This is a genomic window from Sulfurovum sp. (genome assembly GCF_041551015.1).
Taxonomy (GTDB): domain Bacteria; phylum Campylobacterota; class Campylobacteria; order Campylobacterales; family Sulfurovaceae; genus Sulfurovum.
Genome location: NZ_JBFENQ010000001.1, coordinates 1 through 41,556, shown reverse-complemented (window position 1 = coordinate 41,556; position 41,556 = coordinate 1). Strand labels below are relative to the sequence as shown.

Below are 41,556 nucleotides of genomic sequence, written 5' to 3'. Positions count from 1 at the left end.
TTCTTCTCCGAGTATCTTTCTGACTTCACCTTCGACAAGTCCGAGACTGACCATCTCTCCAGCTATTTTTGCAAAGCGGCTGTAACGGTCAACTATAGTGAGGAAACCATCTTCATCTAAACGGCCTTTATCTCCTGTGACGTACCATCTGATGCCATCTATCTCTTTAATGACAGATGCTGTTCTTTCAGGATCACCGATGTAGCCTTTCATGATCTGTGTACCACCTATGAGTATCATGCCTTCTTCATCTGTCTCAAGCTCCTCAAAACTCTCAGGGTCTACAATGCGAAATGTAGAACCAGGCAGCGGTAGACCAACTGTACCTATCTTTTGACCTACTTGTGGTTTCCATGAGTCCAACATAAGTACATCAGGCATATTCCCTGAAGCCACTGGTGTGGTTTCTGTTGCACCATATCCTTCATAGATCTCATGACCAAACTTCTTTTTAAACTCATCTCGTATCTCTTGAGGCAGTTTCTCTGCACCGGCAACTACCATACGTATATCTTTTAACATGAGTGGTGTAAGTTTACGGTTTCTTGTATAGAGTCTAAGGAATGTAGCTGTTGCCAATAAGATAGTTGCTTCATATTTTGCTGCTATTTTTCCTATGCCAAATCCATCTGTAGGGTCTGGATGGGACGCAACAGGAATACCTTCTATAAGAGGTAACAGCGTCGTTACTGTTAATCCAAATGAATGGAAAATAGGTAATGTCCCTAACATCACATCTTCATCTGTAGGATTGAGTAGGGTCGTAGTCTGTTTAATGTTTCCCATAATGTTTTTATGGCTTAACTCTATGCCTTTTGGTGTACCTTCACTTCCACTGGAAAAGAGTATAGCAGCAGTGTCATCTTTGTTGTTATCTTTAATAAATACAATACTTAGTAGCCATGCCGGTAATACTTTTACCATTATAAGAGTGAAGAGTCCTTTGGTCTTACTCATACTCTCTTTAATCTCTTCAAGATAGATGACTTCAACATTTTTAAGTACATTCGTCATATCAAAACCTTTAGCTTTGAGTTTTGTTATAAACTGTTTTGAAGCAACGACTTTAGTGATGTTGGCTATCTTAAGTGCATGTAATAGACTTTCTTCTCCACTAGAATAGTTCAGGTTAACTATGGTCTTTCCTAATGTAAGTAAAGCCATATTTCCCATAGAACCTCCAACAGATGTGGGTAAGAGTAGACCTATATTTTGACTTTCTTTTAGTTTTGGTTTGAGTGAAGAAGCCATCATAAATGTTGCAGTGATAAATTTATCTCCACTCATTTCTACACCTGTGGAATCTGTCATGCAAAGTTTTGAACTGACATTTTTAGCAGAGTGTATCCATGCTTTTTGCAATGAAGGTAAAGACTCTGCATAGTACTTCCAGCTTTTAACAGAGAGATCAAATACCGATTTCTTGACTTGTGAAGCAGTGGAGTGAATATCTATAGCCTCTGCAAAACTCACAGAGATGTCTCTATTCTTGTTACGTTTCATTTTATTTGATGCGTAAGAGAAGTTGTCTTCCCAAAGCCCTCTAAGATAAAAAGGTATGATCACTGCATCTTCTACCTCTTTGGTTGCCATTTCAAATCCTCTTTGAAATGCACCTAAGTGTCCGTTACGCGAGAGGTGACCCTCTGGGAAAAGTGCTACTGTTTCACCACGGTTCAGTGCTTCTGTCACTTTTAGAAGAGCACTTTTACTTCCTCTGCTAGAGATGGGGATCACCCCAAAAAAGTCTAAAAATGGTTTGAGGTACCACTTTTCATAGTAAGATCTTTCCATGACAAAACGTATCTGTTTTGGGTATGCCATCTGTAAGACAGCCCAGTCTAAAAATGATACGTGGTTACCTAAAAGAAGTATGCCTTTATCTGCTTTTATATGGTTAAGACCATCAACATGCAAAGTGTACTTAAGCCCTATAATCATACGGACAATATAACGTATGAGTGACTGTGGCAGTTTGATAAAAGTATATACCATCCCTATGAAAGCGATAGTAGAAATGATATAGAATAATCCTATAGAAGAAAATTGAAAGTATCCAAAAATGGCAGTTAAAAGTAAAAACAGAAACATACTCACATTTTGCATAAAGTTATTACCTGCGAGGATCTTACCTAGTATATTGTGAGGTGATGAGAACTGGATCATAGCATTCAGTGGAACAATGAAAAGGCCTGAAAAGAAACCAAAAGACAAAATGGCTGTACCTAATGACCATAAAGAATCAAGAGAAGGAATCATATAGAGTGCAAGGGCTACACCAAGACTTCCTAGAGGTATGATACCTGTCTCTATGTAGTTTTTACTTACACGACCTGCAAACATTGAACCCAGTATCATACCTATTCCGGCGAGTGCTAATAAGCCTTGTGCCGTAATAGTATTTGTAATGCCTAGTGTGCTTTTGAGGTGCTCTCCAAATATGGCTAATACCACTTGTGAAACACCCCAAAGTATAGAGAGTCCGATGATACTTAACCAAATCGTTTCGTTTTGTTTTATGACAGAAAGGTTCTGTCTTAAATAAGAAAGGTTCTTATACTCTTTAGCATCAAAGGTCATACTCTCATTGATATCGACAGCCTTGAACTTTCTTACCAGTCGTTTAGCCAAAAGGTATTCTATGGAACTGGCACCTATAAGCAGGTATCCCACAGGTGCAATATAGGTGAGAATTACTGTAGGAACAGTACTGGCATCTTGCAGTAGACTTTCAAAGAAAATCGAGTAGATCACTGCACCGGCAAGGATAGATGCGATGGTCACAGCTTGTACCAGGGCATTTGCCTCAGCCAGATGTTCATTGCCTGTCATCTCTTTAATAAGTCCATATTTTGCGGGGGAATAGATAGCACTTTGTGCAGCCAGAACAAAGGTCAAACCAAATGCTATCCAAAACCAACCCATATAATAAGAGATAAGTATCATCGTAGTGATACCTATGGCAGCCATTGATGCATATTCTATGACCATTGTTTTAGGGTATTTGTCAGAGATGAAACCAGCTGGAGAGAAGAGGAAGATAAAAGGTAAAAGTATCAAAGCATTAACTATGGCAGTGAGTATGATGAGCTCTGGACCTTCATACGCTTTGAAAATAGTGTTTTGTAAAATGATCTTGTGTCCCAGGTCGGTCATGGCATTGAGTAGTATAATAAGTATATAAGGTGTAAATCCAGCGATTTTAAAAAGTGATATCATTTGCTTGCCTTTGTGATATTTTTTTTATGTTCCTGAACGGTGTGCATGTTAAAAATGTAAGGTTTGAGTGTCAGTATAAGATCAAAAAGAAGTTCATAACGTGCATTGTGTGACTCTTCATCTTCTTTGAGTAGGGTTGCACCTATGTCATTCTCTTTTTCTGCAAGTATTTTGGCATCATCTACATAAGCATCAAGAAGATCAAAGTCAAGACCTAGGTTACTTGCTCTCTCTATAATCTCAGCTATCTCTACCTCTTTGGATGAGAAACCTTTAGCTCTCTCAAATAGGTAACCTTTCTTCTGATAAGCTTTGAGTTTTTTTTCATCCATTGTAACAAGTTTTAAAAAGTCTTGTTTAGAATACCATTGATTCTCTTTTCCTCCCGAGATCAGTTCTAGAGAACGGACCATCATCTCAAAACTTCCATCAAAATCAAAATGATTCTCTTTAAATAAGTTTTTTATCTCAGCTATTGAGTATGAGAAGTTGTGTTGAAGGTATTTGATAAACTTGATTATTTGTATACAACTTTCATCATAGAGATGTACATTTGGTTTAGGTTTAGATGGTTGAGGAAGTAAACCTTCTTTTAGGTAATAAAGTATGGTTGATTTACTCTCATTCGTTTGGAGAGAAAGGTCTTTCATTTTGAGGGACATGACTAATCCTTTTGTTTGAATTAGTGTAGTATAGAGTAATTTATCTAAAGTGTCAAGTGTCAATCTACACTTTTAATATGTTATATGATTTTTTAAGAAACAAAAAGGTGTATTTTTAGTAAAGATATTCTGGTATCATTTCTTCAACACAAGTTAGTTCATTGACCCATTGCTGCAGGTCAAGCATATCTTCATAGATCTTAAAGTTTTTGTCTATAATGAATTCAGAGTGAAATGTTTCATCGGGTGGGAATACTGTGTAAGCATACATAGCACCATAGAGGTAAAGATAGGCATATTTGTCATCTTTGTCCAATCCTAAAGGATAACGTTTGTATTGAGGTTCAGGAATAGTGTAGCCTTTATTTTTCAGATCTTCTAGGATATGGTGCAGTGTTTCTCTCTTTGCATCGTTTTTTATGTATTCTCTGTAAGTAGCGAGTAGAGGTGCTTTGAAGTTACGGATACCCGTAGCGACAAATATCTCAAAAGGGTCATAATGCATATAAAAAGAGCTGCTCTGCATACGGTGTGTATCACCCTGCCAAAAGATGATGCCTATACGCTCTTTAATAGGATCAAGCCGGTGGAACCTTGCATCACGGTAAATACGAAAAAGTGATTTGTTTATTTTAGGTATGGCATTTATGGAAGGTACAAGTATTTGCAAGTGTTCACCCATTTCTTCCACATAGGCTTTGTTGGATGAAACGATGTATTTTTCATACTCGTTTTTATGGTCATCAAGCCACTTTTTGGAGTTGTTTATAATAATGTTGCTAAGGAATGTAAGTCCTTCTTTTGGAAAGCCATTGAAATGCATTAGAACCCTTTCAACTTTTGCCAAATAAGACCTAAATACTCATGCCATACAATGTGAGACTTCTTCAAGGCGGTGGCAGAAAAAAAGTCTGTATAGTCCAAATATTTTCCATTGGCAAGGTGATTTGTAGGTGCAGGTATAGGATGAAGACCTTCTTGTTTAAAGAAATTAAGTGCTCTTGTCATATGGGATGCAGAAGTTACCAATATAAATGGTTCATCTTTCAATAATTCTTTTCCTGCTTGTGCTTCTTCCTCTGTATCTTTAGTACCAAGATGTAAAATAATATCATTTTTATCTACACCTAGTGATATAGCCAACTTTTTTTGCATAATGGCATGTTCCGTAATATCATATAATCCATGATACCCTGATACTATAATTTTTGCTTTGCCATTTAGTTGCTGGTAATGACGTATACCCTCATTGAGTCTTACAACAGATGTGTCAACAACCTGAGAGGTAATGGGCCGAGTTTCATCTGTATGATGTCCTCCCCCTAAAACATAAATGTATTTAATATTTTTAGGGCTGGTATGCAGTGTAGGATTCTTAGATTCTATGTCATATAAAAGTGTATCTACAATAGGAGAGTATGAAATGAGAAAAAGCCATGTAACACTTAGCATAAGTGTAAATTTGGCCTTGGCTAGTTTGTTTTTATAGAGAAAAAATAATCCCAGTAGTATGAGTGCCACACCCAGAGGCAAGGGCATGATAAACATAGAGACAATTTTTTTGAGTATAAAATCCATCTATATTTATGTGTTATGATACTACACGAGTTTCATCAGCGTCAAGTTCCATTACCTGCCAAGGCAAACCTTGTTTATTCAGCTCTTCCATAAAAGGATCTGGATCAAGCTCTTCCATGTTAAAGACACCTTTGCCTTGCCATTTGCCTTCTAACATCAGTTTGGCTCCTATCATGGCAGGTACACCTGTGGTGTAACTTACACCTTGACTCATCACTTCTGCATAACATTTTTCATGGTCACTGACCTGGTAAATGTAGATGGCCTTTTCTTTACCATCTTTGATACCTTTAGCGAAGATACCGATATTTGTTTTACCTTTGGTACGTGGTCCCAGACTAGCAGGATCGGGAAGCAGGGTGGCAAGGAATTCCATAGGAACGATCTTCATTCCTTTATGTTCGACCTCTTTGATACCCAGCATGCCTACATTCTCAAGACATTTCATATGTGTAAGATAACTTTGTCCAAACGTCATGAAAAATCTGATACGTTTTAGCCCTTTGATATGTTTGACCAAAGATTCCATCTCTTCATGGTAAAGCAGGTAACTGTCTTTTGGTCCCACTTCCGGGTAATCCCAGACTTGCATGATCTCCATAGGTTCAGTTTCTATCCACTCTCCATTCTCCCAGTAACGTCCCTTTGCTGAAACTTCACGAAGATTGATCTCAGGGTTGAAATTGGTTGCAAAAGGATACCCATGGTCCCCTGCATTACAGTCAAGAATGTCTATGGTATGTATCTCATCGAAATAGTGTTTTTGCGCATAGGCACAAAATACGTTGGTGGCTCCAGGGTCAAAACCGCTACCCAGTAAACCCATGATATTCGCTTTTCTAAACTCTTCATCTCTAGCCCACTGTTCTTTGTACTCAAATTTTGCAGTGTCAGGGTGTTCGTAGTTTGCTGTATCGAGGTAATCAACCTGCATCTCCTCACAGGCATCCATGATGGTAAGATCCTGGTAAGGAAGTGCCACATTGATGACAATACTTGCACCCGTAGCAGCAATGAGTTCTTTAAGTTCAGGTATGGAATCTGCATCCACTGCTCGTGTGTGTATCTGGACGCCTGTTTTCTCTTTTACATTTGCAGCGATGGCATCGCATTTACTGATAGTACGGCTTGCTAACGTGATCTCTCCAAAAGTATCAGCATTCATTGCACACTTAAAAGCAACAACATTTCCGACACCGCCAGCACCAATAATAAGGGTTTTTTTAGACATAGTGACTCCTCTGAAAATTATAGGGTTATTTTATCACAAATAGTAGTGATTTATAACATAACTTAGGCCAAACAGTAAAGGCATAAATAAAAGTGTACTCAATAATATAAGAGAAGTCACATCTTTGGGTTTACAATTATATAGCGAAGCAAGGTTAATATTGGCAACAGCCAAAGGTACCATCATTTCCATAAAGATGATACCTTGTACAAAAAGTGGCAGATGCGTAAAAGAGAGTATGACAGCTGTAGCCAAAGGGACGATGACAAACTTTTGGCTGATCGTACCTATAAAGAGTTTTGGGTGTAGCTCTTTGATGCGTATGCCTTGTAAGAATGTTCCCAGTAAAAAGAGCTGTAAGACGATACCTGCGTAGGCACCCATTTTGAAAAACTCTTGAATCTGTGCACTTAGAGGTATATCGTATATATTAATATATATAGCGATAACAGAGGCAGGAATAATAGGGATCTTCACAATGTTAAAGAGTGAATCTTTAATACTGAATGAACCCCGTGAATATATGTAGACACCAATAATGTAGACGACAAATATATTTGCTATATTGATAAGAGTAGTATAGATAACAGATGCTTCTCCAAAGAGAGCAATACCCAGAGGAATACCAATGTTTCCTGTATTTCCTACAAATCCTGCTATAGAAAAGATGGCTCTTTCTTTTGGATCGTTAAAGATCATCTTGCCTAGGATGATGGTCGGTATGAGAAGCACTAAGATGATGGCAAGGTAGATGAATGGGACGTAAAGGTGTTCACTGTGTAATTTGGCTGTACTGAAGCCCCATATAGTGACAAAAGGTTGTAGAAAATAGACAGACATCAGTGTAAGTGTTTTTGTATTCATATCTTCAGAGAAGATACGTTTAGCCATGTAGCCTAAAAGTATAAAGACATAGACAAATAGTATACTCATTAGTGTTTCAATCATGAGAAGGATTATAACTTATTTTGGGTATGATTCTTTAATAAACTATTTAGGATTTTTTATGGATTTTGCTTCTTTAGAGACTTGGGGTTACTTAGCTGTAGCATTTTTTGCCTTTGGTGGTTCGCTGTTCATCGTGGCAGCAGCAGGTGTATTCTCTTTCATGGGAAAAATGGACCTGACTACTGCTTTAGCTGTAGCTACAGTGTCTAATTTTCTAGGTGATATCTTTCTTTTTTATCTAGGGAAATACCAGAAAAAAGAAATTCAGCCTTATTTTGCAAAACATAAACGTAAAATAGCCCTTGCTACACTTATCATGCGTAAGTACGGAATACTGGCTATATTTATACAGAAGTTCCTCTATGGTATTAAAACCCTTGTACCACTCTCTATGGCACTTGCGAAGTACGACTTTAAAAAGTTTGCATTTTATAATATATTTGCATCCATTGTGTTTGTATTGACGATCGGATTGAGTGCGTATTATTCAAGTGAGTTTATCATCGCAGTGTTTGAATATATTAAAATAAATCCATGGATAGCACCTGTGATCTTATTTACTATTATTGGTACTGTATGGTTTGTTATGGAAAATATGACAAAGAAGAAAAAGTAGTTCAAAGTTAATTTAGACCAAGCAAGTATCTTGGTCTAAAAGGCAAAAGGCATTTTACTTTTTACTCTGTACAAACTTTTCGATACGTCTGATACCTTCACGGATCGTTGTAATATCTGTAGCAAATGAAAATCTAAAATACCCTTCAGATCCAAAACCTATACCAGGAACTACAGCAACACCAGTAGCTTGAAGTAACTCTTTACAGAATTCTATAGAGTCATTTGATATATCTTTGATATTTACAAAGAGGTAAAATGCACCCTGTGGTTTAAGTACAGAAAGACCGTTAATGTCGTTAAATAGTTTAACTGCTTCTTCTGCTCTACCTTCAAAAGCTCTTCTCATTTGTTCGATCTCTGTATCGACTTCACCAAGCAGTGCTGGAATGGCTGCTTTTTGCGTGATAGAGTTGATGTTTGATGTACTTTGACTCTGAAGTTTGTTCATTGCAGCAATCAATGCTTTATTTGGAGTAGCCAAGTACCCAAAACGCCATCCTGTCATCGCTACAGACTTACTGAGACCATTGATCGTTACCGTTCTTTGATACATATCTTCAGAGATGCTTGCAGCAGCTACAAAATCTATGTCATAGACAAGTTTCTCATACATTTCATCACTTGCTACAATGATATCTGTACCTTCTAGTACTGTTGCTAGTGAACGAAGTTCAGATTCTGAATAAACAGAACCAGTAGGGTTAGATGGTGATGTAAGAATGATCATTTTTGTTTTAGGTGTGATGGCAGCCTTGAGTTGTTCTGCCGTGATCTTAAATCCACTTATTTCATTTGTTTCTATAATAACCGGTACGGCACTAGCATATTTCACTAACTCTGGATATGTTACCCAATATGGTGCAGGGATGATAACTTCATCACCTTCATTAAGTACAGCTTGAAAAAGGTTAAAGAGAGATTGTTTTGCACCATTACTTACAATGATATCCGAAGGAGCGTAGTCCAGACCATTGTCTCTTTTTAGTTTTGCTGCTACAGCTTCCAGAAGCTCTGGTATACCTGGTACAGCAGTGTACTGGGTAAAACCATCGTTGATAGCTTTAATCGCTTCATCTTTAATGCGTTGTGGAGTTCCAAAGTCTGGTTCTCCAGCTGAGAAAGAAAGAATATCTTTTCCTTGTGCTTTTAAATCACGCGCAAGTGAAGAGATGGCTATAGTAAGTGATGGAGATAGTGTTTGGATACGATCTGAAAGCATGTTAAAACCTTTGATTATAAATTGTATAATTGTATCAAAAAATCCGTTAAAAAAAGCAACAAATCTTTTTAATCCATAGAGTGAATAAAGTTGTCATAAAGCTCTTCAAGTTCATGGTCTTTTTCTTTAATGTGCTTATGGTCACCAGTCTCAACAGCAGTTTCAACAATAGCAAGACGTTTGAGAAGATATTCAAATATCTCTTTGTTCACATCCGGGAGTTTATTATGACTAAGTGGTGTTTTATCAAATCCTCGTTTGAGAACGCGTGCAGGTACACCTACGGCAGTTGAGTCGGGAGGTACATTTTTAACCACAACAGAGTTAGCACCTACTTTTGAGTTTTCGCCGATAGTAATGTTTCCAAGTATTTTAGCTCCTGCACCTATAACAACGTTGTTTTCAAGGGTCGGGTGTCTTTTCCCTTTACTTGTACTCACACCGCCCAATGTTACTTGCTGATAAATAATCACATCATCACCGATGATTGCGGTTTCACCGATAACAACTCCAACTCCATGGTCAATGAAAACTCTGCGACCAATGGTTGCAGCAGGATGTATATCTATCACTGTTAAAAATTGCCCGATGGCAGAGATGAGTCGTGGAAGGAACCTAAGTCCTTTTTTGTAAAGCGAATGTGCCAAACGATGAAATAGAAGTGCCCATAGCCCAGGGTAATTAAAAAAGAGTTCAAAGGTAGAGTGCAGGGCAGGATCATTCCTTTTTACATTAAGAAAATCTTCTTTGATAAGACTAAATGGGTTCACTTCTAACACTCCTCGTCAATGGCTTGAATAGTCTTAAGATAGCTATTTTCACTTAAATAAAGGTAAAGTTTACCTAAAAGTTCACGTTTTTCTTCATTGTTTAGATGTTTAGATTCTTCTATTCTATATTTAAGTGATTTATCGATGAGATAGGTATCATAATCTAAATCATCTAAAACATCCATTATGTTTTGTGCCTCGATGAGATCATCTATACTATGATTTCCTTCTTCATCAAAAGTGATAACTGCTTCAGTAGGATGCGTAAAAAGGTTATGTTTCATTCCCAATACTTCTTGATATGCTCCGGTAAGAAAGAAAGCTAAAAAATACTCTTCTGTATCAACATCGATATCATGTAAATAAAGTGGAAAGTCACGATTAAAACCTATTTCTCCATCACTGTCACAGGTGATATCCCAGATACTTGCCGGGTTGGTCGGTTTGATATCAAGATGGTCTAAAGGCATGATAGGAAATTGCTGTCCCAAGCCCCAAAAGTCAGGTAATGACTGGAACGCTGAGAAATTCACAAGATATTTCTCCTGTATACGATCCTGTAGTTTTTTGAGTTCATCGCTATCTTCATTTTTGAGCAATGCAATAGCTTTTTTAATAATGAGATTCACCAATATCTCTGTATTTGAACGGTCTTCAAGATCAATATAGCCTAGATCAAAGAGTGTAAGGAGGCTTTCCATATGATCAAGAGCATCATGCAGGTACTCTCTCGCACGTTCACGACTTAAAGAGTTGTAAAGATCATAAAGTTCTTGTATAAGAGGAGGATTGACTTCTTTAAGACGTAGACCTTTCTCTGTATACTCCTGAGAAAAAAGTTCAAGTACAGGTGCGACAAGTACTGAGTGCGAAGCTGCGATATAACGTCCTGACTCGGTAAAGATATCTGGTTCTGCAACATTTTTGCTTTTTGCAATATCTTGCATAAGGAAAACTACATCATTGGCAAATTCTCTGAGAGAATAGTTTCTCTCTTGTTTATCTTCGTGTTGGCTATACTCTACGGCGAGACCTCCACCGATGTTGATAGCTCCGAGTGCATCAGCACCACGTTTTTTAAGGTCAGCATAAATATGTCCAGCTTCTCTCAATGCTTTTTTAAGTGGAGCGATATCACCCATCTGTGACCCTATGTGAAAATGGATCATCCAAAGGTGGTCTAAAAGTGAATTTTTTTGCATTATCTCATAAGCTTCTAGAAGCTCTGTAGAGGTGAGTCCAAATTTAGAACCGTATCCACCGCTTTTTGCCCAAATTCCTATGCCTGAACTGTGAAGACGTATACGTACTCCTATTTTAGGTGCGATAGGAGTTACTGCATCCTCATTGAATTCGTGGTTGACCTCTACAATAGTCTCGAGTTCTCCAAGACCTTCTATGGTAACAGTGATATTGTGTCCCATTTTCGCTGCAATAAAACAGAGTGATATCATCTCTTTATCTTTAAAACCATTTACTGTGATAGGTGCACCCAGAGGCGTTTTCGTCATAGCTATGATAAGTTCAGCTTTACTTCCTGCTTCAAGTCCATAGTTGTATTTTTTAGAGACATCCATAAGAGCATGTACAAAGTTTGGAAATTGATTGACCTTAAGAGGAAAAACAGCCTGAAAATTTCCTTGATAGTTAAATTCTTTCTTAGCATTGTCAAAAGTCTTGAAAAGGGTAGAGATCTGTTTTTCTATGAGATGTGGAAAACGTAGTAAAAGAGGACCTTTATATCCTTTTTCACGAATTTCTTGTGTAAGCTCAAGCAAAGAGGGTTGCTTGCCATAATTGATATTGATAGTATCTTTATTTATGATAAAGTTATTTTCACCCCAAATATTTAATCCAAAGTTTTTCATGTGTTACACCTCTTTATATATTATGGAAATTATAGCCAAACTTAATCTAATCTTACCTATAATGGTTTTTATGAAGAAGCAGTTTTTAACGTATGAGGCAGATCAGCATCATCTTAAGCTTATCTCTACAGGAGAGTGGACACTTAACAGTGTGTTTGAAATAGAGAATAAGCTACTCAATATTCCTCATGATAAAAAGATTGTTTGGGATGTTTCTGGAATCAGTGAATTTGACAGTGCAGGCGTACTGATTTTTATAGAATATTTTAAACGATTTCAAAAAGAAACTGAGATAGAAGTAGTAGGTTATACTGAAAATCAAAAAGACATGTATAACCTTCTCAATAGCAATATCCAAGAGATTGAAGCTCCTAGAAAGAAAAGTATTCTCGAAAATTTGGGTAAAAGCACCCTTGAGATCTATGAAGATGTTAAGAGTTTCATTACGTTTATCGGACATCTTTTTTATGCAATGTTTCATACATTTGTGAAACCTAAAGATATACGTTTTAAAGAAACCATATACCATATTCACCAATCAGGGTTTAATGCAATAATTATCATAGCACTAACATCATTTTTAGTGGGGATGGTTATCTCCTATCAGGGGTCTGTTCAGTTAGCCAAATTTGGCGCAGATATTTTCATTGTAGATACGGTAGCGATATCCATTACCAGAGAGTTGGGACCTATGATAACGGCTATTGTCATTGCAGGACGCAGTGGGTCTGCGTATACTGCTGAAATAGGGGCTATGAAAATTACTGAAGAGATAGCTGCCATGCGTACTATGGGTTTTGATCCTTATACTTTTTTGGTACTCCCCCGTATATTTGCTTTAATGGTAGCACTTCCATTGTTGATCTTCTTTGCTGATCTCATTGGTATTTTAGGTGGTATGGTCGCAGCCAGTATGCAATTGGGTATTTCTATGACATTGTTTACAGAAAGACTCTATGAAGTTTTAGAAGTGAAACACTATTTGCTTGGTATGATGAAGGGTCCGGTCTTTGCATTTCTTATCGCAGCGGTAGGGTGTTTTAGAGGATTCCAGGTCTCTTATAGTACAGAAAGTGTTGGGCTTCATACCACAGCATCAGTAGTCAATTCCATCTTTTTAGTGATCGCTTTTGATGCACTTTTCTCAGTAATTTTTACGGAGCTTGGACTATGAAAACAGTCATTAAAGTAGAAGATGTTGTGACAAAGTTTGGTGAAAGAACTATTCATGATGGAATTAATCTTCATATCGATGAAAATGAGATCTATGGTATTTTAGGGGAAAGTGGTTCAGGAAAATCTGTACTTATGAAAGAGATGATTATGCTCATGGAGCCTAGTGCAGGGGAAATAACCGTTTTGGGTAAATCCTTAAGCCGTATAGGCTTCAAAGACGCACAGGTCTTACGCAGTGACTGGGGTGTGCTTTTCCAGTTTGGAGCACTTTACTCTTCTTTGACGATTGCAGAAAATATAGAAGTACAACTCAAAGAATATACCAATATAACTAAAGTAATGAGAGATAAATTGGTGCAATCCAAATTGGCGCTTGTAGGATTGGAACCGCATGTAGGAGCACTATACCCTTCTGAACTCAGTGGAGGGATGGTGAAACGTGCTGCACTTGCAAGGGCATTGGCGATGGAGCCGAAATTACTTTTCCTGGATGAACCTACATCAGGATTAGATCCTATAGGTGCACGAAATTTTGATGCACTTATTGTGGAGTTGCGTGACTTGTTAGGTATCACTGTTGTGATGATCACGCATGATTTAGATAGTATTTTCAGTATCGTAGATAGGATGGCAGTTTTGGCAGATAAACATGTGGTAGCACAAGGGTCATTAGAAAATGTGTTACAATCACAACATCCCTTTGTAGAAGAATTCTTTAAGAATGAGTATACAAAAGAGAGGTTTAAGGATAAGGTGAAAGATGTATAGCAGAGTCAATTATACTATTGTAGGTATATTCGTATTATTTTTTGGAGCCGGTATGGTTTGGTTTGCTTTTTGGCTTGCCAAGTATGATCTACAAGAAGAATTTGATACCTACAAACTTGAAATGTATGACTCTGTTGCAGGGCTTTCTATAGATTCTAATGTAAAATTACGTGGTGTAGATATTGGTAGCGTAAGTAAAATACAAATTAATCCTCAAAATATAGAAATGGTTGAAGTATTTGTAAAAATAAAAAAGGGCATACCTATCAAAGAAGATATGGTAGCACATACAGCAATGTTTGGTGTGACAGGACTCTTATCTATAGAGATAGATGGGGGCACAAACGAAGCTAAAACTTTATTACCTACAAAAGATCATATTCCAATTATTAAGACAAAACCCTCCTTCCTGACGAAATTAACAGGTGACATTGGTGGAGCGAGTGGAAAAATAGAAGATCTTTTACTGCAGAGTCAAAAGCTCCTTTCAGATCACAATATTGAAACGATAGGAAATATCCTTGATAACACTGAGAGAGTAACAGCAAAAAGCGAAGAGTTGGAAGATAAGGTCATTGTTACTCTTGATGAGTTCAGGGTTTCTATGGCGAACATAAACAAAAGATTGACAGAAGCTATTACAGATTTCAAACAAATGCAAAAAGATTTTGCAGAAATTAAAGAAGTCACTGTCCCTACAGTAGAGAAGTTAATGGAAACTAGTAAGAATTTTAATCGTGTTACACTCAAAGTAGAAAAGAGTATAGAGAGAGGAGATTATAATTTCAAAAAGATCTTTGAACCAATGCTTGTAGATATAGATATACTTTTAGGTCAGCTGAATGATATGTCACGAAGTATAGAAAATAATCCAAGTGATCTTCTGTTCAAGTCCAGAAAATCAATGAAAGGACCAGGGGAATGACAAGAAATAAGTACTTAGCATTAATTATCATACTTATAGGGTTATTAGGATGTACAAAAGAACCGGCACTCAAAGTCTATAGTTTAGATATCGCTCCTGTGAGTACAGTACATAGTAGTAACTATAAAAGCAAAAGTATTAAAATCACATACCCGCAGAGTTTAAAAGATCACATATCACAAAAAATGAACTTCTCATACAGCAGTATTGATAGCGGTAATTATCAAAACTCTGAGTGGTCGAACAATATGAGTAAAATTCTGCAAGGTACATTTATAGAGGTTTTAGATGGAAGTAAGCTTTTTAATGTAGTATTATCTGATACATCAACGGCTAAAGAAGATTATAGATTAGAAAGTACTATATTTGCTTTTTATCATAGAGTTCGAGAAGCAGAGTCACATGCTGTTGTATCTATACAGTTCAATCTCATAAGTACAGAGACAGGGAACCTGGTAAAAAGTAAAAGGTTTAGCTACAAAGAATCCACACCAACAACTGATGCAAAAGGCTACGTTACTGCTACAAATGTAGCAGTAACGAAGTTGAGTAGAGATTTGGTAGCATGGTTACGTTAGAGAGGATTTTTTAAAACTCCCCAAGTAAAACTGTACGCTCTTCTTTACTCTCCAAGTCTTTGACCCAGACAGTGCCATTTTTCAGTTCATCTTCTCCTATGAGAACACAATAGCGTGCATTGACCTTATCTGCTCCTTTCATGTGACTTTTGAAACCTTTTGAATCGTACTCCAAGGTTACTTTTGTCTCTTTACGTTTAGCAGTTGCTATAGGGAAGAGGGCTTCTACAGCTTCTTCAGTCATAGCACCAAGGTAGATACCCTCTTTGTTTACTTCTGGCATTTGTACAAGTTCCATGATACGTTCTATACCTATGGCAAAGCCTACAGCTGGTGTAGGTTTACCATCTAGAAATTCTACAAGCCTGTCGTAGCGTCCACCGCCTGCGATGGCACTTTGTGCACCTATCTCGTTACTAACGAACTCAAAGGCTGTCTTTCCGTAGTAGTCCAGTCCACGTACCAGGTTTGTGTCTACTTCGTAATTTATACCTGCTTTGTCAAGTAGGGCAGTGAGTTTGTTGAAGTCTGGATCACACTCTATACAAAGGTAATCGATGAGTTTTGGTGACTCTACCAAGAGTGATTGGCACTTTCCATTTTTACAATCAAGTACACGTATAGGATTTGTACCAATTCGACGGTTACAATCTTCACAAAGTTCATCTTTGATAGCAGTTAAAGAGCCTACAAGATTTTCTTTGTATTTTGGCATACATACCTTACACCCAAGTGAGTTTATCTTTAGATCAAAGCCTACTCCTAATTCGGAGAAGATCTGGCTTATCATAGTAATAATGGTAAAGTCTTCATAGACAGAACCTTCACCAAAACTTTCACAACCAAACTGGTGAAATTCTCTCAAACGACCCTTCTGAGGTCTTTCATAACGGAACATAGGTCCATAGTAGTAAAATTTCTGTTTGACAGGTTGACGATCAAGTTTGGCAGAAACAAAAGCACGAACTACACCTGCCGTACCTTCCGGACGCATACAGACATCATTACCGCCTTTGTCTTCAAACTGGTACATCTCTTTACTGACGATGTCACTGCTGTCACCTACAGAACGTTTAAACAGAGCAGTCTCTTCAAGTATAGGCGTTTCAATGTAACTGTATCCATACTTTTTTGCTACACCTATGGCAGTGGTTACAATGTGTACAAAGCGTTGGCTCTCGTCAAAAGTAAGGTCTTTCATGCCTCTAAGTGGGTTGATCATAGTGTGTTCCTTAAATAGTCTGTTATATGTGTGTGTATCGTTTCTATATCTTCTGTCGCATCTACAAAAAGATGGGGAATACCAAGCTTGAGTATACTTTGTTTCATATGCTCTTGTACTGTGAGAAGATACTCTAAGCCTCTAAGCTCAATGCCATCTAGACATTTAACAGAAGTACGTTCTTCCAAAGTCTTCATATCGGTTAAAAACAAGATGACCTTGTCTGGAAAATGCCCTTCAAGTGCAAATCTATTCAGGCTTACAAGTTCCTCAAAATCAAAGTCATCATTGGCGAGAGCATACCCGATACCAGAAAGGAATCCTCTGTCAGATATGATGACCTTGTCCTTATTTGGAGAAATGACTTCCTGGTAATGTTCTGCTCTGTCAGCCAAAAAAAGCAGAAGTTCTGCACGCTTGGAAGCCAATGAATCAGAAAGAAGTATCTTTCTGGCTTTTTTCCCAAAAGGTGTGCCTCCTGGTTCATGGGTGATGATGATCTCAGGGTGTTTTTGTGAAATGAGATCGATCTGTGTACTCTTTCCACAGGTATCTATGCCTTCAAAAAGTATATACATTAGCGTGTACTCTTTATCAGTTTTAGTGCTTCATCTGGGACAAGATGGTCTATTTTTCCATTAAATTCTAAAATTGAACGAACCACAGAAGAACTCACAAAGGCATGTTCCAAAGTTGGCATAAGATAAACGGTCTCTAACTCTTTTTTGAGTGAAGCATTGGCATAACCCATTTGAAGTTCATATTCGAAGTCACTTACCGCTCTAAGACCTCTTACGAGGATATTTGCATCTAATTCATCTGAAAGATCTACAAGTAGACCTTGGAATCCTATGACTTTTATTTTAGGAAAATCTTTGGTAGCTACTTTGACCATCTCTATACGTTGATCTAAACTAAACATTGGTTTTTTGGCTTCAGAGTCTGCTACTGCAACGATAATTTCATCAAACATATGACAGGCACGTGTGATGATGTCTAAATGTCCATTTGTGATAGGGTCAAAAGTTCCCGGATATATAGCTTTTCTGATATCACTCATATTAACTCCATCTTTCATAAAGATTATTTTCGATGCCCAACACATCATACCACTTGCCAATGATAAACTTTTCCATATCATCTAATGAAGATGATTCAGAGTAGTAACCCATCACAGGCGGTGCGATGATGACTCCCAAAGTGGCTAACTTATGCATGTTCTCCAATGCTATGGAAGAAAATGGTAACTCTCTGGGAGCAAGAAGCAGCTTTTTTTGCTCTTTCATTGCCACCGCAGCGACACGTGTAGTCAGGTTATCACTGATGCCACAGGCCACTTTCGCCAGAGTATTCATACTGCAAGGAATGATAGCCGTTGCATCTACTCTAAATGAACCTGAAGAGATAGATGCTGCGATATTTTCACTCGAATGCAAAGTCACTTTTTTATTTTCAAAAGATTCTACTGTAAGGGCATTATTTGAAACGACTACATGCGCTTCGACGTGAGAGGGTAAGTAGTCAACAAACTTCTTCCCCAACTGAACACCACTAGCACCGGTAATTGCCACGACGAGTTTCATAATATGCCTTATTTTTTATAAGTAGGATTATAGCAAAAGAAATTAAGAGTTTGGGATTTGATTTGAAGATTTAATGTTTATGGAGCGGGCGAACGGGTTCGAACCGTCGACCCCAACCTTGGCAAGGTTATGCTCTACCGCTGAGCTACGCCCGCGCATCCATAATGTGTGTAAAATGTCTTGTTAAAGTGGAGCGGGCGAAGGGATTCGAACCCTCGACAGCCTGCTTGGAAGGCAGGAACTCTAGCCACTGAGCTACGCCCGCATTAAACTAAAAAGACGGCAACATTGTATATTACTACAGCTTCAAAAACGCTGTAAAAACAGAATGTTAAGGTAGGCAAAATCAGAGGGGGATAAATACAATTTTTGTAAAAAAACAAAATAATCGAAAGGTTAAACCTACTTCGTAATGATGAGGATTCTGCTATAAAGAAAAACGATGTTATACTTTTCGATAAAATCTGGGACTTTTATATTGCCAATAGAGGGGAAGTATCATATGAAAATCGATGAAGAAGTTTATGCACGTTATTCTGCACAGTTTGAAGCTGAAGGTATATATGACCTTCTTGACCAGGTAAATACTCAAGAAGAGGCAGCAGTACTTCTTTTTGCCAACAAAAACTTCAAGCAATCTATACTTGATACACCTCCAAAGAATATCGATCCAAATATTGCTACAAGAGGATTTATGACCTATCAATTTTATATGAAAGACTTACGATGGACGCTACAGGCATTTTTTGGAGAGGTTACAGATGAAAAATCTGCGAAAAAATTAACAAAGGCATTAATCAGTTTCTATCAAAAAGACTAACTATGAATCTTTGTGTGTTTTTTGAGGGGGGATTAAAATTAAGGTGGTACCGCAGGTCGGATTCGAACCGACACGCCCGAAAGCAGAAGATTTTGAGTCTACCAAGTCTACCAGTTCCATCACTGCGGCGTACATTATAAAATGTAGAAGGGATTTTACATATTAAGTGCTTAAAGAAGGGTTAGTACATTACGAATATAATCGCATAAAATATGCATACATAATAGTCTGATCAAACCATTTATTTATATTAACTGTGTAAAATGGATTTCAAAGCAACTTATGGAGATAGATATTGATGAAAAAAGTATTGGTGATTGGCGGAGGGTATGGTGGACTACGCGCTATAGAGACATTATCTGAGTATAAAGATGTAGCTGTTACGCTGATTGATAAAAACCCCTATCACTACTTACAAACCGAGGCTTATGGTTATATTGCAGGTCGATTTGATATACATGATGTTGCTATCGATCTGAAGAGTTGGTGTGAGGGATTTAAAGGCAACGTCAAGTTCATTCATGGAGAGGCTACTTCCATCAACTTTGAAGAAAAGAGCGTACATTTAAATGGTACAGATCTGTTTTATGATTATCTCATCATTGCTACAGGTGCAAAAACACACTTTTTTTCATTTATAGAGGGGTTAAGAGAGAACAGTTATGGTGTAAAAAATTTACAAAGAGCACATAACTTTAGAATAGAGTTTGAGAACCTTATATATAAAAAGCTACAAAATGATGAGGGCTCCAACGAAGGTGAACTTAACATTGCTATCGGAGGAGCAGGACTTAGTGGAGTAGAAGTTGCAGCAGAAATGGCTTATGTTTTGGATAACTACAGTAAAACTATTGGAGATACAGCAAAAGAGATACATATATATCTTATCGATGCAAGTGAAACCATTCTTCCCGGCATGGGACAATACAGTATTGAGAATACTAGAAAAAGGTTAGAAGAACTGGGTGTAAAGATCCTCACAGGCGCCTTTATAAACAATGTTGACACATCATATATACATTTTAAAAATGGTGAAAAACTGCCCTATAATTTCATGATCTTTACGGGTGGTATCAAAGCGTCAGCACTAAATGACACGATTGAGAGTGAGAAAAATGGTATCAATCAACTCATCACGACCCCCGGGCTCAATGTTCAAGGTCAAAAAGATGTATTTGCTATAGGCGATTGTGTCGAGATAAAAGATGCAAAAGGTAACGCTTTGCCTCCAACAGCACAAATTGCCGAAAAAAGTGCAGAGTATGTGGCAAAAACAATACGACATAAAATAGATGGAGTAAAGTCTCAAGCATTTGATGCTGATGTTCAGGGTATCTTTATCGCATTGGGTGGGAAATATGCGGTAGGTGAAATGTTTAAGTATATTAAAGTGAAAGGGTATGTTGCCTATTTGCTCAAAAAAGCGATAACGCATGTGTATTACCTAGGACTACGATTACGTATCAATACAGGCTTTAAAAATCGTATTAGATAGAGTTCAGTTTCATTATGAGATTTCCAGTAAATAGTATACTTCTCGACGTATTTAGCTCGTATATGTGGGTAAATATGACATTTTGACACATTTTCATAGGTGACTTATTTTAATTTGTTATAATATCTTCATTATTTAATATTAATTTAGGAATGAAATTGAAAATTACAATTATTATTACGGCTATACTTTTTATTTATGCTGCATTTTCTACCATCTTCCATGAAACCGCATTGGTGGGTGATATCGGGAAAAAAATAGGAGATACCAATCTCTATTTATTTGGACATCTTGCATATATCAATATTTTTGTTTTATTCTATCCGCTTTATAAACTTTATACTGATGCTCGTGTGAGAAAAAATATTGATTTTTATTTGGGATGGTTACTCTTTTTCATTGCACTTATACTCTTTAGCGCTTTGGTATTGGAAGCACAGGACAGAGGCTTCATAGGTACACAGATAGTAGAGTTTTTATACCCTCTCATCGGAAAAGCTGGACTCTGGTTGTTCTGGCTGATGATTATGGCACTCTCATTAGTATTCATCATAGATGATGATTTCAGGTTCTCCGGATTTAAGATGAAAGCACCTAAGGTTTCACTCTCTTTTTCTTGGTTGAGTAGTACATTTTCTATGCTTGGAAAAGTGTTGAAAAAAATTTTTACAAATCCTTTTTCTTCACCTTCTCTTGAAGATGAGATGATGCCTGTTTTGGATGTTGTGAAAGATAAACCCAAAAAAGCAGTTGCCAAAAGGAAAGCAGCTGCTTTAAAGGCTTTAAAACAGCATGAAATAGAAAAAGTTCAAGGGCTTGATGAAGTAGAAGATCCTGTATTAAATGAGATATTAGAGCTTGAACATGAAATGGAACTAAGCACTACGCAAGAACAGAATACTAAACACAATCCAAATGTAGAGATTGTCAATGAGCTTGAAGAAAACTCTAAATTGATGGAACAGATCGATAAAGGTACTGTCGTAAAACCTAAAAATTTTAAATTGCCTAAACTTGATTTTTTACAAAAAGCACCTAAGACAACGAAAAAAGTAAATGAGGCAGAGGTAGATAGAAAGATAGAAGAACTATTGGCAAAACTACAACAGTTTAATGTTGATGGTGATGTCGTACGTACATACAGCGGTCCACTGGTTACAACATTTGAGTTTAAACCTGCACCGAATGTCAAAGTCTCTAAGATTTTAAATTTACAAGATGATCTTGCCATGGCGCTTGCAGCAGAAACGATCCGTATACAGGCACCTATACCAGGGCGCGATGTCGTAGGTATAGAGATACCTAATGAAAACATAGATACCATTTACCTTCGTGAGATACTTGAGAGTGATCTATTCCAAAATTCAAGCTCCCCATTGACGGTGGCATTAGGTAAAGATATCGTCGGTAAGCCATTCATTACAGATATTAAAAAACTGCCGCATTTGCTTATAGCTGGAACTACAGGGTCTGGTAAATCAGTAGGTATCAATGCGATGATCCTCTCTTTGCTTTACAGAAACGATCCTGACCAGTTGAAGCTAATGCTCATTGACCCTAAAATGTTGGAGTTTTCCATCTATAATGATATTCCGCACTTGATCACACCTGTGATCACTGAACCTAAAAAAGCTATTGCAGCACTTTCAAACATGGTAGCAGAAATGGAACGTCGTTATAAACTTATGGCAGAGAACCGCACAAAAAATATAGATAATTATAATGAAAAAGTAAAAGCTGACGGTTCGGCAGATCCTTTTCCTTTCATCGTTGTTGTGATAGATGAGCTGGCTGATCTTATGATGAATGGTGGTAAAGAGGTAGAGTATTCTATTGCGAGACTTGCGCAGATGGCAAGAGCCAGTGGTATACACCTTATAGTCGCAACCCAAAGACCAAGTGTGGATGTTGTGACAGGACTTATCAAAGCCAATCTTCCTTCTAGGTTGAGTTATCGTGTAGGGCAACGTATAGATTCTAAAGTGATCTTAGATGCAATGGGAGCAGAGAGTTTACTTGGTCGTGGTGATGCTCTGTTTACTCCTCCTGGGGCAACAGGGCTTGTACGTTTACATGCACCATGGAATAAAGAAGAAGAGATAGAAGAGATCGTTGAGTTCCTTAAAGCACAACGTGTACCTGAGTATGATGAAAGTTATCTTGTCGCGGGTGGAGTTACAGCCAGTGAAGGAGAGGACGGAGATATAGATCTTGACCCTCTTTATGAAGAAGCCAAATCAGTGGTCTTGTCTGACAATAAAACATCTATTTCATATCTACAGCGTAAACTGCAGATAGGCTACAACCGTTCCGCAAACATAATAGAACAGCTTGAAGCGATGGGTGTATTAAGTGCACCGAACGCAAAAGGTAACAGGGAAATAGTCTAATTTCCTGTTATTTATGGAAAAGTCCCTTTTTTAAAATGAATTTGATGCTTTATTTGTAACTATCCGATACAAATAAATTATCTATTTTATACCTTCAACTTATAATATTTGTATTAAAACCATTTTCTGCTAATATCTGCATACAAATACTATAAACAGGAGACCATTATGGCCTTATTAGAAGAATATAAAGCTCACACAGCTGAACGTGCTGAGTTAGGTGTACCACCACTTGCTCTTACAGCAGATCAAACTGCAGAGCTTGTAGAACTACTTAAAGCATCTAGCATTGATGATGCAGCATACGCGATGGAATTATTTGAAAACAAAGTTCCAGCAGGTGTGGATGATGCAGCGTACATTAAAGCAGCATTTTTAAATGATATTGTGCAAGGTAACGTAACTTGTACAGAAATTGATGCAGTAAAAGCTACTGAACTTTTAGGAACAATGTTAGGTGGATTTAACGTTGCACCTCTTGTTGATGCACTTACATCATCTGATGCTGCAGTTGCTCAGTCAGCAGCAACACAACTTAAAAATACACTTCTTGTTTATGATTCGTTCAATGATGTGAAGAAACTTATGGACGAAGGTCATGCTCTAGCTAAAGAAATTGTAGAGTCATGGGCTAATGCTGAGTGGTTCTATAATAAACCAGCAATTGCAGAAGAGATCAAACTTACTGTGTACAAAATCCCTGGAGAAACAAACACTGATGACCTTTCTCCTGCTTCAGAAGCATTTACAAGAGCAGATGTCCCTCTTCATGCAAACTCATTCCTAGTAAATAGAATGGATAACCCATTAGATACTATGATAGAACTCAAAACAAAAGGAAATCCACTAGTATACGTTGGTGATGTTGTAGGTACAGGTTCATCAAGAAAATCTGGTATCAACTCAGTACAATGGCACATGGGTGAAGATATTCCTTATATCCCAGGTAAAAGAACAGGCGGTGTTGTAATTGGTGGTATTATTGCACCAATCTTCTTTAATACAGCGGAAGACTCAGGATGTTTACCTATTCAAGCACCAGTAGATAAATTAGAGACGGGTGATGTGATCACTGTTAAACCTTTTGAAGGTGTTATAGAGAAAGATGGTGAAGTAGTTTCAGAATTTGAACTTGAGCCAAACACGCTTCCAGATGAGATGAGAGCAGGGGGTCGTGTACCACTTATTATTGGTAAAGGACTTACAGCTAAAGCTAGAGAGGCTTTAGGTATGGATGCAGGAGATATCTTTATGACTCCAGCTATGCCTGAAGATAATGGTAAAGGCTTTACACTTGCACAAAAAATGGTAGGAAAAGCTGCTGGTATGGATGGCGTTAAACCAGGTGTTTACTCTGAGCCAGTATGTACTACAGTTGGTTCACAAGATACAACAGGTGCCATGACAAGAGATGAAGTAAAAGACCTTGCAGCACTTAGCTTTGGTGCGGACTTTGTATTGCAGTCATTCTGTCACACATCAGCATATCCAAAACCAGCTGATATCAAATTACATCATACACTTCCAGACTTCATGACTGAGAGAAAAGGATTTACACTTAGACCAGGTGACGGAGTAATTCACTCATGGTTAAACAGAATGTGTCTTCCTGATACTGTAGGAACTGGTGCAGATAGCCACACAAGATTCCCTATTGGTATATCTTTCCCTGCAGGATCTGGTCTTGTTGCTTTTGCTGCTGTAACTGGTATGATGCCACTTACTATGCCAGAATCTGTACTTGTAAGATTTACAGGTGAAATGCAACCAGGTATTACTCTTAGAGATATGGTTAATGCTATTCCTTATCAGGCGATCAAAGATGGTCTTTTGACTGTTGAAAAAGCTGGTAAGAAAAATATCTTCTCTGGTAGAGTACTTGAGATTGAGGGACTTGAACAACTTAAGTGTGAACAAGCATTTGAACTTTCAGATGCTTCTGCTGAGCGTTCTGCTGCAGCATGTACTGTTAAGCTTGATAAAGAGCCGATCATTGAGTACCTTGAATCAAATATTGCACTTATCGAAGAGCTTATCGCTCAAGGGTATGAAGATAAAGCAACACTTGAGAGACGTGCACAAAAAATGAGAGACTGGATCGCAAACCCTGTGCTTCTTGAAGCAGATGCAGATGCAGAATATGCAGCAGTGATTGAGATCAACATGTCTGAGATCAAAGAGCCAATTGTAGCTTGTCCAAACGATCCAGATGACGTTAAAACACTTTCTGAAGTACATGCTGCAGGTCTTAGAACAGATATCGATGAAGTATTCGTTGGTTCTTGTATGACAAACATTGGTCTCTTTAGAGCCAATGCAGAGGTACTTAGAGGTGAAGGTCCTGTTGATACTAGACTTTGGATCTGTCCTCCAACTAAAATGGATGAGAAAACATTGACTGAAGAGGGTTACTACTCTATCTTTGGGATGGCAGGTGCACGTATCGAGCCTCCAGGATGCTCACTATGTATGGGTAACCAAGCAGCTGTTAAGCAAAATGCATGGGTATTCTCTACATCTACAAGAAACTTTGATAACAGACTTGGTAAAGGTTCACAAGTATACCTTGGGTCTGCAGAGCTTGCTGCTGTGGTTGCACTTAAAGGTAAATTGCCAACTGCTGAAGAGTATTTAGCAATCGTTTCAGATAAAATCAAGCCAGAAATGAGTGATGATATCTATAAATACCTAAACTTCAACAAAGTATCTAAAGAAGAACTTGAAGCGATGGTTGAGTAGTCATCACCACGTTTTCTTTCTTTTTCCTACCTTTAAAAAGGTAGGAGATTTTAATCTCTATTTCAATTTTCCCCTTCTTTTCTTTATCTAGTAATATATCTTTTTTACATATTTACTATATTTTCTTAACTAGTTATATAATTAAAACTAATATTATATTATTTTGGTTACAATAAATTGTGTCATAAATAATAAATAAAAGGATTCAACATGGGTATGTTAGTGATTGCAATAGGTATAGGATTTTTTGGAAGTATTATTGTTTTCTTTATAGCTGAAGAAATGTCATTAAAAGATTCTGATTTTTCTGATATCAAGGATGCTTTTACAAAAGAACTTAGTTTAGATGACAGTTTATCAAAATATGGTACTATAAAATATATGGCAATGTATGTTATAGGTGTATTTATCATAGGTTTTTTAATTTCAACACAAATTCTTATACCAAATGGATTTGGCTTAGGATATAGCATGGCATATGTATTTTTGCCATCGTTGATCGGTTCACTTATTATTTTACTGGTAAAATGGAGGTTTCAACCACTTCTTAAACTTATATCTTCATTTATGTTCGGTGCTGGATATATAGGAGCATCTGCATTTTCAGTTGCAGCTACGAATCTTTTTTTAGCTTAAAATGCTTTAAAGGTATCCTCGAATTCTTCGGGGATACAATAGGGTTTTCCTCCATCTACATAGACTAAAACAACTTCCATACTAAAGATCTTCACATCTTCTTTCCATACCTCTTTCAATAAGACTATAAATGAGCGTTGAAGTGTTAATACCTTTGTTGTGACTAGGGTATCATTCTGTCCCTAAGTAGCTAAAAAACTGGCCCTTAGATCACGTACTATAAACCCACTGTTATCACCCAAAGTAGGTTTCATGTTTCGTTCAAAAAGAATCTCTGAACGGACACGTTCAGAATGGCAAATATAATTTTATAAATAAAATGTACACTCTAAAGAATTAAAAAAAGTGTACTCTATAAAAGAGCCGTGATATAACTATTAGGTAGATTTATTAGGTTTAAAATGAAATTTTTGGTAAGTAGATAGATGGAAATTAATATTGAATATGAGTGATTTATTTATAATGTATAATAATTTATGTTAGAATACGTTCAATGATACAAAAAGGAAATTCTTGAAAATAGCAGAAAAGAAAGCATTAAAACGAGAATCTATTATTCAGGCAGCATTACAACTTTTTTCTATAAATGGTTTTCATAAGACAACCATTCCTGATATCGCTACGAAACTTCATATGAGTGTGGGGAATGTCTATAATTATTTTTCATCCAAAGATATCTTAGCACAGGAGATCATAAAGTATACTTCTCAAGCATTGGGTGCAGAGATACATAAAGTTAATATGATGGATGTGAGTGCTAAAGTAAAGATTGAGAAGATTGTTGAAGTTTATTTTATGATGGCGAAAGATAAGCCTGAAATGATAGAGTATTTTCTACGTGTATATCTTTCTAATCGTGAAGTATTTCATCACGGTTGTGAGGGAATGGTCTGTGTTTCTGGGTTTATCACTGAAATTATGATTTTCTTTGATGATTCTGTTTCTTCTGGAGAGTTGCGCAATCAAGACTTTTTTTCTGCTTTTGGGCTATTTATGGGATACTTAGGAGGAATGGTTTTTCTCAAAGGAGAAGATGTATTACCTAAACCCATAGAGGAATATATAGATGATATTTCTTACAACATCTATAATGCATTAAAGGCATAAGGTATGATAAGCCAAAACAAACCTAAATTGCTTTGGCTACAGTCTATCACTTGTAATGGAAACACTCACTCTTTTTTAAACCACCCAGATCTTTTTTTCATACTTTCACATTTTGAATTGGTGCATCATCCAGTACTCGATACCTCATCCAGTATGGAAGATGTTATAGCAGGTATAGTACCTTGTGATATACTCATACTTGAAGGTTCATTTCAAGAAGAAGGATTTTTGAAAAGTGGTGTGGAAGTGTCATCACTTATAGAGAAGTATGCAAGTAAAGCGAAACATATTATATCTGCGGGTACTTGTGCAACTTTCGGAGGAATATTTAAACAAAAAAATCCTGATGCAATTTCCGGTTTTTGTTTTGATGCCGAAGAGAAGACAAAGCGTTATAATACATATGCTTCTAAACTTATATCGCTACCTGGCTGTCCAATACATCCTAAGTGGCTCTCTTATGTTCTTTTAATGATATCAGGAAAGAAAGATATTCCCATTGATAACTTACATCGACCAGTAGAACTTTATGGGTACACAGTACATACAGGGTGTACGCGTAACGAGTATTTTGAATGGAAGATTGATACAAAAAACTTTGGCCTTAAAGAAGGTTGTCTCTTTTATGAATCTGGATGTCAAGGCCCTTACACAAGAGGAAGTTGTAACAAGATACTATGGAATGATACAAGTTCTAAAACACGTGTCGGGACACCGTGCTTTGGTTGTACTGAGCCTAACTATCCACAAGATTCACTCTTTAAAACAAAGACTAACATGGGGATACCTAATAAGATGCCACTAGGCGTATCTAAACGAGCATATCTGACACTTACCGGGATAACGAAGAGTTTCACAATAAAACGTTTCTCGGAACGACTTATGGACTATGACAAATGAATAAAGTAACTGTTAAGAAACTTATAGAAAAGATAGAAGGTGAAGCGGAATTGGATTTCACATTTAACCAAGGTAAGATAGAGGATGTAAAGATAAACTTTGGATTTTACCGTGGTATAGAAGAAATACTTAGAGGTAAAGATGCACGGGATGCTTTGGTGATAACACCACGGGTCTGTGGTATCTGTAACCATGCACATCTATTAGCTGCGGTACGTGCCATAGAAAATGGATATGAAAATGCAGGGTTAAGAGTAAATCTTACTTCTAAAGCAAATGACATACGAGAATTCACCTTGTCATGTGAGCTCATACAAAACCATATTAAATGGCTTTATATGACTATACTTCCTCAGCTTGAAAAGTATGTAGGAGTTGTTAGTGAAGAAAACTATGCGATTAAGGCCACATATCTTACCTCTACTATTACTAAAGCACTAGCTATCTTTGCAGGACAATGGCCACATTCTTCTTACGCAGTTCCAGGTGGAGTGACCTGTGATCCTACGCATCTTGATGTGATGCAAGCACAAAGTCTTGTAGATGAAAGTATTAAATTCTTTGAAGAGGTGATGATTGGACTTTCTATAGATGATTATTTAGCAATAGAATCTGTCTCTTCCTTCGGTCATATACAAGGTGACTTTGGCAAACTATTACATCTTATGGTTGTTAATGATATGGGCGATAAAGGATACAGTCATGACAGATTTATTGTCTTTGGAGACTGTATACTTTCTAAACCAGGAAAGTCTATTGTTACAAATGTTACAAATATTGATACACGTTACGTGAGAGAAGATGAGCAAAAAGATACTGTTGCAAAGGCTGTAACCTATAAAGATAAATTTTATGAAGTAGGACCCCTGGCTAGAGGTATGGTTGCTAAGACTCCCATAGTAAAAAGTTTACATAAACGCTACAAAGATTCTGTATTATCACGAGTCTTCGCACGCATGCATGAAGTAGCACTTTTATTAGATTACTCTAAAAATTTACTCCAAAACTTAAAATTAGATGAATCATCATGTGTATTGGATGCAGATGTGAGACTTAATGAGTTTGAGGGTACAGGCATTGTAGAAGCTGCAAGAGGCTCACTCATACATAAGACAACCGTAAGAGATGGTGTCATTACAAATTATGATATTATTACACCTACTCAGTGGAACCTTAGTCATTCTACAAGAGAAGAACAGGGCATAGCGATAGAAGCTATGATTGGTTCATCAAGTATAGAAGAAGCAACGTTTATTTTTCGTACATTTGATGTCTGCTCTGTTTGTACTACACAATAATATAATACACATTTAGCTTATTCCAAAAATAAACAAAAATAAATATTTTTCATAAAATGAATAGTTATTCATTTTATTTTAAGTTTTTTTACCTACTATACTGAATACTCATTCATTTTTATGGAGAAATGTAATAAATTAAGTATAGTAAAGGGTCATAATGGACAATATGGTCATGAGTCGAATGAATCTTCCTTCTTTAGGTATTGCTGTAAGAACACTATTTACAGGTTATTTACTTGTTATGGCAGTGGGATTTATAATGTCAGGGATTCAAATACTTTTAACACATGGTATGGCAGATGGTAAATTAGGTGTATCAGTTGATGACGTTGTTTATAGCTATCATGGTAATAGAAAGTCTTCTAAATTAGAAGTAAAGTTACATGGTTCTATGAAAGATAAAGCGAGTGATAAAGATAGAACAACATTAGTCAAATGGGCAAGAGAAGGGGCACCTTTAGAACATTGGAAAAAAGTCGAACCAATTTTTGCAGCGAATTGTGTGCAGTGTCATAGTTCAATACCAGGATTACCTGAGTTTACTGAGTATGAAGAAACAGCTGAAGTGGCAAAAACAGATATGGGTGCATCGGTAGATTCTCTAACTAGAGTTTCACATATTCATCTTTTTGGTATTGCCTTCATATTCATTTTTGTCGGGTACATATTTTCTTTAGCTGTAGGGTTTAATGAAAAATTTAAAGCTTTCATCATCGCGATTCCATTTGGATTTTTAATTATAGATATATCTTCATGGTGGATCACATCTATATACCCTGGATTTGCGTGGTTCACAATTATAGGTGGTTTTGGTTATATGTTGGCTTTTATAATAATGTGGACTACATCAATGTATCAGATGTGGATACTTCCTCGTAATGGTAAAGTGTATCGCATAAATGAATGGAATGATGAGAGATAGAAGTAAGTGTATAGTATTTTTTTATGATAAAAGATAAAAAAATATAAAATATTTAATAAAAATGAATGAATATTCATTTTTATTTAAGTTTAATTTGTTTATTATGGTGAATGAATATTCAATAATATTTTGAATAAAAAAAAAGGAGAACAGATGAGTATGGATAAACAAGAGTCAGTAAAAAAACTTTTTACCGCTCAAAGTGCGAAGGTGGACACAAATAAAGGTGATACATATTACGATGAATTGTATCTTAAATGCCAAGCAAGACTTGAAGACTTAAAAAAATTGGAGCCGCTTAACAATAGATTGGATTTCACAGAAAGTATTGAAGAAGAAGGTCTTGAAAGAAGAGATTTCCTTAAATGGGCATCTGCAACAACTGCAATGTTGATGTTACCAGCTTCATTTACACCTTTGGTTGCTGAAGCAGCTGTTATGATGAACCGTGTACCTGTTATATGGCTAGAATTACAGGATTGTGCAGGTAACTCTGAAGCATTACTTAGAAGTGATGGGCCAAAAATTGATGAAATTATTCTTAATATCATCTCTTTAGAATTTCATGAAACATTACAGGCTGCATCAGGACATCAAGCTGAAAAACAGATGGATGAAGCGGCAGAACATTTTCATGGTAAGTACCTTCTCTTTGTAGAAGGAGCTATACCTATGGGATTGAACGGACAATACGGAACGATCGGTGCAAAAGCTGAAACATTCCATGATCATTTACTACGTATGGCAAAAGGGGCTGCGGCTGTTGTAGCGGTAGGTTCATGTGCAACATACGGAGGTATTCCTGCCGCTGCTCCAAACCCTACAGATGCTGTAGGTGTGATGGATGTGATAAAAGGTAAGCCAGTCATCAACATTCCAGCATGTCCAGCAAACCCTTCAAACATGGTAGGAGTGATCTTACACTATGTATTGACTGGTTCAATTCCTGAGCTTGATTCTCTACTTAGACCTAAGTTTGCTTTTGGATATAGAATCCATGATAACTGTGAAAGAAGAGCACACTTTGATGCTGGTGAATATGTAGAAGAATGGGGTGATGAAGGGGCTAAAAATAACTTCTGTCTCTATAAGGTTGGATGTAAAGGTCCAATGACCTTTAATAACTGTTCCATTATACGATACAACGAAGGTGTAAACTGGCCTATTGGAGTTGGACGAGGGTGTATCGGTTGTTCCGAACCGGATTTCTGGGATAAATATGCATATGAAAGACCAATGTCAGATGCCAATATTAAAGCACCTACAGGTGGTGTAGAAAAAACAGTTGATGAGTTTGGTTTAGGATTGCTTACCGTAGCAGGTATTGGTATAGGTATTCATGCAGCCGCTAGTGCTGTTGCAGGTAAAAGAGTAGAAGAAGGAGAAGAGTAATGTCTAAGAAACATATAATCGTTGATCCTATTACAAGAATCGAAGGACATCTTCGTATTGAAGCAGTAATAGATGAGAATAATAAAATTGTAGATGCTTTTAGTTCATCAACAATGTTTAGAGGTATAGAAACGATCCTCAAAGGAAGAGATCCTAGAGATTGCGGTCTGATGGCAATGCGTATCTGTGGTGTTTGTACTGGTACACACTACCAAAGAAGTATCGAAGCGGTAGAGGATGCATTTGATATCACTATACCTAAAAATGCACGATTGGTAAGAAACTTGATTCAAGGGGCACTATATGTACATGATCACCTTGTACACTTCTATCATTTACATGCACTTGATTTCGTAGATGTTGTAGCAGCGACAAAGGCAGATCCTTATAAGACTGCAGCAGAAGCAGCCAAATGGGCTCATGTGGCGGGTGTGGCTCCATTTACTTCGGATCCAAATGAATTTAAACTCATACAAGAACGTATTGTAAAGTTTGTTAAAGAAGGAAGATTGGGTATCTTCGGAAATGGATATTGGGGTAATGACCACTATGAACTTACACCTGAACAAAACCTCATTGGTGTAGCGCACTATCTTAAGGCACTTGATATCCAAAGAGATATGGCTAAAATGCAAGCTATATTTGGTGGTAAAAACCCACATCCTCAATCTATTGTTGTTGGTGGAGTTACTTGTGTTCAGGATATTAAAAACCCTGCGAGAATTGCACTCTTTAAACAGTTATTAAAAGACAGTACCGAATTTGTAAAAAGAGCCTATCTTCCAGATGTATATATGGCTGGAACTATGTATGCTGAAGAAGCAACTGATGCAGATGCTACATATAAAGGCGTTGGTGGAACGGGAGGTGGAATTCTAAGTTATATGTCTTATGGTGACTTTAGACTTGATGATACAGGTTTCTATAAAGCAGAAACCCTTTTCCCTTCAGGACTTGTACTTGATGGTGATATTACCAAAGTATTGGAAGTTGATCAAGAGAAAATCACTGAAGATGTAACACATGCATGGTATGAAGGAACAGGTGCTCCAGAACATCCATATGAGGGAACAACCATTCCGAAATTTACAGGGATGGAAAAGAAAGAAGATGGATATTCATACTTGAAAACAGATGAAAAGTATTCTTGGATCAAGTCTCCTCTTTATGATGGTAAAAAAGTAGAAGTTGGACCTCTTGCACGTATGGTAATTGGATATGTAAAAGGTGATAAGAGAATTACAAAATATGTAGGAAACTTCTTAAAAAGAGCAAACTTGCCTGTAACAGTTCTCTTTTCTACTGTTGGTAGAACTGCAGCGCGTGCTATAGAGACGGAACTTATGTGTGATGTTATGATGGAATGGACTGATGAATTGGCAAAAAATGCGGCTATGGGAGACCTTAGTACTTGGACAGAGTTTGACTTTGATAATGTAAGTGTTGATACAAAAGGTGTGGGACTTGCAGAAGCACCAAGAGGATCTTTAGGACACTGGGTAAAAGTGAAAGATGGAAAAGTTGAAAACTATCAAGCGGTTGTTCCATCAACATGGAATGCAGGACCTAGAGGTCCAAATGGTGAATTGGGTGCTTATGAGGCAAGTCTTATTGGTACGAAAGTAGCAAATCCTGAAGAACCACTTGAAATCATTAGAACTATCCATAGCTTTGATCCATGTATCGCTTGTGCCGTGCATGTTGTGGACACAAAAGGTAAGGAGTTAGCTGTGTATAAAGTTGATCCTACCTGTGCCTTCTAAGGAGGTTGTGATGAAACCCGGATATAAAAAAATTGAACGGATGAATGCTACAGCGCGTATCATCCACTGGACCAATGTCATTTCGATGATTGTTGCTGTGATAACGGGGCTTTATATCGCTCATCCTTATTATCAAACCTTTATTGCTGACCCTGCGGTAGACAAATATGTTATGGCATGGAATCGTTGGGGGCACTTTATTGTTGCGATTATCTTTGATGTTACATCGATTGTTATTTTTTATCTTGCTTTTGCAACGCGTTTCCTAAAGGTGAAACCATATAAAAAAGATATTCCAAATCAAAGTAATATAAAACAATTCTTTGAAGTATTTTTAAATCTTGTAACGCTTAATAAACGTAAAAAGTTTGATTCAAGTTATCTTGATAGCTTTAATGCAGTTTATTTCACGATATTCCATCTCTTATTAGTGTGGATGCTTTTGACTGGACTTCAGCTATATGTACATGGTTTAGCTTCTGGCCTTAGTTCAATTGGTGAATGGTGGCCATGGATGTTACACTTTATAACAGACTGGACGATTCCTGTAAGTGGTTGGCTAATTGGTGCTGGACCTACAGCTTCTATTATGGATGTGCGTATTTCACACCATTATACGATGTGGTGGATAATTGCTTGGGTAGTCTTTCATATTTATTATCAAGTATGGCGTAGCATCTTCTGGAAAGAAGGTGATATTAATATTGTTGTAGGCGGTGGTAAATATGTAAAAATAAAAGAAGGTGACAAAGAAGCATAGTACTTCTTTGTTTAAAGGATAAAAATTGGCATATGAAAAAGTAGCACTTATCGGTATAGGTAATATTATGTTTCATGATGAAGGTCTTGGGGCTTACTTAGTGAAGTACATAGAAGAAAATTATGAAATACCAGAGTGTTTGACGATCGTTGAAGGTGGGACATTAGGTTTTACGCTTATGACTTACTATCAAGAATATGACAAGGTTATCGTTGTTGGTACAGGCTCAAAAGATGGTCCAGTAGGGACTATATCTTCTGAGTCTAGTGAAGAAGTGATACGTCATGGCTCTACAATACGTCAAACTGCGAACGAAGTAGAAATAACTATGATGCTTGAGATCTGTTCTTTTCATGAAGATATGGGAGAAGTACAACTGATAACAATGGTACCAGAAGATATTATAGATGTATGTAATGGACTTACACCATCAGTGCTAAAGCATATGCCGAAACTTGTAGATGCTACATTGAAAGAGTTGGAAAACTCCGGCATTACATTGAAAAAAAATATTGGTGATGTAGTTTCGTTTGAGAGTATCGTAGATGCTTATGCTAATCCAAAAATTGGAGATTATAATGACATGTCAATGTTAGCATAAAATTATGTAGTACTCAGCTGGGTAAGAAAACATATGTTTGTCCATCTTCACATAGATAAATATGTTTACTTGGTCCACCTTAATTTATACTAAACTCTTGCTCATGCTGAACCAGTTGAGTAGTACATATATTATAGTTGACATTTATTTAAAGTAACATTGTTTAGTACACAGCCAGATAGGATAGGAAAATTATAAGTTATTTTATCATTTACCTTGTCCCAAAGTAGAGTCCTGTAGAACCTTTTATTTGTATGACTCTTTTCCTTTTTTATCTGGTTGTGTAGTAAATAATCATTATGTATTATTTATGAAAGTATAAAATATTATTGTTTAGTACACAGCCAGACAATCAATTATATCGTTGAATAGTATAACACTGAAAATTGATTTAAAGAAAACATGCTACCTCCGATTGCTATGTTTATCTCGTTCCTTTGTGTCTGGTTGTGTAGTAAATAATCATTAGGAGTTTACATGTACTTTATTTTTGAAATTGAATTCTTTTCTAATAAAAATTATCTTTCTGATCTTATATTGGCTTATGCTAAACAAGAACAAATGAAAATAGATGTTATACAAAGTAATGACAAAATAGTAATGGTTTTTGATAAAAATGATGAACAACTTGAAAGTTTTTTAAATGGAATGGAGGAGGTGCTTCCTGCATCACTTTTTTTAGGTAATGGTAAACATTATTTTTCAGATGTAAAACCAGCATTATTACCCATTACTAAAGTAAATTTACCAATTAACATCGCACCTTGTCCTACATGTCAGAAAGAGATGTTTGACGTAAGTAGTCGTCGTTATTATTATCCTTTTACATCTTGTAACCACTGTGGTACACAACATCCATTTCTAGACAAGTATCCTTATGATCGTACCCATACAGTGATGAAGTTTCTTGTTCCATGTACTGACTGTCAAGAAGAAGCTAAGAGTAATGCTTTGCGTTTGGACTATCCTCTTATCTCATGTATTGAATGCGGAGTTTCAATCCGTATGCTTGATAAAGAGAGTGAACATTTGGCATTAAACAAGGGGGACTTTAGAAAACTTTTTGAAGTTTCAGGAAGAGCCATTGCTGAAGGAAAAAGTGTGTTAATGAAAACAGCACATGGTTACAGAAAATTTTTTAAGCCGACAGTAGAATATAGTCCAGTAAAAAGTACTTTATTGATGGCAGATTCAAATGGATTTAATACGCATCTTATGATGGTAATACAAGAATTCAACGCACTTTTAAGTATAGAGAGACCACTACTGCGTGTCGCAACTAAAAGTGATGAACTTAAAGCGCTTTATGGATCATCTGTACAAGTGAAGTACCCAGACGATGGTATGACTATGTTGCTCGCACGTGAAATAATGAATACAGGATTACAGTATATTTCGTATATTGAGTGTAATACAGATGAAGAAGCAGATTTTTTAGTAGATTTTGATATGCCAATTAATGCACAAAAAGACACAAAGATATTTATTAATCAAGATAAAAAACTTTTTGTTTCTGGTGAACGTATAGTATTTCCTACTGTAGTAGAAAATAGTAAAAATTCGGTTTCTGTGGCATATGGTTTAGCTTGTGTAAAGGTTGATAATCTCAGTATCATAGACTCAGTAGAAGTTTTTGATTCGGTTCAAACGGATGCGTTGTATGTACTTGAGGGTGAAGATTTTGAGAGTGGACACAGTAATGAACATCGCTTTTTACCGTGGAAAGCTTCTATGATGTCTGTACTTGCAGAACATGGGAAAATAGGTCAAAAGGCAATAGGTGTGCACTTTGATGGTACATTAAATTTTCTCTACTACAACGGTAAAGAAGTTATCAATGCTGTTCCTGCTATACCTTTTGAGTCTGACAATCTTTGGGAAAAAATTTCTACACTTAGAGAGGGATCAGACAGACTAGTAGTAAACTACAAAAAAGCTTATCCTGAAGTGTTTGAACGTTTAGATAATCTTGCAGGTGATATGGATATCTTCGAAGTCACAGCTATAGCATTAGGTCTTGAAAATGAAAGTTTTGAAGGTATATCAGCACAAGCATTAAGCTTTTTAGGAAAAGGTGGTTTACAGATAGACACCAGAGTTAAAGATAATCGTTTTGATAACTATGCATTTTTAACAAGTATTATGAGTTATCAGCTTGGAGATGTAGAGAATAACTTTATGTGTTATAGCATTTATGAGTCATTTGGAGACTATATTGGTGAGATTGTTCCTCAGCTTATGGAAAAGACTGAAGCAAAAATCATCACCCTAACAGGCGAAACTTTTGCCAATCAATCACTTTATGGGCGCATACAAAGAACATTGGGTGCAAAAAATCCATTGATGAATAAAAATTTTCCTATAGGGAAAGAGAATGCAGTGTATGGGGCAATGTACCTATGAGATAGTTTGTAAATAATTTTGATAATGAAAGTTATATAGATATAAATTTAAAGGAGTAGTTATGTTAACAAAAGAGTTAAAAGTCGATAAAGATGCTAGTTATTCTTCAAGTACAGATCAGAATGGAATAATCATTTCAGTTAGTACGGATTTTGAGAATCTCTCTGGATATAGTAAAAATGAGTTAAAGAGTAAAAACCATAATATAGTTAGACATCCAGATATGCCCAAAATAATATTTAAAAAGATGTGGGATGCTTTAAATAGGGGTGAAGAATCTATTACTTATGTTTTTAATCATGGGAAAGATGGTGGTTATTATTGGTTAGCGAATAGAACATATTTATTTTCAAGAGATGATCAAGGTGGAGCTAGATACTTCTCATATAAAAGTGTAATGTCTTCTCGAGCAAAGCATTATATGTTAAAACTTTATGCTCGTTTGCTAGACGAAGAAAAGAAAGGTGGCATTGAGGCATCTGAAAAATATTTAAGTGAATATCTTGAATTTAGAGGTGTAACTTTTGATGAATATATGAAGACATTTTTGGATAACAGTGGATTTGTAAAAACTGGTTTTTTTATGGCAAGAAAACTTTTTTCATAAAATAAAGTATAGAGCATGAAGGTTTAATATGGGAATAATCAATATAGAAAATTATGAAATATTTGAAATAGTCAATATAGTAGCCTTATTAATGGGTATTACTTTTGGTGTGATTGCACAAAAAACGCAATTTTGTTTTAATGGTGCTATCAAAGATTATATATTAATATCCTCGACTAAAAGAGGTTCATCTGTAATAACTGCTATGATCACGGCTATAATTGCAACTCATATGTTGACTTTGTTTTATGATATAGATCTAACTGAAACTGTATGGTTAAGAGAAGAGATAAATTATTTTACAATTATAATAGGCGGTAGTTTATTTGGGATAGGTATGATGATAGCAGATGGTTGCAGTAGTCGTCATTTAGTGAAGTTTTCACAAGGTGATATAAACTCCATAGTGACATTGATTTTTATTGCCATATTTGCATATGCTAGTACAAAAGGTATTTTAAATAATCTTGTTTACACTTTGTCTACAAATGAAATATTATTAAACTTGTCTTCATATATTGTAAATGGACAAGTAAATATATATATAGTACTTTCTTTTCTATTTTTAGCATGGTTTTATTTAACTAAAAGTTTTAAAAGAATTTCATCATTAAAGGATGGATTACTTGTTGGATTATTAATAGCTTTTGGGTGGTACTTAACTGGTGTGTATGGTGCTGAAACTTTGGAGTTAGACACAAGATATGTTCCATTTACAAGTATAACTTTTGTTGGTCCAATTTCAAAAACATTAGACTTTATAACTCACTACAAGACAAGTAATTTGAATTTTGGTATTAGTATAATTCTAGGAGTACTTATTGGTGCTTTTAGTATGTCTAGAATTGATCCAAAGTACAATTTAGGGTGTTCATCAAATATTAAAGTTAATAAATTAAAAAATAGTATGATAGGTGGTGCCTTAATGGGTGTCGGTGGAGTACTTTCCATAGGTTGTACTGTAGGACAAGGGTTGACAGGATTTTCTACATTGGCTTTTGCATCAATAGTAGCTATATTTTCTATATTTGTTTCTGGATCTCTAATGGGTCTATATCTAAATAAGAAAAATAAATTACCTATGTGTTTTATTTTTGAATGGGATGATGAAAAGAAAAAGTAAGAGATGGCTTTTTTGATTATGATATAATTTTCTGTGGAATATTTTAAGGCAATAAAGAAGATGAATGCAACACAATACCTATAAGATTATTATTAATGGTACAGTGCAAGGTGTAGGTTTCCGTCCATTTATCTATCAACATGCTATAGAGTTACGCCTTATGGGTACTGTTTCTAATGGTACAAAAGGTGTAGAAATAATCATTAATACTACAGAAAAAATATTACAAATTTTTTTACAAAAGATAAAAAATAATTTACCTCCATTAGCCTCTATTGATAGTATCCATACAGCAACTACAGACCTTAAAGTATTTAAAGATTTTCAAATTATTTCAACAAATAAAGAGGGAAAAAGAACTGTTCGAATACCTCCAGATGTATCTATTTGTAAAGAGTGTCAAGATGAACTATTTGACCCTTCCAACCGTCGTTATGGTTATCCGTTCATTACTTGTACAAATTGTGGTGTTCGTTATTCTATTATTAATGACTTGCCCTATGACCGTAAAAATACTTCTATGAAATTTTTTGAGATGTGTAATACTTGTGAGAAAGAATATACAAATCCGTTAGACAGACGCTATCATGCACAGCCAATTGGTTGTTGGGATTGTGGACCACAGTTAGCATTATTTGACAATACAGGTCAGAATGTTTTCAGTGCAAAAATTATCGATAAAGCAGTAGAACTTATCTCTAAAGGAAATATCATTGCTATTAAAGGTGTAGGTGGTTACCATTTGATATGTGATGCGACCAATGATGATGCTGTGAAAAAGATGCGAGAACGTAAAAGACGACCGTCAAAACCATATGCAGTGATGGTTTCTAATCTTGAAGAAGCAAGAAAAATAGCTGTTATGAATGAACAAGAAGAGGAATTACTCACATCTAAAGAACGTCCTATCATATTATTGGATACTAAAGAGAGAACCTATAGTAAATATGTAGCACCAAACATCTCTAGGATAGGACTCTTTTTACCGTATACACCCTTGCATGTATTACTGCTTAAAAAACTTAATCGACCTTTAGTAGCTACTTCTGCAAATATAACCGATGAGCCTATCTGTACAAGTATGGAATCACTTAAGAAGTTACAAAGTGTGTATGACTATGTACTAGATTATAACCGTGACATAGTCAACGGCTGTGATGATTCTGTAGTGATGGTGGTCAAAGAGCGACAAATCATGCTTAGACGAGCAAGAGGATATGCACCTTCTAGCATCAAACTTCCGTTTAAACTAGATAAAAACATATTAGCTCTTGGAGCAAACCAAAAAAGTACTATTGCTATAGGTTTTGACAAAGAAGTCATACTCTCTCCACATATAGGTGATTTAAACAGTATTGATTCTGTAGGATATTTTGAAAAAAACATACAAACATTAGGACGTATTTATGATTTTAAGCCAGATATGGTGATGTATGATAAACATCCAAACTATGAATCGACTAAATATGCTTTAGCTAATTATGAAAATACAAAAGGTGTCCAGCATCACTATGCACATATCTTAGGAGTGATGGCAGAAAAGAAAATAACAACTAAAGTATTAGGTGTAGCATTTGATGGAACAGGATATGGTGATGATGGGAACCTCTGGGGTGGTGAATTCTTAGTTTGTGATTATGAAGGATTTGAGAGAGTAGTACATATAGAGTACTTCAAACTGCTCGGAGGAGCTAAAGCCATCAAGGAGCCTAAAAGAGTAGCGTTGAGTTTACTATTTGATATATATGGAGAAGATGCTTTAAGTCTTGATATACCAACTATAAAAGCTTTTTCTACTGTTGAGTTAAAGAGATATTTTGTTGCTTGGGACAAAGGCTTAAATGCTCCATTCAGTTCTTCAGTCGGTAGAATTTTTGATGCTGTTGCATCTTTACTTGGTGTATGCCAGGTGATGAGTTATGAAGGAGAGAGTGGCATGTTACTTGAAGAGTTGTATGATGATAGGGTAGAGGGGTGTTATCCTTTTGGATACAGGGATGGAAAGATAGACATACTCCCTATAATAAAAACTATGCTCTTAGAGAAAGATATCAACATAGCCGTATCAAAGTTTTTTCATTCGTTGATAGAGATAATTTATACAATTCATAAGCAGTATAATTTACCCCTTATCTTAAGTGGAGGAGTGTTTCAAAATAGGATATTACTTGGCTTAGTTTTACAAAAGATACCTCAAGCTATTATTTCTAATGATATACCCCCCAATGATGG

General features: G+C 36.3%; 35 protein-coding genes and 3 tRNA genes. 22 read left to right on the top strand and 16 right to left on the bottom strand.

The genetic code is table 11. The features are described 5' to 3' along the window. From ABZC96_RS00190 to ABZC96_RS00165, 6 genes are all read right to left on the bottom strand, one after another. Window positions 1-3,219 (bottom strand): acyl-[ACP]--phospholipid O-acyltransferase (locus tag ABZC96_RS00190; RefSeq protein WP_373028216.1); only part of this gene is annotated, 3,219 nt, incomplete at its 3' end. After that, window positions 3,216-3,881, bottom strand: a complete 666-nt coding sequence (locus ABZC96_RS00185) for a MerR family transcriptional regulator (RefSeq protein ID WP_373028214.1) — start codon at window positions 3,879-3,881, stop codon at window positions 3,216-3,218. The genes ABZC96_RS00185 and ABZC96_RS00190, both read right to left, overlap by 4 nt. 115 nt (window positions 3,882-3,996) lie before the next feature. Continuing rightward, on the bottom strand, window positions 3,997-4,704 hold the full coding sequence (locus tag ABZC96_RS00180) for a TIGR02453 family protein (protein WP_373028213.1): 708 nt from the start codon (window positions 4,702-4,704) through the stop codon (window positions 3,997-3,999). Then, on the bottom strand, window positions 4,704-5,459 hold the full coding sequence (elyC, locus tag ABZC96_RS00175) for an envelope biogenesis factor ElyC (protein WP_373028211.1): 756 nt from the start codon (window positions 5,457-5,459) through the stop codon (window positions 4,704-4,706). Before elyC ends, ABZC96_RS00180 begins: the two co-directional genes overlap by 1 nt. Window positions 5,460-5,472: 13 nt before the next feature. Further along, a complete protein-coding gene (locus ABZC96_RS00170) occupies window positions 5,473-6,690 on the bottom strand; it encodes a saccharopine dehydrogenase family protein (protein WP_373028210.1) in 1,218 nt (405 codons plus the stop codon). A 33-nt stretch (window positions 6,691-6,723) separates the two neighbouring features. Then, window positions 6,724-7,638, bottom strand: a complete 915-nt coding sequence (locus tag ABZC96_RS00165) for an AEC family transporter (protein WP_373028209.1) — start codon at window positions 7,636-7,638, stop codon at window positions 6,724-6,726. Between the two features lie 58 nt (window positions 7,639-7,696). On the opposite strand from ABZC96_RS00165, the gene ABZC96_RS00160 reads away from it, so the two are divergent. Continuing rightward, window positions 7,697-8,254, top strand: a complete 558-nt coding sequence (locus ABZC96_RS00160) for a DedA family protein (RefSeq protein ID WP_373028208.1) — start codon at window positions 7,697-7,699, stop codon at window positions 8,252-8,254. A 54-nt stretch (window positions 8,255-8,308) separates the two neighbouring features. Here ABZC96_RS00160 and ABZC96_RS00155 read toward each other — a convergent pair whose 3' ends face one another. The 3 genes from ABZC96_RS00155 to speA all read right to left on the bottom strand — a co-directional run bounded on the left by ABZC96_RS00155 (window position 8,309) and on the right by speA (window position 12,113). After that, a complete protein-coding gene (locus ABZC96_RS00155) occupies window positions 8,309-9,475 on the bottom strand; it encodes a pyridoxal phosphate-dependent aminotransferase (RefSeq protein ID WP_373028207.1) in 1,167 nt (388 codons plus the stop codon). Between the two features lie 68 nt (window positions 9,476-9,543). Further along, window positions 9,544-10,245 carry a serine O-acetyltransferase gene (cysE, locus tag ABZC96_RS00150; protein WP_373028206.1) on the bottom strand — a complete coding sequence of 234 codons (702 nt, stop codon included), beginning with the start codon at window positions 10,243-10,245 and terminating at the stop codon, window positions 9,544-9,546. Between the two features lie 2 nt (window positions 10,246-10,247). Further along, complete coding sequence (gene speA, locus ABZC96_RS00145; protein ID WP_373028205.1) at window positions 10,248-12,113, bottom strand: biosynthetic arginine decarboxylase; 1,866 nt, start codon at window positions 12,111-12,113, stop codon at window positions 10,248-10,250. Window positions 12,114-12,183: 70 nt separating this feature from the next. Between speA and ABZC96_RS00140 the strand changes: the two genes are divergently transcribed. Genes ABZC96_RS00140 through ABZC96_RS00125 form a run of 4 tightly spaced genes read left to right on the top strand, consistent with a single transcriptional unit; the run spans window position 12,184 to window position 15,560 of the window. After that, window positions 12,184-13,287 carry an MlaE family lipid ABC transporter permease subunit gene (locus ABZC96_RS00140; protein WP_373028204.1) on the top strand — a complete coding sequence of 368 codons (1,104 nt, stop codon included), beginning with the start codon at window positions 12,184-12,186 and terminating at the stop codon, window positions 13,285-13,287. Continuing rightward, window positions 13,284-14,057: an ABC transporter ATP-binding protein gene (locus ABZC96_RS00135; RefSeq protein ID WP_373028201.1), complete on the top strand. Its 774-nt coding sequence runs from the start codon at window positions 13,284-13,286 to the stop codon at window positions 14,055-14,057. The genes ABZC96_RS00140 and ABZC96_RS00135 overlap by 4 nt, the downstream gene beginning before the upstream one ends. Beyond that, entirely contained in the window at window positions 14,050-14,982 is a 933-nt protein-coding gene (locus ABZC96_RS00130; protein ID WP_373028200.1) for an MlaD family protein, read from the top strand. Before ABZC96_RS00135 ends, ABZC96_RS00130 begins: the two co-directional genes overlap by 8 nt. Then, on the top strand, window positions 14,979-15,560 hold the full coding sequence (locus ABZC96_RS00125) for an ABC-type transport auxiliary lipoprotein family protein (RefSeq protein ID WP_373028199.1): 582 nt from the start codon (window positions 14,979-14,981) through the stop codon (window positions 15,558-15,560). The genes ABZC96_RS00130 and ABZC96_RS00125 overlap by 4 nt, the downstream gene beginning before the upstream one ends. A gap of 10 nt (window positions 15,561-15,570) precedes the next feature. Here the strand turns inward: ABZC96_RS00125 and hisS are convergent, their stop codons facing one another. From hisS to ABZC96_RS00095, 6 genes are all read right to left on the bottom strand, one after another. Beyond that, window positions 15,571-16,782 (bottom strand): histidine--tRNA ligase, encoded by a 1,212-nt coding sequence (hisS, locus tag ABZC96_RS00120; protein ID WP_373028198.1) that lies wholly within the window; start codon window positions 16,780-16,782, stop codon window positions 15,571-15,573. Next, a complete protein-coding gene (tmk, locus tag ABZC96_RS00115; RefSeq protein ID WP_373028197.1) occupies window positions 16,779-17,360 on the bottom strand; it encodes a dTMP kinase in 582 nt (193 codons plus the stop codon). The genes hisS and tmk overlap by 4 nt, the downstream gene beginning before the upstream one ends. After that, window positions 17,360-17,842 carry a pantetheine-phosphate adenylyltransferase gene (gene coaD, locus ABZC96_RS00110; RefSeq protein ID WP_373028195.1) on the bottom strand — a complete coding sequence of 161 codons (483 nt, stop codon included), beginning with the start codon at window positions 17,840-17,842 and terminating at the stop codon, window positions 17,360-17,362. Before coaD ends, tmk begins: the two co-directional genes overlap by 1 nt. Before the next feature lies 1 nt (window position 17,843). After that, complete coding sequence (locus ABZC96_RS00105) at window positions 17,844-18,365, bottom strand: UbiX family flavin prenyltransferase (RefSeq protein WP_373028193.1); 522 nt, start codon at window positions 18,363-18,365, stop codon at window positions 17,844-17,846. Window positions 18,366-18,445: 80 nt separating this feature from the next. Continuing rightward, window positions 18,446-18,520: transfer RNA gene (locus ABZC96_RS00100), tRNA-Gly, on the bottom strand. A 34-nt stretch (window positions 18,521-18,554) separates the two neighbouring features. Beyond that, a tRNA-Gly gene (locus ABZC96_RS00095) sits at window positions 18,555-18,630 on the bottom strand. A gap of 237 nt (window positions 18,631-18,867) precedes the next feature. On the opposite strand from ABZC96_RS00095, the gene ABZC96_RS00090 reads away from it, so the two are divergent. Continuing rightward, window positions 18,868-19,185, top strand: a complete 318-nt coding sequence (locus ABZC96_RS00090; protein WP_373028192.1) for a hypothetical protein — start codon at window positions 18,868-18,870, stop codon at window positions 19,183-19,185. 44 nt (window positions 19,186-19,229) lie between these two features. Here the strand turns inward: ABZC96_RS00090 and ABZC96_RS00085 are convergent. Then, window positions 19,230-19,314 (bottom strand) — tRNA-Leu (locus ABZC96_RS00085). A gap of 169 nt (window positions 19,315-19,483) precedes the next feature. Between ABZC96_RS00085 and ABZC96_RS00080 the strand changes: the two genes are divergently transcribed. The 16 genes from ABZC96_RS00080 to hypF form a co-directional block, all read left to right on the top strand. Further along, window positions 19,484-20,680, top strand: coding sequence for an NAD(P)/FAD-dependent oxidoreductase (locus tag ABZC96_RS00080; RefSeq protein ID WP_373028191.1), 1,197 nt, complete (start codon window positions 19,484-19,486; stop codon window positions 20,678-20,680). Between the two features lie 158 nt (window positions 20,681-20,838). Next, complete coding sequence (locus ABZC96_RS00075; RefSeq protein WP_373028189.1) at window positions 20,839-23,070, top strand: DNA translocase FtsK 4TM domain-containing protein; 2,232 nt, start codon at window positions 20,839-20,841, stop codon at window positions 23,068-23,070. A 168-nt stretch (window positions 23,071-23,238) separates the two neighbouring features. Continuing rightward, complete coding sequence (gene acnB, locus ABZC96_RS00070; RefSeq protein ID WP_373028186.1) at window positions 23,239-25,809, top strand: bifunctional aconitate hydratase 2/2-methylisocitrate dehydratase; 2,571 nt, start codon at window positions 23,239-23,241, stop codon at window positions 25,807-25,809. A gap of 210 nt (window positions 25,810-26,019) precedes the next feature. Further along, window positions 26,020-26,445, top strand: coding sequence for a hypothetical protein (locus tag ABZC96_RS00065; protein ID WP_373028184.1), 426 nt, complete (start codon window positions 26,020-26,022; stop codon window positions 26,443-26,445). Between the two features lie 513 nt (window positions 26,446-26,958). Beyond that, window positions 26,959-27,552: a TetR/AcrR family transcriptional regulator gene (locus ABZC96_RS00060; RefSeq protein ID WP_373028182.1), complete on the top strand. Its 594-nt coding sequence runs from the start codon at window positions 26,959-26,961 to the stop codon at window positions 27,550-27,552. Between the two features lie 3 nt (window positions 27,553-27,555). Beyond that, window positions 27,556-28,452, top strand: a complete 897-nt coding sequence (locus ABZC96_RS00055; RefSeq protein WP_373028181.1) for a hydrogenase — start codon at window positions 27,556-27,558, stop codon at window positions 28,450-28,452. Continuing rightward, on the top strand, window positions 28,449-29,750 hold the full coding sequence (locus ABZC96_RS00050; RefSeq protein WP_373028180.1) for a nickel-dependent hydrogenase large subunit: 1,302 nt from the start codon (window positions 28,449-28,451) through the stop codon (window positions 29,748-29,750). The genes ABZC96_RS00055 and ABZC96_RS00050 overlap by 4 nt, the downstream gene beginning before the upstream one ends. Before the next feature lie 160 nt (window positions 29,751-29,910). Then, complete coding sequence (locus ABZC96_RS00045; RefSeq protein ID WP_373028178.1) at window positions 29,911-30,675, top strand: hypothetical protein; 765 nt, start codon at window positions 29,911-29,913, stop codon at window positions 30,673-30,675. A 153-nt stretch (window positions 30,676-30,828) separates the two neighbouring features. Continuing rightward, window positions 30,829-32,067: a hydrogenase small subunit gene (locus ABZC96_RS00040; RefSeq protein WP_373028177.1), complete on the top strand. Its 1,239-nt coding sequence runs from the start codon at window positions 30,829-30,831 to the stop codon at window positions 32,065-32,067. Further along, window positions 32,067-33,830, top strand: coding sequence for a nickel-dependent hydrogenase large subunit (locus ABZC96_RS00035; RefSeq protein ID WP_373028176.1), 1,764 nt, complete (start codon window positions 32,067-32,069; stop codon window positions 33,828-33,830). Before ABZC96_RS00040 ends, ABZC96_RS00035 begins: the two co-directional genes overlap by 1 nt. Window positions 33,831-33,840: 10 nt before the next feature. After that, entirely contained in the window at window positions 33,841-34,590 is a 750-nt protein-coding gene (locus tag ABZC96_RS00030) for a cytochrome b/b6 domain-containing protein (RefSeq protein ID WP_373028175.1), read from the top strand. A gap of 25 nt (window positions 34,591-34,615) precedes the next feature. Further along, complete coding sequence (locus tag ABZC96_RS00025; RefSeq protein ID WP_373028173.1) at window positions 34,616-35,191, top strand: HyaD/HybD family hydrogenase maturation endopeptidase; 576 nt, start codon at window positions 34,616-34,618, stop codon at window positions 35,189-35,191. A 477-nt stretch (window positions 35,192-35,668) separates the two neighbouring features. Beyond that, complete coding sequence (locus tag ABZC96_RS00020) at window positions 35,669-37,594, top strand: hypothetical protein (protein WP_373028172.1); 1,926 nt, start codon at window positions 35,669-35,671, stop codon at window positions 37,592-37,594. Window positions 37,595-37,655: 61 nt separating this feature from the next. Continuing rightward, the gene (locus ABZC96_RS00015; RefSeq protein ID WP_373028171.1) at window positions 37,656-38,201 is read left to right on the top strand and encodes a PAS domain-containing protein; all 546 of its coding nucleotides are present in this window, start codon (window positions 37,656-37,658) and stop codon (window positions 38,199-38,201) included. Between the two features lie 28 nt (window positions 38,202-38,229). Next, a complete protein-coding gene (locus ABZC96_RS00010) occupies window positions 38,230-39,324 on the top strand; it encodes a YeeE/YedE family protein (RefSeq protein ID WP_373028169.1) in 1,095 nt (364 codons plus the stop codon). A 64-nt stretch (window positions 39,325-39,388) separates the two neighbouring features. After that, the coding region (hypF, locus tag ABZC96_RS00005; RefSeq protein WP_373028167.1) for a carbamoyltransferase HypF at window positions 39,389-41,556 on the top strand (2,168 nt) is incomplete at its 3' end.

Coding starts and splice junctions, on each gene's coding strand:
- ABZC96_RS00185 (WP_373028214.1), bottom strand. CDS start 3,881: ATGTCCCTCAAAATGAAAGACCTTTCTCTCCAAACGAATGAGAGTAAA.
- ABZC96_RS00180 (WP_373028213.1), bottom strand. CDS start 4,704: ATGCATTTCAATGGCTTTCCAAAAGAAGGACTTACATTCCTTAGCAAC.
- elyC (WP_373028211.1), bottom strand. CDS start 5,459: ATGGATTTTATACTCAAAAAAATTGTCTCTATGTTTATCATGCCCTTG.
- ABZC96_RS00170 (WP_373028210.1), bottom strand. CDS start 6,690: ATGTCTAAAAAAACCCTTATTATTGGTGCTGGCGGTGTCGGAAATGTT.
- ABZC96_RS00165 (WP_373028209.1), bottom strand. CDS start 7,638: ATGATTGAAACACTAATGAGTATACTATTTGTCTATGTCTTTATACTT.
- ABZC96_RS00160 (WP_373028208.1), top strand. CDS start 7,697: ATGGATTTTGCTTCTTTAGAGACTTGGGGTTACTTAGCTGTAGCATTT.
- ABZC96_RS00155 (WP_373028207.1), bottom strand. CDS start 9,475: ATGCTTTCAGATCGTATCCAAACACTATCTCCATCACTTACTATAGCC.
- speA (WP_373028205.1), bottom strand. CDS start 12,113: ATGAAAAACTTTGGATTAAATATTTGGGGTGAAAATAACTTTATCATA.
- ABZC96_RS00140 (WP_373028204.1), top strand. CDS start 12,184: ATGAAGAAGCAGTTTTTAACGTATGAGGCAGATCAGCATCATCTTAAG.
- ABZC96_RS00135 (WP_373028201.1), top strand. CDS start 13,284: ATGAAAACAGTCATTAAAGTAGAAGATGTTGTGACAAAGTTTGGTGAA.
- ABZC96_RS00130 (WP_373028200.1), top strand. CDS start 14,050: ATGTATAGCAGAGTCAATTATACTATTGTAGGTATATTCGTATTATTT.
- ABZC96_RS00125 (WP_373028199.1), top strand. CDS start 14,979: ATGACAAGAAATAAGTACTTAGCATTAATTATCATACTTATAGGGTTA.
- hisS (WP_373028198.1), bottom strand. CDS start 16,782: ATGATCAACCCACTTAGAGGCATGAAAGACCTTACTTTTGACGAGAGC.
- tmk (WP_373028197.1), bottom strand. CDS start 17,360: ATGTATATACTTTTTGAAGGCATAGATACCTGTGGAAAGAGTACACAG.
- coaD (WP_373028195.1), bottom strand. CDS start 17,842: ATGAGTGATATCAGAAAAGCTATATATCCGGGAACTTTTGACCCTATC.
- ABZC96_RS00105 (WP_373028193.1), bottom strand. CDS start 18,365: ATGAAACTCGTCGTGGCAATTACCGGTGCTAGTGGTGTTCAGTTGGGG.
- ABZC96_RS00090 (WP_373028192.1), top strand. CDS start 18,868: ATGAAAATCGATGAAGAAGTTTATGCACGTTATTCTGCACAGTTTGAA.
- ABZC96_RS00080 (WP_373028191.1), top strand. CDS start 19,484: ATGAAAAAAGTATTGGTGATTGGCGGAGGGTATGGTGGACTACGCGCT.
- acnB (WP_373028186.1), top strand. CDS start 23,239: ATGGCCTTATTAGAAGAATATAAAGCTCACACAGCTGAACGTGCTGAG.
- ABZC96_RS00065 (WP_373028184.1), top strand. CDS start 26,020: ATGGGTATGTTAGTGATTGCAATAGGTATAGGATTTTTTGGAAGTATT.
- ABZC96_RS00055 (WP_373028181.1), top strand. CDS start 27,556: ATGATAAGCCAAAACAAACCTAAATTGCTTTGGCTACAGTCTATCACT.
- ABZC96_RS00050 (WP_373028180.1), top strand. CDS start 28,449: ATGAATAAAGTAACTGTTAAGAAACTTATAGAAAAGATAGAAGGTGAA.
- ABZC96_RS00045 (WP_373028178.1), top strand. CDS start 29,911: ATGGACAATATGGTCATGAGTCGAATGAATCTTCCTTCTTTAGGTATT.
- ABZC96_RS00040 (WP_373028177.1), top strand. CDS start 30,829: ATGAGTATGGATAAACAAGAGTCAGTAAAAAAACTTTTTACCGCTCAA.
- ABZC96_RS00035 (WP_373028176.1), top strand. CDS start 32,067: ATGTCTAAGAAACATATAATCGTTGATCCTATTACAAGAATCGAAGGA.
- ABZC96_RS00030 (WP_373028175.1), top strand. CDS start 33,841: ATGAAACCCGGATATAAAAAAATTGAACGGATGAATGCTACAGCGCGT.
- ABZC96_RS00020 (WP_373028172.1), top strand. CDS start 35,669: ATGTACTTTATTTTTGAAATTGAATTCTTTTCTAATAAAAATTATCTT.
- ABZC96_RS00015 (WP_373028171.1), top strand. CDS start 37,656: ATGTTAACAAAAGAGTTAAAAGTCGATAAAGATGCTAGTTATTCTTCA.
- ABZC96_RS00010 (WP_373028169.1), top strand. CDS start 38,230: ATGGGAATAATCAATATAGAAAATTATGAAATATTTGAAATAGTCAAT.